This is a genomic window from Burkholderia sp. 9779_493 (genome assembly GCF_015712215.1).
GTDB classification, from domain to species: Bacteria; Pseudomonadota; Gammaproteobacteria; order Burkholderiales; family Burkholderiaceae; genus Burkholderia; species Burkholderia cenocepacia.
This window is the reverse complement of sequence record NZ_JACCQA010000029.1, coordinates 1-56,829: the sequence shown is the minus strand read 5'-3', so window position 1 is coordinate 56,829 and position 56,829 is coordinate 1. Positions and strand designations below refer to the sequence as shown.

Sequence of the window (56,829 nt, the reverse complement as noted above, 5' to 3'; positions counted from 1 at the left end):
TCGCGCGAATGCGCAGGATCGCGCCGTGCGCGATCACGCAGTACTGACACTGGTTCGCGGCGCTGGTGGCCACGACGATCATCTCGCGTTCGGCCTTGCTGAGGTTGCCCGGCTTGTCCATCAGCGCGTCGTGGTACGCCATGAACGCGCGAAACTCGTCCGGGCGGTGCGCGAGGGTGAGGAACACGTTCGGGACGAAGCCCGATTTTTCCTGGACGGCCGCGATGCGTGCGCGAATGTCGTCGGGCAGGTCTTCGAGCGCCGGCACGGGAAAGCGGCTGACGGGGGCGTTGTCTGGAGCAGTCATGAGGTCTCCTGGATAAAGTGGCACGAAGGGCGATCAGGCATTGACGTCGACGACGATGCGGCCGCGCACCTTGCCGTCGATCAGTTCCGCCGCCAGCGGAATGGCGTCGCTCAGGCCGACCTGATGGCCGATGGCGCCCAGCTTCTCGACGTCGAGATCGGACGCGAGCCGGCGCCAGGCTTCCAGCCGCTCGGCGCGCGGACACATCACGCTGTCGATCCCGACGAGCGTGACGCCGCGCAGGATGAACGGCGCGACGGTTGCGGGGAAGTCCATGCCGGCGGCGAGGCCGCAGGCCGTCACCACGCCGCGGTAGCGCGTGGTCGCGCACACGTTGGCGAGGACGTGGCTGCCGGCCACGTCGACGGCGCCGGCCCAGCGTTCCTTGCCGAGCGGCTTGCCGGGTACGCTGAATGACGCGCGATCCAGAATCTCGGCCGCGCCGAGTTGCCGCAGATAGTCGGCATCGGCCGGGCGGCCCGTCACGGCGACGACCCGGTATCCGAGTCGCGCGAGAAGGGCCGTCGCGACGCTGCCCACGCCGCCGGCCGCGCCGGTCACGACGATCTCGCCGTCGTCCGGCCGCACGCCGTGCCGTTCCAGCGCCATCACGCACAGCATCGCGGTGTAGCCGGCCGTGCCGATGGCCATCGCCTGTTGCGGCGAAAACGCGGACGGCAACGGCACCAGCCAGTCGCCGTCGACCCGCGCCTTCTGCGCGAGGCCGCCCCAGTGCGTTTCGCCGACGCCCCAGCCGTTGAGCACGACCCGGTCGCCCGGACGGTGATCCGGGTGCGTGCTCGCTTCGACTTCGCCGACCAGGTCGATGCCCGGCACCATCGGGAACTTGCGCACGACCGGGCTCTTGCCGGTGATCGCCAGCCCGTCCTTGTAGTTCAGCGTCGAATGGCCCACGCGGATCGTCACGTTGCCGGCCGGCAACTGCGCGTCGTCCAGCGTGTGCAGCCTCACGTGCTGGCCGGTCTCGTCCTTGTCGATCACGATGCCCTGGAACATCCGTCCTCCTTTCTAGACCGATCGTCTAGTTAATGGTAAAAAAATTCAGCGGCGAGGCAATCCATTGAAGAAAAACTGCGCGAACAGCGCGAGCGGCTGGTCGCTGCGTTCGAGCTTCGCGCGCAGCACGGCGCCTTCCCAGCCGATCCAGAAGAATGCGGCCAGATCGGCGGGGTCGGCGGCATCCGCCAGTTCGCCCGCCTGCTGCGCGTCGGCCAGGCATTCGGCGAGGCGGCGCTGCCAGTCTTCGAACGTCGCGCGCAGACGCGCGCGGAAGCTCTCGGGCAGCGTGCCCATTTCCTGGCCGAGGTTGCCGATCAGGCAGCCGCGGTGGTACGCATGGCGGGCCATGCCGTCGCGGGCGTCGTCGACGAACGCGCGCACGCGCGCCAGCGGCGAGCGTTCCAGCCGGCTGAAATGGCGGTCGAGCTTGCGGGCGAAGAACTCGGCGTAGCGGTCGATCAGTTCGAGGCCGAACGCTTCCTTGCTGTCGAAGTAGTGATAGAACGAGCCTTTCGGCACGCCGGCGCGCCCGAGGATCTCGTCGAGCCCGGTGGCCGAAAAGCCCTTTTCGGTGAGGATCTCGAGCCCGGTGCGCAGCAGCATGTCGCGCGTGGCGACGAGGTCGTCGTGCTGCTTGGGTGGCCGGCCGCGGCGGCGCGGCGGATCGGTGCGCGTGTCCATGGCCGAATAATAGACCGCTCGTCTCAAAAATCAAGCGGAGGGCGAGCCGGCGTCCGGGGGATCCGCGGACGCCGTAGCGGCGACGGGGTCAGCCCGTGTACCCGAGCTCGGCGCTGATCAGCGTGGCCTCGTGGCGCAGCGCCGTCGCGACCGGCCCGTCGATCGACGCGTCGAAGCCGCCCGTGGCGCCCAGCGCGGTGAGTGCGCCGCACATATGCCCGTTTGCGTCGAATAGCGCTGCCGACACCGCGCTGATGCCCTTCAGGTTCGTGTCGCGGACGCTGGCGAGGCCGGCCGCGCGGATCTCGCGCTGCAATTTGCCGACCGGATCGCGTCGGTCGAGCTGGGCGCGCAATTCGGCCGGCGCCGATGCAAGCTCTTCTTCCGCGAGTTTCCGCACGCGAGGTTCGTCGAGCAGCGCGAGGAACAGCCGGCCCGTCGCCGACCACAGCAACGACATGACGGAGCCCGCGCGCACGTTGACCGTCACCGGCAGGCCGGGCTCCTCGAACCGCATGATCGTCGGCCCGCGGTTGCCCATGATCGCGACGAAGCACGTCACTTCGAGGCGCTCGCGCAGGCGCACCAGCGACGGCTCGGCGAGTCGTATCGGGTCGGCCATCCGCATCGCGGCGAGCCCGATCGAGATGCATTGCGGTCCGAGCACGTACTGCTGCGTGCCGCGATCCTGCGTGACGAACGACGCTTCCATCAGGCTCGCCAGATATCTGTGCACTTTCGCGGGATTCTCGTCGAGCCGTGCCGCGAGCGCGGTCAGCGTCGCGCGGCCGCCCGATGCCGCCAGTTCCTTCAGCACGAGAAGGCCGGTCGACGCGGATTGAACGCGTTGCCTGCGGTCCCGCTCGGCGGGTGCGGTCTGTTTCGTTCCGGTGATTTCTTTCATACGGCGGATTCTAGCCCGACGGCCGCCGACGGCGGACCGCCAAGGTTTACCCCAGTCCTGCGATTACGCAATGCGTATTAGATTTACGCTAAATCATCGCACCGGAGTCAATCATGTCCGCCATCGAGCGCCACGCGTCGTCGAAATGTCCGTTTCATCCTGCGCCGGCAGCGGCGACCGCGCCGAACGGGTGCCCGGTCAGCGCGGCCGCGGCCGCGTTCGATCCGTTCGACGACGGCTATCAGCAGGATCCGCCCGAATACGTCCGTTGGGCGCGCGAGCGGGAGCCGGTGTTTTACAGCCCGAAGCTCGGGTACTGGATCGTCACGCGCTACGACGACATCAAGGCCATCTTTCGCGACAACCTCACGTTCAGTCCGTCGATCGCGCTGGAGAAGATCACCCCGACGGGCGCCGAGGCGAACGCGGTGCTCGAGTCGTACGGCTTCGCGCTGAACCGCACGCTCGTCAACGAGGACGAGCCCGCGCACATGCCGCGTCGCCGTGCGCTGCTGGACCCGTTCACGCCCGAAGCGCTGAAGCATCACGAACCGATGGTGCGCCGGCTCGCGCGCGAATACGTGGACCGCTTCATCGACGACGGCCGCGCGGATCTGGTCGACCAGATGTTGTGGGAGGTGCCGTTGACCGTCGCGCTGCACTTTCTCGGCGTGCCGGAAGAGGACATGGACACGCTGCGCGAATACTCGATCGCCCATACGATCAACACGTGGGGCCGTCCGAAACCGGAGGAGCAGGTCGCGGTCGCGCATGCGGTCGGCAAGTTCTGGCAGTTCGCGGGCAAGGTGCTCGACAAGATGCGCGAGGATCCGTCCGGGCCGGGCTGGATGCAGTACGGGATCCGCAAGCAGAAGGCGCTGCCCGACGTGATCACCGATTCGTATCTGCACTCGATGATGATGGCGGGGATCGTCGCCGCGCACGAGACGACCGCGAACGCGACGGCCAATGCGATGAAGCTGCTGCTGCAGCATCCCGATGCGTGGCGCGACATCTGCGACGACCCGTCGCTGATCCCGAACGCGGTCGAGGAGTGCCTGCGCCACAACGGCTCGGTCGCCGCGTGGCGACGGCTCGCGACGAAGGACGTCACGATCGGCGGCGTCGCGGTGCCCGCCGGCTCGAAGCTGTTGATCGTCACGTCGTCCGCGAATCATGACGAAGCGCGCTTCGCGGATGCGGACCTGTTCGACATCCGCCGGGAGAATGCGAGCGATCAGCTCACGTTCGGCTACGGGTCGCATCAGTGCATGGGCAAGAATCTCGCGCGCATGGAGATGCAGATCTTCCTCGAGGAATTCACGCGCCGTCTGCCGCATATGAAGCTGGCGGAACAGCGCTTCACGTATGTGCCGAACACGTCGTTCCGCGGCCCCGAGCACCTGTATGTCGAATGGGATCCGGCGGCGAATCCCGAGCGCCGCGACCCGTCGGCGCTGCGCGCGCGCACGGCGGTGCGCATCGGCGAGCCGTCGTCGCACGCGGTGAGTCGCGTGGTGAAGGTACAGCGCGTGTCGAGGTGCGCGGATCGCGTCGCGCAGGTCCGCCTCGTGTCCGGCGACGGCCGCATGCTGCCGCGCTGGACGCCCGGCGCGCATATCGACGTGATCTGCGGCGATACCGGCATCACGCGCCAGTATTCGCTGTGCGGCGACCCGGCCGAGCGCGACGCGTACGAGATCGCGGTGCTGCACGAAGCGCAGGGCCGCGGCGGATCGGCATGGGTGCATGCGAATCTGCGCGCCGGCGACGTGCTGAAGATCCGCGGGCCGCGCAATCACTTCCGTTTCGCGACCGACGCCGGCAAGGCGATCTTCGTCGCGGGCGGCATCGGCATTACGCCGATCAGCGCGATGGCGCGCGAAGCGAAGGCGCGCGGCATCGACTACGAGGTCCACTATAGCGGCGCACGACGCGCGTCGATGGCGCTGCTCGACACGCTCGCCGCGCTGCACGGGGAGCGTCTGCACGTCTACGTGTCGGAAGAAGGCTCGCGCAACGACTTCCGCGCGCTGTTCGCGCAGCCGGCCGACGACACGCACATCTACGCTTGCGGCCCCGCGCGGATGCTCGATGCGCTCGAAGCGAGCTGCGCGCACTGGCCGCGCGATGCGCTGCGTGTCGAGCATTTCGTGTCGACGCGTGCGGCCCTCGACCCATCGAAGGAGCGGCCATTCGAAGTCGAACTGAAGGATTCCGGCATCACGCTGACGGTCGCGGCGAACCAGACGGTGCTCGACGCATTGCAGCACGCGAACATCGATGTGCAGAGCGACTGCCGCGAAGGGCTGTGCGGATCGTGCGAAGTGCGGGTGCTGGCCGGCCGCGTCGATCATCGCGACAGCGTGCTGACGCGCGCCGAACGCGACGCGCACGATCGCATGATGACCTGCTGTTCGCGCGCGTGCGGCGGCGAGCGGCTCGTGCTCGAACTCTGAATCCACGGGCGTCGCCGCGGCGTCGCTCGCCCCACGCAAACCACAAAAAAACCGGAGACATGCGCGATGAAGAAGCGTGCCAACCTGATGTTCGCCTGTACCGTCGGCACCACGCTGGAGTGGTACGACTTTTTCGCGTTCGCCGCCTGTGCGGTGCTCGTGTTCGACAAGCAGTTCTTCGTCGTCGGCAATCCGCTCGCCGCCACGCTGCTCGCGCTCGCGACGTTCGCCGTCGGCTTCGTCGCGCGGCCGCTCGGCGGCATCGTGTTCGGGATGATCGGCGACCGCATCGGCCGCCGCAAGACGCTCGTCGTCAGTCTGCTGATGATGGGCATCAGCACGTTCTGTGTCGGCTTGCTGCCGACCTATGCGTCGATCGGCATCGCGGCGCCGCTGCTGCTCGTGCTGCTGCGCATCGTGCAGGGCATCGCGGTCGGCGGCGAAGCGACCGGCGCGATCCTGATGATCGCCGAGTCGATGCCCGGCGCGCAGCGCGGCTTCTGGACCAGCTTCACGATGTTCGCCGGGCCGCTCGCGAACGTGCTGACCGCGTTCGTGATCGGGATGGTGCAGCGATTCTACGGCGATGCCGCATTCGTCGACTGGGCGTGGCGGATTCCGTTCTTCATCTCCGCACTGCTCGTGATCGTCGGCTTCTGGACGCGCCGGCGCGTCGAGGAATCGGCGGCGTTCGCCGAGCTGTCGGCCGCGCACCAGACGGTCGAGCGCGCGTCGCTGCGCGACACCTGCGCGAGCAACGGGCGGCAAATGGCGCGTGCGTTCTTCGTGAAAGCCGCGGAAAACACGTTCCTGTATCTGTTTTCGACGTTCGCGCTCGGACTCGCGACCGGCTATCTGCACTTCAGCAGACCGCAGGCACTGTCCGCGCTGATGTGGGCGTCGGCGATCGAGGTCGTCGTCATCCTGATTGCCGCGCACGTGTCGGACCGGATCGGACGGCGCCCGGTGCTGATCGCCGGCCTGCTCGGCGCGGCGATCGCCGGTTGTTCGCTGTTCACGCTGTCGCCAGGCAGCGACTACGTTCATCTGCAACTGGCGTTGATCGCGTGCCTGACGTGCCACGGGATCATTCTCGGACCGATGGCCGCGTACATGGCCGAACTATTTCCGACGCGCGTGCGCTTCACCGCGCTGTCGACCAGCTATCAGCTTGCATCGGTGCTCGGCGGATCGATCGCGCCGATCGTCGGCACGCTGCTCGTCAGCTATACGGGTTCGGCGATCTTCGTTGCCGGCTACGCGATCCTGATGGCGCTGCCGGCGTTCGTCGCGGTGATCGCGTCGCGCGAATCGCGCGGCGAGGACTTCCAGTCACGTTCGATGTCCACCGGCCATGCGGTTGTGCTGACGAACGACCGGCCGCGCTCGACGCATGCGTAAGGAACGCCGCCCGCGTCATGCGGGCGTTCGTACTAACCCTGTTTAAAAACGCTTGTCACGGTGAAAAATTCCGCGTAGGAAGCCGCGTCGTTCGGCGTGCGCGCGTGCACGCTCGAGCCGGGCGGGATGCGTACCGAATGGGTCGCGCAGGCGGCGCGCGGCGCTGATCGTCGACCCGTCGCGCCGCGACGACGTGCCGCTGCGCCTGCTGCTCGGCCGTTGCGGAAGCGGCGATCAGATGCCGTAGACGTTCTCGCAGAGCGCGACACTCGCGCCCAGCTTCCGCGATAGATCGGCGGCCGCATCCAACTGCGGTCGATCCAGTTCACCCGACTCGTGCGCGACGCTGAGGCGCGACGCAGGACCGGACAGTGTCAGCGCCGCCATGAACTTGTCGCCGGCGCCGAAGACCGGCACCGCGAACGCTGCGGTGTGCACATCGCGTGCACCCGCGGTGAAGAGGGGCAGTGCGGGCGGCTTGTCATAGATCGGTTCGCCGAGCCCCCAGAAACGGATCACCTGGCTGATGGCCGTGTCGTCGAGCGGCAGCATCGTGCCCGCGAGCCGCGTTTCACGCAGGCCTTCGGACGGCTCGACCCGAAACAGGCAAAGCCGCTGCCCGTTGTCGTGCACGTAGTACGATGCGCTTTCCTTCGTCAGCGCGGCCAGCGCATGCAGCGCCGGTTCGACCACCGTGGACAGATGGAAGGACTGCTCGTACAGCTTGCCGAGGTACAGCACGCGGTGCCCAAGCGAATAGTTGCCGGACTGCGCGCGCACGACATAGCCCATTCGCTCGAGCGAGTTCATCAGCCGATAGACCGTCGTCTTGTGCATGCCGGAGGCTTGCGACAGTGTCGCGAGCGACTGCGATTCGGCGCCCGGCTTGAAGCAGTCCAGCAGCGAAAGCGCCTTTTCCACGGCAACCACGCCGTCATTTCCCATTCCTTCTCTCCCGTCGACACACAACGGATATTGTACAGAGTAAAACGCTGGTTTACCACGTAAAAGGGTAAACGCCAGTGCCCTGGTATGGGTTGTCTCGTTATAGTGATTTCACTATGTACACCAGTGTTGTACACAGTACAACGCACAACCCGAGGTCGAGTCATGAGCAAGCCATCCGTCAGTACTTCTCCGATCAATCGCGACATCGAACGCATCTCGCCGGAACTCGTTCAGGCGGCCGCGCGTTACCAGGCCGCGATCCTTGCCGACGTCGCGGGCCGCCGCGGCACGGTGCATGGCCGCGTGCGGCCGCTGTCGCCGAAGATGAAGGTCGCCGGCCCCGCAGTCACGGTCGAAGTCCGTCCGGGCGACAACCTGGCGATCCATGCGGCGCTCGCCGTCGCGAAGCCGGGCGACGTCGTCGTCGTCGACGGCAAGGGCGACATCTCGTGCGCGCTGCTTGGCGAAATCATGGCGGCGCAGGCGAAGGCGAGCGGCATCGCCGGCATCGTCATCGATGGGGCGGTGCGCGATTCGCATGAGCTGGCCAACGGTGACTATCCGGTCTTCTCGGCCGGCCTCAATCCGTGCGGCCCGACCAAAAGCATCGCGGGGCGCGTGAATGCGCCGATCTCGCTGGGCGGCACGACGGTCAATCCGGGCGACCTGGTGGTCGGCGACGCAGACGGCGTCGTCGTCATTCCCCGCGCCGACGTCGCGCGCATCGTCGATCTCGCGCAGAAAAAGCGGGACTTCGAAACCACGCGTATCGCGGCGATCCACAAGGGCGACCTTCGTCCGGGCTGGATCGAGAAGGAGTTGCGTGCAGCCGGCATGCTGGCCGAAGGCGAGGCACTGTGATGCGGATCGCTTCGCACAAGCCCGTGGTCCTCGTGACCGCCGCCGACCTGGCGCCGCAAGCGCTCGAGATGCTTGCGCAGTTCGACGTCGTGTTCGCCGGCAAGCAGCCGACCGAGGACGACATCGTGGCGCTCTGCACCCGGCACAAGCCGGTCGCGATCATCGTCCGGTACGGCAAGGTCAACGCCCGCATCATGGACGCGGCCGAAAACCTGCAGGTGATTTCGAAGCACGGCAGCGGCATCGACGTGATCGATCAGGACGCGGCTGCCGCACGCGGTATCGCGGTGCGCGCCGCGGTCGGCGCGAATGCGGCCGCCGTCGCCGAGCATGCATGGGCGCTGCTGCTCGCGTGTGCGAAGTCCGTTCCGCAGCTCGACGTCCGCATGCGCGAAGGCCATTGGGACAAGGCGACGCACAAGTCCGTCGAACTCGACGGGCGCACGCTCGGCCTCGTCGGACTCGGCGCGATCGGCCGGCGCGTGGCCGCGATCGGTGCGGCGTTCGGCATGAAGGTACTCGCGTTCGATCCGTTCGCGAAGGAAGCGCCGGCCGGCGTGAAGCGCGTGCCGCTCGACACGCTGTACGCGGAGTCGGACGTCGTGTCGCTGCATTGTCCGTTGACGGCCGACAACCGCCGGATGCTCAACCGCGACACGTTCGCGCGTTTCAAGCGCGGCGCGATTCTCGTCAATACCGCACGCGGTGGCTTGATCGACGAAGCCGCGCTTGCCGACGCGCTGGCGAGCGGCCAATTGCGCGCGGCCGGCCTCGACAGCTTCGATGTCGAGCCGATGACGGTGCCGCACCCGTTCCAGCAGATCCCCAACGTGATTCTGTCTCCGCATGTCGGCGGCGTGAGCGATGCCGCGTACGTGAACATGGGCAAGGGCGCGGCCGCCAACGTTCTCGCGGTGCTCGACGAACGCGCGCACAGCGCGGCTTGAACCCTGGACATCGAGGTACGCATGTTTTATCTGACGAGTCCCGACGTGCGCGAAGCCGACGTGTTCACGCGCATGCCGGAGAAGTTTCGCAAGCCGGACGTCCGCACGGAATGGGCGCGCGCGAATCGCGGCGGCATGGTCACGGACTCCTTTCTCGAAGGGCCGGTGTGGGACCCGGACGGCTATCTGTTCGTCACCGACATTCCGCACGGGCGCATTTTCCGCATTTCGCCGTCGGGCGACTGGGATCTCGTCGTCGAATACGACGGCGAGCCCAACGGGATGAAGCGCTTCGACGCATCGCACCTGATCATCACCGACTACCGGAACGGACTGATGCTGCTCGATATCGAGCGCGGTGAAATTCGCCCGCATCTCGAGCGCCGCAACACCGAGCGCTTCAAGGGCGTGAACGACCTGACGTTCGACTCGGCCGGCAACCTCTATTTCACCGACCAGGGGCAGACCGGGCTGCACGATCCGACGGGCCGCGTGTATCGGCTCTCGCCCGACGGCAAGCTCGACATGCTGCTCGGCACCTGCCCGAGCCCGAACGGGCTCGTCCTGTCGCGCGACGAGAAGGTGCTGTTCGTCGCGATGACGCGCGGCAATGCCGTGTGGCGCATGCCGCTGCAGGCCGACGGGTCGGTCAGCAAGGTCAGCCAGTTCTTCACGTCGTACGGACCGAGCGGTCCCGACGGCCTCACCGTCGATCTCGAAGGCCGCCTGTTCGTCGCGAATCCGGGGCTTGGCCGCGTGTGGGTGCTCAACCATTGCGCGGAGCCCGTCGAGATCCTGACCGGACCGAAAGGGGCGTCGCTCACGAGCGTGTGCTTCGGCGGCCCGGACATGAAGACGCTCTTCATCACCGAATCGACGTCCGGTTCCGTCCTGAAAGCGGACATGAGTATTGCCGGCCCGCTGCCGAAACAGGCCGCGAAACGGGCAGTGAAGCAGGACTGAGATCCACGAGCCGGGAAGCCGCGCATCGGCTTCCCGCCTGCATGCCGAAAGATCGCGCCGCCAGCCGCGCGACGAAGGAGACAAGCATGACCATTTCGCACGCGCTGCGTGCCGGCGACGACGCACCGCGCGCCGACGCACCGTCCTCGGCCCAGCTTGCCGGCGACGATTACGCGGCCAGCGAGCGCACGCTCGCCAAGGCGTTCCGGCGCATCCTGCCGTTCATCTTCGTCTGCTATGTGATCAGCTATCTCGACAGGACCAACGTCGGTTTTGCCGCGCTCACGATGAACAAGGATCTCGGTCTGACGGCCGAACAGTTCGGTGTCGGTGCAGGCCTGTTCTTCATCGGCTATTTCATGTTCGAGATTCCGAGCAACCTGATCATGCAGAAGGTCGGGGCGCGCGTATGGATCGCGAGAATCATGATCACGTGGGGCCTGTTCTCGATGGCGACGGCGTTCGTCGTCGGACCGAAGAGCTTTGCGGCCGCGCGTTTTCTGCTCGGGCTCGCCGAGGCGGGATTCACGCCCGGCATCTACCTGTATTTCACGCACTGGTTTCCCGGCAAGTGGCGTGCGAAGGTGACGGCCGCCTTCCTCGTCGGCATTCCCGTCGCAAACATGATCGGCTCGCCGGTTTCGGGCGCGCTGCTCGAACTCGGCGGCCTGCATGGGCTGCGCAGCTGGCAGTGGCTGCTGCTGATCGAAGGCGTCCCTGCGGTGATGCTCGGCATCGCGTGCCTGTTCGTGCTGGCCGACCGTCCCGAGAAAGCCGCGTGGCTCAGTGACGAAGAGAAGGCGTCGCTCGCGAAGCGCCTCGCGTTCGAGCAGCGCGACATCGGCGCGAAGCACGGCAGCACACTGCGCGACGCGATGACGAACTGGCGCGTGTTCGTGCTCGCGTTCGTCAACTTCTGCGGGATCGTCGGCTCGCTCGGCGTCGGCTTGTGGATGCCGCAGATCATCAAGCAGTTCGGCGTCGAACACGCGGTGGTCGGCTGGCTGACGGCCATTCCGTATGCGATCGGCGCCGGCGTGATGCTCTGGTGGGCGCGTCTCGCCAATCGCGCGGCCAACCGGATTCCGTATGTCGCCGGTGCGCTGGCCGTCGCGGCCGTGGCGCTGTGCGCGAGCGCCTTCATTCATGCGCCGGTTTTCAAGCTGATCGCACTGTGCGTCACGGTGAGCGGAATCCTCGCGTTCCAGGCGACTTACTGGGCCATCCCGTCGGGATTCCTCACCGGTCGGGCCGCCGCGGGCGGACTCGCGTTGATCGTGTCGGTCGGCAATCTCGGCGGCTTCGTCGGGCCGTCAATGATCGGTGCGCTCAAGCAATTCTCCGGCGGCTTCACCGCGCCGCTCATCGCCGTGTCGGGTGTGCTGCTGCTCGGCGCGTTGACCATCGCATGGCTCGGCGATCCGGGCTCGGGCGCCGGCGAAGCGCCTGCCGCCCGCGAGACGTGAATTTGCTTTCGCCAGAACACCCACCCACAAAAAACAGTTTGGAGACTTCATGTCGTCGAATCAGGCCAGCCAGCATTCCCGCCCGAAACCCTGCTTCGTGCTCGGCGCCGTCACCGTCGCGAGCGCGGCCTCGTGGTGCGCTGCCGCGCATGCGCAAAGCAGCGTCACGCTGTACGGCATTGCCGACGTCGGTATCGAGCACATCAACAATACGAATACCGGCGGCGCGCAGACGCGCGAAGCGTCGGGCAATCTGTCCGGTTCGCGCTGGGGACTGAAGGGCGTCGAGGATCTCGGCGGCGGCATGAAGGCCATTTTCCAGCTGGAAAACGGCTTCAACATCAATGACGGCACGACCGCGCAGTCGACGAAAGGCCTCGGTTCGAACGCCGCCACGACGTCGCGGATTTTCGGCCGGCAGGCGTGGGTCGGGCTGGCGTACCGGGGCCAGCAACTGACGTTCGGCCGCCAGAACGCGCTCTTTTACGAACAGGCCGTGGCCTTCGACCCGATGGGCGCGTCGTCGCGATACTCGGTGCTGTCGGTCGACTACGCGGCGGCCGCGCGCATCGACAACTCGGTGAAGTACACCGGCGTGTTCGGTCCGCTGACGGCGCAGGCCATGTATAGCACCCGCTACGACACCGGGTACGGCGCCGAGGTGCCGGGCGCGCAACTCACCGGCCGCTTCTTCAGCGGGGCGCTGACTTTCTCGCAAGGGCCGCTCGCCGCGAGCGTGTCGTACGAGCAGCGCAACAGCAACACCGTCGCGACCAACACGGGCACCGAGCGGCGCGCCACGGCCGCCGCGTCGTATGCGATCGGACCGGTGAAGGGATTCGCCGGTTATCGCTATCTTCGTGCGTCGAATGCGTTCCTGCCGGCGAACCCGATCCGTGTCGCGAACGGCGCCGATGCCAGCGCGGCGAACCTGTACTGGGCCGGCGCGCAATACGCGGTGTCGCCGGCGTTCGTGGTCACGGCGACGGCCTATTACCAGGACGTGCATTCGACGAGTGCCGACCCGTGGCTCGCCGTGCTGTGTGCGGATTATCTGCTGTCGAAGCGCACCGATATCTATGCGACGGCGGGTTTCGCGCGCAACAAGGGCGGCTCCGCGCTCGGCGTGAACGGCTATGGCACGGTCGCGCCCGATCACAACCAGACGGGCGTGGTGATCGGCATGCGCCAGAAGTTCTGAGGCGAGTGCGATGCAGACCGTTCACGCGCCCCATCTGCCGGTCAGGCCCGAGTGGCTCGCATTGCGCGACGAGCCGGTGCTCGAACCCGAACTCGCCATCGTCGATGCCCACCATCACCTGTGGGACCGCCAGACCGGGCGCTATCTCGCGGACGAGTTCGGTGCGGACGTGCGCGGCGGGCATCGGATCGTGTCGACGGTCTACGTGCAGTGCCGCTCGATGTTGCGTGCAAGCGGGCCGGAGGCGTTCAAGCCGGTGGGCGAAGTGGCATTCGCGAGCGGCATCGCCGCGATGTTCGATAGCGGCGCATACGGCCCCACGCGCTGTTGCGAGGCCATCGTCGGCGGTGCCGATCTGTCGCTCGGCGCGGAACTCGATGCGGTGCTCGACACGATGCTGCAGGTGTCCGGCGGGCGATTGCGCGGCATCCGCAATCCGCTCGCGTGGCATGCGAGCCCCGACGTGCGGTCGAGCCCGGTGACGCCGCCGCGCGACCGGATGTCGGAGCAGGCTTTCAGGCAGGGCGTGACGACGCTCGGCCGCTACGGGCTGCCGCTCGACGCGTGGGTCTATCACACGCAGCTCGACGACCTGTACGAACTCGCGCGCGCGTCCGAGGACGTCATCGTCGTCATCGACCATTTTGGCGGCCCCGTCGGCGTGGGGCCGCATGCCGGCCGGCGTACCGAAGTGCATGCGCAGTGGAAACGGCAACTCGCGCGTCTCGCCGCGCTGCCGAACACGCGCATGAAGCTCGGCGGCGCGGGCATGACCGTGTTCGGTTTCGACTTCGCCGCGCGCGCGCTGCCGCCGTCGTCGCAGGACCTGGCGGCCGCGTGGCAGCCGTATTTCGATACCTGCGTCGAGCTTTTCGGCGTCGATCGCTGCATGTTCGAAAGCAACTTCCCCGTCGACAAGGGGATGTTCGGCTATCGCGTGCTGTGGAACGCCTTCAAACGACTCGCGTCCGCGATGTCGGTCGACGAAAAGGCCGCGCTGTTCAGCCGGACGGCCGCCTCGACGTATCGCGTCGCGATTCCCGGAGACAACCCATGAAGACGACTGCAACCGTGGCGACGCAGGACATCGATGCCGCCGCCGCGGAAAAAGGGCTCACGCGCGTGACCGGTATCGAGTGGCGTGCGCTGTCGCTCGCGGGGCTCGGCTGGACGTTCGAGAGCTACGACTCGTTCCTGCTGTCGCTGCTGCTGCCGACGCTCGCGCTGCAGTTCGGGCTGAACAAGGCGCAGCTCGGCATGTTCACGAGCGTCACGGCGGCCGGACAGATCATCGGCGGCATTCTGTTCGGCTTCGTGTCGGACCGGATCGGGCGCGTGCGCACCGCGCTGCTCTGCGTCGGCATCTACTCGCTGTTTTCCGGCCTGATCGCATTTGCGCCCGATGCACACGCGTTCGCCACGTTGCGCTTTTTCGGCGCGCTTGGCATGGGCGGGACCTGGACCGCCGGCGCGGCGCTCATCGCGGAGACATGGCATCCGGGCCGGCGCGGCAAGGGCGGTGCGCTGATGCAGATGGGCTTGCCGATCGGCGCGATTCTCGCGATCGCGATCTCGGGCATCGTCGGCGCCACGCATGGCGGATTGGGCGGCGACGGCTGGCGTCTGCTGTTCCTGATCGGTGCGTCGCCGTTCTTCATCCTGTTCTGGGTCGCGCGCAAGACGCCGGAATCACCGATCTGGCTCGAACGCCGGCACGCGAAGTCGCAGGCCCGCAAGCCCGACACGGCCGGTCACGAGAAGCTGAACGTGCGCGGCCTGCTCACTGCCTTCTGCTTCATCTTCTTCCTGCAGTACCTGTACTGGGGCGTATTCACGTGGACGCCGACGTTCCTGATCACGGTGAAGCACCTCGACTTCGTGCATAGCCTGAAGTTCGTGCTGGCGTTGCAGTTCGGCGGGATCGCCGGGTTCCTGCTGTTCTCGGCATGGGTCGACCGGCTCGGCCGGCGGCCGATGTTCCTGGGCTATCTGCTGGTCGGCGCGCTGGCCGTCGGCGTGTATATCGTGTCGGCGAATCCGTTGCTGCTGATGACCGCGATCTTTCTGACCGGCTTCAGCGTGAACGGCATCTTCGCGGGTGCCGGCCCGTTCCTCGCGGAGATCATCGGCAACACGGCATCGCGCGGCTTCTTCATGGGTCTCGCATACAACGGCGGCCGGCTCGGCGGCTTCATCGCGCCGTTGATCATCGGTGCGCTGGCGTCGACGTCGGGCGGCTTCGTGCTCGGACTCGCGACGACGATCGTCGCGTTCGTCGCCGCGGCCGCGGTCGTGCTGTTCGCGCCCGAAACGCGCGGAAAGGCGCTGTCATGAACGTGGCGACGCAAGCGGGATGGGTGAACAGGCTGTTTCCCGCGCTGACGGAGGCATCGCTGCGGCGCTACCTGAGCGGGCAGGTCGCGTCGGTGCTCGGCAGCTGGACGCAGAACGTCACGCTGAATCTGCTGATCTATCACCTGTCCGGCTCGGCGGCGATCCTCGCGCTGCTCAACTTCCTGCTGTACGGTCCGCAGTTGATCGTCGCACCGGTGGCGGGCTCCCGCATCGGCTCGGCCAACGCGCGCCGCGTGACGCTCTGCGTGCTGACGACGTCGCTGCTGCCGACGGGCAGCCTCTTCACGTTGTCGCTGCTCGGCGTGCTCGGCGTGAAGCTGATCCTCGCGCATGCGCTGGCGATCGGCGTGTCGAGCGCGGTGGAAACGCCGGCGCGGCAGGTGCTGCTGCTGACGAGCTTGCAGGATCCGACGCACACGTCCAACGCGGTCGCGATGAACACGATGGTCTACAACGTCTGGCGTATGGTCGGCCCGACCATCGCCGGCTTCGTCTATCCGACGCTCGGCCCGCGGACGTCGTTCGCGATCTATGCGCTCGCGCTGTGCTTCATGGCGGCGTGCGTGCGGTCGATCCGGACCGCGACGGTGGACGGCCCGTCGCGCACGGAAAGCGGCCTGCGCGATGCGGTCGGCTACGTGCTGTCCGATGCGTTCTCGGCCCGCTATCTGCCGATTCTCGCGTGCATCGGCCTGTTCGCCGGCAGCTACCAGACGCTCGTGCCGCTGCTCGCGGACCAGGGCTTTCACGACGCGGCGCGCTTTACCGGCGTGTTCTTCGCGTGCGCCGGCGCCGGCTCGTTGAGCGCGGCGGTGCTGCTGTCGTCGGCGTTCGGGCCGCGTGCGTCGCGCCGGCTCATCGCGTATGCGCCGTGGACGGCAGTCGGCGCGCTGGCCGTACTGGCCGCGACGACCGATGCGGCGGGATCGATTCCCGCGTTCTACGCGCTCGGCTTCAGCCTCACGTTCGCGGCCACGTCGACGAACGCGACGATTCAGCGGCAGTGCCCAGAACACGTGCGCGGCGGGCTCGTCGGGATGTACGGCATGGCCTACAACGGCACGATGCCGTTCGGTTACCTGCTCGTCGGCAGCGCATCGGAGGCGCTCGGCGTGCGACACACCTTCGCCGCCATGGCCGCCGTGCTGGCGTGCGGCGTGGTGGCGGTCATCGCGTGGCAACGGTTCACAGGAACGCGCTCAGGCGCACAATAAACGGAGACAACATGCAAGCCGGTTTCATGGAAGCGTCCGCGATCGAGCGCCGGACCATACGAAAGGTCGTCTGGCGACTCATTCCCTTCTTGATGATCTGCTACCTGCTTGCCTTCATCGACCGGGGCAACGTGGGGATGGCGTCGCTGCAGATGAACCATGACCTCGGGATGTCGGCGCAGGTCTTCGGTTTCGGCAGCAGCCTGTTCTTCATTTCGTACTTCTTTTTCGAAGTGCCGAGCAATCTCGCGCTGCAGAAATACGGCGCGCGAATCTGGATCGCGCGGATCATGATCACGTGGGGCATCGTGTCGGCGGCGACCGCGCTCGTGCACAACGCGACGACGTTCTACGTGCTGCGTTTCCTGCTGGGCGCGGCCGAAGCCGGCTTCTTCCCGGGCGTACTGCTGTATTTGTCGTACTGGATTCCCGCGCAGTACCGCGCGCGGATCGTCGCGACGTTCATGGTCGCGATTCCGGCCGCGAGCTTCATCGGCTCGCCGATCTCCGCGCTGCTGTTGCAGATGGACGGTGTCTGGGGCCTGCGTGGCTGGCACTGGCTGTTCATCCTCGAAGGCATTCCCACGGTGCTGCTCGGCATCGCGTGCCTGTTCATGCTGACGAACAAGCCGGAGAACGCGAGGTGGCTCGACGACGACGAGCGCGCGTGGCTCTCGAACGCGCTGGCCGCCGGCCACAAGACGCGCAAGAAGGTGCCGTCGTTGCCGCTTGCGCAACTGTTCCGCAACCGCTATGTGCTGTGCCTCGCGCTCGTCGACACGTGTGCTTCCGCGGCAGGCAGCACGCTGTCCGTGTGGCAGCCGCAGTTGCTGAAGTCGTTCGGCTTGACCGTCATGGAAACCGGCCTGCTGAACTCGGTGCCGTACGCGGTGGCCTCGATCCTGATGGTCTACTGGGGCCGGCGCTCGGACCGCCTCGGCGAACGCCGCTGGCACACGGTCGTGCCGATGCTGCTGATCGGCGTGGGCCTGTTCGCGACGTCGCTGAGCGGATCGCTGCTGCCCACGATCTGCATGCTCTGCGCGGTGCTGGTCGGCGCGTATTCGTTCAAGGGCCCGTTCTGGGCGCTCGCGACCGACATGCTGTCCAACAGCACCGTGGCGGCCGGGCTCGCGACGGTCAATGCCATCGCGAACCTGCTCGGCGGCGGGCTGATGGTGAACGTATACGGGTGGGTGAAGGCGGCGACGGGCAGCTACGCGCTCGCGTTGATGCCGCTCGCGATCCTCACGCTCGTGAGCGTCGCGACGCTGCTGCTGCTCACGCGCAATCATGCGGCCGGCAAGCTGGTCGGCAAGACGGGGACCATCTGATCATGGCGCGCATCGCGAGACGTGAATTCCTCCGGATCGCCGGCGCCGCGCTGGCTTCGGCTGCATTGCCGAGGCTGGCCGCGGCCGACGAAACGTGGTCGAGCGGCACCGAACGGCCGGCGTTCCGGTTGCCCGACGGGGCGATCGACTGTCACATGCACGTCTACGACGACCGGTTTCCGGTCGCGCCGGGCACGACGCTGCGCCCGCCGAATGCGACCGTCGCGCAATACCGAAGCGTGCTGGCGCGTATCGGCGTGAAGCGCAACGTGGTCGTGACGCCGTCGACGTACGGGACGGACAATCGCTGCACGCTGGCGGCGATCGCGCAGTTCGGCGCCGACGCGCGTGGCGTGGCGGTGGTCGACGGCACCGTGAGCGACGACGAACTTCGGATGCTCGATCGCGGCGGCTTCCGTGCGATCCGCTTCAACCTCAGCTATCCGGGTGCGACGACACTCGACATGCTGGCGCCGCTCGCCGCGCGCATCGCGAACCTCGGATGGCACATCGAGCTGGTGGTGCAGGGTGCGCGGCTGCCTGAGCTGGAGCCGCATCTTGCGGCGTTGCCTTGCCCGCTCGTCATCGACCATATCGCGCATGTGCCGCAGCCCGGCGGACTGTCGTCGGCCGCGTTTCGTACCGCGCAACGCCTCGTGGAAAAGGGCCATACGTGGATCACGTTGTCGGGGCCGTACGTCGACAGCAAGACGGGCGCGCCCGCCTACGACGACGTCGCGCCGGTCGCGAAGGCGCTGATCGACATGGCGCCGGAACGCATGCTGTGGGGCACCGACTGGCCGCACCCGACGCAGAAGACGGACAAGCCGGACGACGCAAGCTTGCTGGACGTGATCGCCGGCTGGATCGGGCGGCCGGACTGGCAGCAGCGGATATTCGTCACGAACCCGGCGAAGTTGTACGGATTTGCATAGCGCGGGGAGGAGGTCGGAAGCTTGAAGCCGGTGACGAAACGATGTCGTCCGCAATCGGGGGATATGTTTGAAGGCGGATGGAGCCAGCGGCTGCTCGGCGGCGGCTACCGCCGACCGCGTCGCGCGGTATCCGGCCAGACGCGCGTGTCGACGGCGCCGCAGGCATCTGCGCCCACAAGCGGCCTGCGGCTCAGAGAATCGACCGGTAGGTGCCGCCCTCGACGCGCACCGCGGCGCCATTGGATGCCGCGCCCAAAGGACTGGCAAGCAGCGCCACCATCGCGGCAATCTCGTCGGCCTCGATCATGCGGGCGATCAGCGAGCTTGGACGATACGTGCCGAAGAAGTGCGATTCGATTTCCGCATCGGTCATATCGGGCCGAGGCGCGGTTTGCCGAAGATACGCGACGATGCCTTCGGATCGCGTGGCGGACGGCAGTACGCTGTTGACGGTCACGCCGGTTCCCTTCGTCAGTTCGGCCATGCCGCGCGAGACCGCGAGTTGGGCCGATTTGCTGACACCGTAGTGCACCATGTCCGGCGGCGTGAACGCACCGACTTCGCTGGACATGAAGATTACACGCCCCCAGTTCTTCGCAAGCATGCGAGGAAAGTAATGCCGTGACAGCCTGACACCCGACATCACGTTGACGTCGATCATTCGCAGCCAGTCGTCATCGGTGATTTCCGCGAACGGCTTCGCTTCGTAGTAGCCGAGATTGTTCACGAGAATATCCGTGTCCGGCTGGGCATCGATCAGTGCCGCGACGCCTCGCTCGCCGCTTACGTCGGCGACGATTCCGCGTACGCTGCCGCGCGGCGCGGCAGCAGAGAGCTCGGCGACGGCTGCGTCGAGCTTGTCTCGTTGCCGCCCTGTGATCGTGACCGCGACGCCTTCCGATGCCAATGTTCGCGCGATCGCCATCCCGATGCCGGCGGTGGCGCCGGTGACGATCGCGGTTTTTCCTTCAAGTTGCAGATCCACGGTTTACTTCTCCTTTACTTTACTCATCGAGGAACCAGCACGGCCGGTCCGTTGCACGGCATTACTTGAGCCGCTTCAGCATTTCGCCGGCGACGTCCAGCGCCGACGCCGGATTCTGTCCGGTGATCAATTCGCGATCGGTCACCATGTGCGCGGTAAACGGCACCTCGTTGCTGCTATAAACGCCACCCGCGCGTTGCAATGCGATCTGCGGATAGAACTTCATCGCGCCGCCGCCGAGCAGCCCTTTGGCTTGCTCTTCTTCCGCGTTGCTGATCACCGTCATCCGGTAACCGGCGTAGATCCATTTCATGTCGCCGTCGCCCGCGTTTCCCGCCGCGAGCTTTCGCGTGAAGCCCGGCGCATCGGGCAGGGCCGACAGCAGCGCAATCGGGCCGTGGCAAACGAGCGCCGTGGTCTTGCCGCGCGCGTGAAAGTCGGCCAGCAATCTGCCGACGGCGGCACTGGTCAACAGGTCCTGCATCGGCGCATGGCCGCCGGGAACATAGACGGCATCGAAGTGCGCGTAACCGATCTGCTCCACCCGCGACAGGCTGATCACCGGGGAGTGCGCGCGCGACGTGATTTGCAGCCGGTCGAGCAACGCGCGGTAGTCGCGCATCGCGTTTTCGTCGCCGTTGAAGTACATCTTGTCGGCCGACGTGACGTCCAGCGTCGGCGCCTTGCCCTCCGGCGTCGCGAAGGTCACCTGGTGGCCGGCATCGAGCAGCGCCTTCACGGGCTGCATCAGCTCGTTCAGGTAGAAGCCCGTCGCGAAGACCTTGCCGTCCTTCAGGTCGAGGTGGTCGGAATCCGACAACACCACAAGCACGTTGGCAGCGTGGGCGCCGTATGCGGCAATGCCGAGGATTGCCGCAACGGCGAGCTTGCGCATCGAATACATCGCTTTCTCCATCGGGAAGTTTCAGGCTTGTCGTGAACGGGTGAGCAACAGATGACGCATCGCGGCGCCCACGCCGGAAGCCGACTGCGGGTTCTGGCCGGTCACGAGCCGTCCGTCGACGACGACCTTCGCGGTCCAGTTCGGTGCGGGATCGTGAAGTGCGCCACGCTGCTTCAACGTACTCGCGAGCAGGAAGGGGACCACGCGATCGAGCTGGACCGCCCGTTCTTCTTCGTCCGTGAATGCGCTCAGATTCTTGCCGGCGACGAGATAGGTACCGTCGTCGAACTTCACGTCGACCAGTGCGGCCGGGCCGTGACATACGGCACCGACCACGCCACCCGCTTCATAGATCGTGCGCGTCACCTTCTCCACGTCGGCGTTGCGGGGAAAATCCCACATTGCGCCATGACCGCCGGCAAAGAAGACCGCCGCATATTTCGACGCGTCGACGTCGCCGAGCCGCTGCGTGTGGCGCAGTGCGTCTCGGAACGCGGCATCGCTCCAGTACTGGGCGTTGATTTCGTCATCGAGATCGAGCCCGTCGACGGGCGGTTCGCCGCCCTGAATCGATGCGAATTCGACGGGAATGCCGGCCGCGTCGAGTTCGGCCAGCGGATGCGTCACTTCGCCGAGATAGAAACCGGTCGGCTCGCCGGTCGAACCTTTCCTTGCGTGGCTCGTGAGTACGAATAGAACCGACAGATCCTGTCGGTCGCGATGGTCGCCATTCATGCTGTGCTCCTGGATTTCAATGGGTGACTCGACGATGCAGTCACGACGCACGCACTTTATTTGGCTCGTTCACGGAGATAAACTGGCGGAAAAGTAAAGCTTTTGTTCTTTGGAGGACAAGATGGCACGCAAATTCGACCATCTCGGTGACGTGGAAGCATTCGTGACGGTGGTCGAAAAAGGCTCGATGACTGCCGGCGCGGTGGCATTGGGCAGCACGCCGTCCGTGTTGAGCCGGGCCATCACACGCCTGGAAGCCCGGCTGGGCACGCAGTTGCTGCGTCGCTCCACGCGGCGGTTGAGCCTGACGGAGCACGGCCGGCTCTATCTGGAGCAATCGCGCGCGGCGTTCCTGCTGATCGATGACGCCGAGCGGGCCATTCAGGGGCACGGCGGTACCTTGACCGGCCATGTCCGGCTGAGCGTACCCACGACGTACGGGCACTATCGTCTGCCGCCGCTGCTTCGGCGGTTCACGCGGGAGCACCCGCACGTTCGCGTGGAGTTGAACATCGCGAACCGGAACGTGGATCTCGTGGCCGAGGGTTTCGACCTGGCGATCCGTCTGGGCGAATTGCCGGACAGCGGCGTGGTCGCGCGCAAGCTCGAGGATGCGGCACTGTGCCTGGTCGCGTCGCCCGAGTACGTCGCGCACGCCGGCACGCCCGGAAGCGTGGGCGATCTGGAGCACCATCTTTGTTTGCCGTTCATGCTGCCCAGCAGCGGCCGTATCGCGCCCTGGGTATTCCGCGACGGCGATCGGGACATCGATTGGCTGCCGGCTTCGAACGTCGCGGTGTCCGACGATGTGCTCGGTGTCGTGTCGATGGCGCAGAGCGGCGCCGGGATTTGCCAGACCTACGACTTCATCGTTCAGGACCGGATCCGGGCCGGACATCTCGTCGAAGTGTTGCCCCATCTGCGCGGGCGCACACGGCCGTTTTCGGTCGTCTATGCGCCGCATCGCCGCCTGTCGGCCGCGTCCCGCAACTTGATCGACATGTTGGTCACGTCGGCATCCGAGGCTTGAAGTGCCGGCAATGCCGACGCGAGATTCGGCGTGGCGTGACGGGTGCTGCATCGGAAGCCTGAATTCGCATCTCATCGAAAGCGACGCGAGCCGGACCGAAGCCCCGTATTAACCCTGATTAAAAACACTTATCACGGTGAAAAATTCCGCATCTTATTGAACCGATATCGGCTCGCTATAGTGGCTCGCTTTCCCGCACGCATCCGCGGCGTGCGCAGACAAACGGCAGGAGCCCCTTGATGACCACCGCTAGCCGCTTCACCGAAGTCGAGGATCTGATGCCCGCCGCCGGCGGGCTGCGCGAGATCCGTCACCACATCCATCACCATCCCGAACTCGCGTACGAAGAGCACGACACGGCCGCGCTCGTCGCGGACAAGCTCGAGCAGTGGGGCTGGCAGGTGACGCGCGGGGTCGGCAAGACGGGCGTCGTCGGTACGCTGCGGGTGGGCGACGGCGCGCGCAGCATCGGCATTCGTGCGGACATGGACGCGCTGCCGATCGTCGAGGCGACCGGCCTGCCGTATGCGAGCGGCACGCACGGCAAGATGCACGCATGCGGCCACGACGGCCACACGACGATGCTGCTCGGCGCCGCCCAGCATCTCGCGAAGACGCGCCACTTCTCGGGCACCGTGCACCTGTATTTCCAGCCGGCGGAAGAGCACGGCGTCGACAGCGGCGCGAAGAAGATGATCGACGACGGCCTGTTCGAGCGCTTCCCGTGCGACGCCGTGTTCGGCATGCACAACCATCCGGGCGCGGCGCCCGGCGTGTTCCTCACGCGGCGCGGCCCGTTCATGTCGGCGGGCGACAAGGCGATCATCACGATCGAAGGCGTCGGCGGCCACGCGGCGCGGCCGCACCTCACGGTCGATCCGGTCGTCGTCGCGGCGAGCATCGTGATGGCGCTGCAGACGATCGTCGCGCGCAACGTCGACCCGTCGCAGCCGGCGGTCGTCACGGTCGGCTCGATGCACGCGGGCACCGCGAACAACGTGATTCCGAACGGTGCGCGCCTCGAGCTCAGCGTGCGTTCGTTCAGCCCCGACGTGCGCGCGCTGCTCAAGCGCCGCATCACCGAGCTGGCCGAAACGCAGGCCGCGAGCTACGGTGCGACTGCCAACGTCGAGTACATCGAAGGCTATCCGGTCGTCGTCAATACGGATGCCGAAACGGATTTCGCCGCGCAGGTCGCGCGCGAACTCGTCGGCGATGCGCACGTGGTCGAGCAGGCCGACCTGCTGATGGGCAGCGAGGATTTCGCGTTCATGCTGCAGCAGCGGCCGGGCTCGTTCGTGCGGCTCGGCAACGGCGAAGGCGAGGACGGCTGCATGGTGCACAACCCGAAATACGACTTCAACGATCGCAACCTGCCGATCGGCGCGGCGTTCTGGACGCGCCTCGTCGAGCGTTACCTCGGACAGTGATCGCGGCGGCGGCGCGCGGCCGGCGCTTCCGGCCGCATTGACAGGAGAGGATAGCGATGCAGAAGGACCATCTCGCGCTGCACCCCGCGTCGACGGGCGCTGCCGAAGCCGGTGCGCCCGGCGCGCCTGCCGTCACGCGGCGCGGCGCGATCGCCGCGGCCGTGATCGGCAACTGGCTGGAATTCTTCGATTTCACCGTGTACGGCTTCTTCGCGGTGCTGATCGGCAAGCTGTTCTTCCCGTCGAGCGACCCGACCACGTCGCTGCTGCTGTCGGTCGCGACGTTCGCCGCCGGCTTCTTCACGCGGCCGCTCGGCAGCGTCGTGCTCGGCGTCTACGCGGACCGCAAGGGGCGCAAGGCCGCGCTGAACCTGACGATCATGCTGATGGCGCTCGGCACCGGCCTGATCGCGATCGCGCCGACCTATGCGCAGGTGGGCGTCGCCGCGCCGCTGCTCGTCGTGTTCGCGCGCTTGCTGCAGGGTTTCTCACAGGGCGGCGAATTCGGCGCGGCGACGTCGACGCTGCTCGAACAGGGCGGCACGTCGCGCCGCGCGTTCCGCGCGAGCTGGCAGCTCGCGACGCAGGGCGGCGCCGCGCTGATGGGCTCGGGCTTCGCAGCGCTGCTGTCGAACACGATGACGAAGGATGCGCTGGAAGGTTGGGGCTGGCGGCTGCCGTTTCTCGTCGGCGTGCTGATCGCGCCAGTCGGGATGTTTTTGCGTCGCCGGCTCGCGGACGATGCGCCCGGCGACCACCATCACGGCATCGAGCGCGGCGTGCTGCACGAACTGTTCTCGAAGCACACGCGCACGGTGTTGCTGCTGATGCTCACGGTGATGGGCGGCACGGTGTCGACCTACATCCTGACCTTCTACATGCCGACCTACGCGATCCACACGCTCGGGCTGCCGATGAAGCTGTCGATGTTCGTCGGCGTCGCGTCGGGCTGCGTGATGCTGGTCACGTGTCCGCTGTTCGGCTGGCTGTCGGACCGGCTCGGCAGCCGCCGCCTGCCGATCTTCGTCGGCCGCGGCGTGCTGGTCGCGCTGCTGTTTCCGGCGTTCTGGCTGATGAACCATCATCCGACGCTGTCGGTGATCCTGCCGCTGACCGCGCTGATGCTGCTGTTCTATTCGCTCGGCTCCGCATCGGAAATGGCGCTGATGTGCGAGTCGCTGCCGCGCCACGTGCGCGCGACGGGGATCTCGATCGCGTATGCGCTCGCGGTGACGATCTTCGGCGGCACCGCGCAGCTGATCGCGACCTGGCTCGTGAAGACGACCGGCAGCAAGCTCGCGCCGGCCGGCTACGTGGCCGCGTGCGTGGTGCTGTCGCTGGTCGCGGTCGCGATGCTGCGCGAGACGGCGCGGGAATCGCTGGACTGACGTGCGAGGCGCGATGCGGGCCGCGACGCGGCCCGATGCGCTTACCGCCCGCGCACGACCCTCAGATACGACGCGAGCATCGTCGCGAGTTCCTGCGCGGCCGGCGTCAGCGGCACGGCCGCGCGCTGCAGCAGGCACACGTCCTGCGCGTCGGCCCGTTCGCGCACCGATATCTTCGCGAGCGCGCCGGCGAACGGCCCGTGCCGCGTGATCGCTTCGGTTTCGAGCGCGAGCGAATCGGTCTGCGTGACAATCTGCAGCGTCTCGAACATCCCCTCGACGGTCGCGAGAATCTTCGGCGGCGGCTGGCCGTGCGCGTCGAAGTACGCCAGCAGCCGGTTGACGACCGGGTCGGCGCTCAGGTTCGGCGAGCGCGTGGACACCCATCCATAGGCGGCCAGCTCGGCGAGCGATTGCGCATGCATCGCCGGGTGCCCGTTGCGGCACACGACCACCGGCGCCGACGTGCGCAGCGGCGTGACCGCGAGATCGGTCGTGTCGGTCTGCTTCGCGACCAGCGCGATCGCGAAATCGACCGCGCTTTCGCGCAGCCAGCCGATCATCATCCGCGACGTGCCGGTGCGCAGGTGCACGTCCACCTTGTCGAAGCGCGCGCGGAACGCGGTCAGCACCGGCGCGAACGCGTCGATCAGCGGCTCGGTCACGAGGCCGAGCGTGACCGTGCCTTCGTAGGCGCCGCTCAACTGACGGATTTCCCGCTCGACCTGCTCGCATTCGCCGAGGATCGAACCGGACCGCGCGAGCAGCCGCTGGCCGACGGCCGTCGGCACGATTCCGCGGTTGGTACGCGTGAACAGCGTCGCGCCGAGCGTTGCCTCGAGGCCCTGCAGTTGCTGCGTGACGCCGCTTTGCGCGAGATCGAGCGCGCGGGCGGCCGCGCGCAGGCTGCCGTGCTCGACGACGGCCTGGAAGATGCGGAGCTGGGACAGCGTGAACGCCATGGGAAGCAGCGAGGCGGGTGATCGGAAATACCGATCATGATAAGTCAGCCGATGGTTCCGGCGCTGGCCGCGGGCTTCTACGATCGCAGGCAGTCCGGCTCATGCCGTTCGTTCCTTTTCCTGCCTATCGTCGACCATGAAACGTTTCCTTGCCCCGCTCGTTCCCCTGTGCATTGGCCTGGCTGCCACGTCCGCGTCCGCGCTCGACGCGCCCGTGGTGCGGCTCGGCATCGACCCGACGTATCCGCCGATGGACGCGAAGGCGCCCGACGGCAGCCTGAAGGGCTTCGACGTCGATCTCGGCAACGAAATCTGCCGCCGCGCGCAGTTGCGCTGCCAGTGGGTCGAGCTCGAATTCTCCGGGATGATCCCCGCGTTGCAGGCGCGCAAGATCGACGCGATCCTGTCGTCGATGGCGATCACCGCGAAGCGCGAGAAGCAGATCCTGTTCTCGTCGAAGCTGTTCCGCTTCAAGTCGCGGCTCGTCGCGCGGCCCGGCAGCGGGCTCGACGGCACGGCGGCGTCGCTGGCCGGCAAGCGCGTCGGCGTGCAGTCCGGCACGCAATTCGAATCGTGGGCGCTCGCGCACTGGGCGCCGGCCGGCGTCGGCGTGGTGCCGTACAAGAGCCAGGACGACGTGTTCGCCGATCTCGTCAACGGCCGCCTGGACGCGGCGCTGCTCGGCACCGTGGAAGCCGATTACGGGTTCCTGCGCCAGCCGCGCGGCAAGGGTTTCGCATTCGTCGGCGCGCCGCTCGACATGGGCGATCGCGGCGTCGGCATCGGCATGCGGCAGTCCGATACCGCGCTGAAGGCGTCGATCGACGGCGCGATCGCGTCGATGCTGAAGGACGGCACGTACAACCGGATCGCGAAGCAGTATTTCGATTTCAACCCGTACGGCGACTGAGCGCCGTGCCGGCCCGTTGCCCCGATTCCCTGCTTTCATCCATTCGAGACCCTCGATGCAGATTCGCACCACGCCGCTCCTGTCGCCGTCGATCGGCACGCAACGCACGCTGACGAGCTTTCATTTCGGGCCGGCCGACAGCGGCCGCAAGATCTACCTGCAGGCCGCGCTGCACGCGGACGAGACACCCGCGATGCTCGCGGCGGTCGTGCTCAAGCAGCGCCTCGCGCAGCTCGACGCCGAAGGGCGGCTCGCGGCCGAAATCGTGCTCGTGCCGGTGTCGAACCCGGTCGGCCTCAATCATCATCTGCTCGGGCAGTTCATCGGCCGGTTCGATCTCGCGAGCGGCCGCAACTTCAATCGCGGCTTCCTGCCGCTCGCGGAGATCGCCGCGCGTGCGCGCGACCGGCTGGGCGACGACGGCGCGCGCAATCGCGCGATCGTGCGCGAATGCGTCGGCGCGGCGCTCGACGAAATCGCGCCGCGCACCGAATTCGATGCGCTGCAACTGGCGCTGCTGAAGCTGTCGCACGACGCCGACGTCGTGATCGACCTGCATTGCTCGCTCGAAGCGGTGATGCACGTCTACACGAGCGATACCGCGTGGCCGGAGGTCGAGCCGCTCGCGCGTTATCTCGGCGCCGAGGTGTCGCTGCTCGCCGAGGATTCGGGCGGCCATGCGTTCGACGATGCCCATCATCTGCTGTGGTCACGGTTGCGCGCGTATTTGCCGGACGGCACGCCGATGGCGGCCGGCACCGTGGCCGTGACGGTCGAGTGTCGGGGCCAGCGCGACGTGACGTACGAATATGCGCAACGCGACGCCGACGCGCTCGTCGACTATCTGGTGTGGTGCGGCGCGGTGCGCGGCGAACGCGCGCCGCTGCCGCCGCTGGCCGCGCCGGCCACGCCGCTCGCGGGCAGCGAGCAGTTTTATGCGCCGGTGAGCGGGATCCTCGTGCACCGCGCGGCGATCGGCGCGACGATCCGTGCGGGCGATCCGCTGTTCGACATCGTCGATCCGCTGACGGATGCGGTCACGACGATCTCGAGCGCGACCGATGGCGTGTTCTACATGCGCCGCGCGATCCGCTTCGTGACGGCCGGCGCGCCGCTCGGCCGCGTGACGGGCACGGTGCCGGTGCGAAAGGGGATGCTGCTGGGCGCGTGAACGAGGCGGTGGCCTGCCGACGCGATGCAATTTCGTTCTCGTCAGATTGACCGTGTTCGAGCGCGTTACTAAATTGTGCGACGCGGAGTGCGCTCCGTGTTCCGTGAGAAGAACGTTGCAGAGATCAGAGTTTGAGCGGGCGGCCTGTGCCGCCCGTCTTTTTTTGTTCGGTGACTTGTCGTGTCACGGATACGACGATCGGGCAGGGTGCTCAGCCACGTCGCGCCACCAGCTCCGATACCGTCTGCGCGGCCTGCTGCAGCGGCCCGAGAAACTCCTTCACCATCTGCTTCGCGGTATGCCGCTGCGCGTTGCCGCTGATGTTCATCGCGGCGATGACCTGCCCGCGCCGGTTGCGGATCGGCGCGGACAGCGACATCAGCCCCACTTCGAGTTCCTGGTCGACCACGGCCCAGCCCTGCTGGCGCACCTGCGCGATCGCCGCCTTCAGTTCGCCGATGTCGGTGATCGTGCGCGGCGTGTGCGCGCGGATGGCGCTCTGCGCGAGCGTGTCGTCGAGCGTCGCATCGTCGAGCGCGGACAGCAGCACGCGGCCCATCGACGTGCAGTATGCAGGCAGCCGGCTGCCGATCGACAGGTTGATCGTCATGATCTTGCGGGTCGGCACGCGCAGTACGTAGACGATCTCGGTGCGGTCGAGCACCGCGGCCGAGCAGCTTTCGTGGATCTGCGCGGACAGTTGCTCCATCACCGGATCGGCGAGATTCCAGAACGGCATCGACGTGAGATACGCGAAGCCGAGTTCGAGGATCTTCGGCGTGAGCCGGAACAGCCGGCCGTCGGCCTCGACGTAGCCGAGCGTCTGCAGCGTGAGCAGGATCCGGCGCGCGCCCGCGCGCGTGAGGCCGGTGGCCGATGCGACCTCGGTGAGCGTCTGTTCCGGGCGTGCCGCGTCGAACGCGCGGATCACCGCGAGGCCGCGCGCGAACGACTGTACATAGGAGTCGCCGGGTTTCGTCTGAATATCGTCGGTTGTCATGAGCGCCTGGAATGTCGTGCAGCCGAGAAGATAGCGCATGGGGCCCGACACGCCAACCGCCAGGCCGACCGTGCCCTTGACAGGTCGTCCCCGCACTCCCTATGATGCGTTGAACGTTCGATACACGATCTTATGTTCGTATGTAGAACATTTAAGCGCATCCCGGCGGGCAATGCAAGGGGCGCGCCCTGTTCATTTCCCAGCCCTTCACGGGACCGGAGACACTGATGACCGAAGCTTTTCTGTGTGATGCGATCCGTACGCCGATCGGGCGTTACGGTGGTGCACTGTCCGGCGTGCGCGCCGACGATCTGGGCGCGGTGCCGCTCAAGGCGCTCGTCGAGCGCAACCGCGACGTCGACTGGACGGCGATCGACGACGTGATCTACGGCTGCGCGAACCAGGCCGGCGAGGACAACCGTAACGTGGCACGCATGTCGGCGCTGCTGGCGGGTTTGCCGGAGGGCGTGCCGGGTTCGACGATCAACCGCCTGTGCGGTTCCGGGATGGACGCGGTCGGCGTGGCCGCGCGCGCGATCAAGTCGGGCGAAGCCGCGCTGATGGTCGCGGGCGGCGTCGAGAGCATGACGCGCGCGCCGTTCGTGATGGGCAAGGCCGCGAGCGCGTTCGCGCGCCAGGCCGACATCTACGACACGACGATCGGCTGGCGCTTCGTCAATCCGTTGATGAAACAGCTGCACGGCGTCGATTCGATGCCGGAAACCGCCGAGAACGTCGCGGTCGACTACAACGTCAGCCGCGCGGATCAGGACCTGTTCGCGCTGCGCAGCCAGCAGAAGGCCGCGCGGGCGCAGCAGGACGGCACGCTGGCCGAAGAAATCGTGTCGGTCACGATTGCTCAGAAGAAGGGCGATCCGGTGATCGTGTCGCGCGACGAGCATCCGCGCGAGACGTCGCTCGAAGCGCTCGCGAAGCTGAAGGGCGTCGTGCGCCCGGACGGCTCGGTGACGGCCGGCAACGCGTCGGGCGTCAATGACGGCGCCGCCGCGCTGCTGCTGGCGAACGAGGCAACCGCGAAGCGCTTCGGCCTGACGCCGCGCGCCCGCGTGCTGGGGATCGCGACGGCCGGCGTCGCGCCGCGCGTGATGGGCATCGGTCCGGCGCCGGCCACGCAGAAGCTGCTCGCGCGGCTCGGGATGACGATCGACCAGTTCGACGTGATCGAGCTGAACGAAGCGTTCGCGTCGCAAGGTCTCGCGGTGCTGCGCATGCTCGGCGTCGCCGATGACGATCCGCGCGTGAATCCGAACGGCGGCGCGATCGCGCTCGGCCACCCGCTCGGCGCATCGGGCGCGCGCCTCGTGACGACCGCGATGTACCAGTTGCATCGCACGAACGGCCGCTTCGCGCTGTGCACGATGTGCATCGGCGTCGGCCAGGGCATCGCGATCGCGATCGAACGCGTCTGAGCGGCGTAATGCGGTGATGCGGGCGGTGCGCGGCCGGATCCGCGCCGCTTGACCGCTGCGCCGTTTCCGCCACGATGGGCGGCACGAGGTGTCTCGTGCCGCCCATCGTCGTTAACCGGCCTGCGACGCTTGCCTGAGCCGCGCGTCGAGGGCGTCGATCTCGGTGTCCGCGAACACCTCGATGCCATGCGCGCGCAGCAGCGCCGCCGTGACGCCGGCGCCCGCGTGGCGCCGGCTCTCGAAACTTCCGTCGTAAATGAACGTGCTGCCGCACGACGGGCTGCCGTCGGCGAGGATCGCGAAGCGGCAATCGTGCGCCTGCGCGAGGGCCAGCGCGGTTTGCGCGCCGGCAACGAACGGGGTCGTCACGTCGGTGCCGTTCACGTCGACGATACGTGCGTGACCCGACAGCACCTGCTGCCCCGATGCGCCGCCGGCGATCTCGGCAGGCGGGCGCGGCACGCCGAGGCCGCCCGCGAGTTCGGGGCAGACGGCCACGAGCCGCCCTTCGCGTTGCCAGCGTTCGAGCGCTTCGTGCGCGGCGGTCTTCGCCGCGCCGTTGTAACGCACCGGATGGCCGACCACGCACATGCTGACGAGGATCTTCGGCGGGGCGGGCGGTGGCGGCTCGTGGTTCAATGTCGCGCTCCGTGACGGTTGATGGCGATTGTGGCAGAGCGAAAAATTCTACGCGTCATTCCAGTGCCGGGCCGTCAGGCCGTCGGCCCTTCGAGGTGAATGTCCTCGGGCTCGAGCGCGTAAAGCTCGGGATCGGGCGCCATGCTGACCGTGAAGCCGAGCCGCAGGTAGAAGTCGATCGTGTGCCGCGACGGCGTGGCCGACACATACAGGCGCTCGGCGCCCATTGCACGTGCCTGCACCTGCGCCGCGCGATAGAGCTGTACGCCGAGCCCGCAGCCGCGCCAGTCGTGGCTCACATGCAGGAATTTCAGTTGCAGCATGTCGCGCCGCGGGCCGAGCGGCCGGCTGTCGACGACGACGGCCGCGACGAGCCGCGTGCCGTCGAACCGGCCGAGAAACCAGCCGCCGCGGTCGTGGCAGTCGAGCAGGATCGGCGTGTAGTGATCGGCTTCGCCGTCGGGCCAGCCGGCCACGTCGTAGAACTCGGGCACGAGATGCAGCGCGCCGTCGCGCAGCACGTACAGGTGCTCGATGATTTCGCGGCGGTCGATGGTCCACACGAGCGGCACGTCGTCGCGGGCCAGCAGGCGGGCCGACAGCGCGTCGCGTTCGGCGGCGGTGCGGCGCGTCATGCGGCCGCCCGCTGCGCGGCGATTGCGTACATCAACGGCAGGCGCGGCATGCCTTCGGGCGGCACCATCCGGCGGCCCTCCAGCTCGCGCATGCCGTCGAAGCCCTTCCAGCCGTTCGCGTACGGATATTCGTTCAGGCGGTCGATCGCGAGCCCGGCCGAGATCAGCGCATTCACCACGTCGCCGATGCCCCACATGAACTCGTAGCTCGGATGCGGGTTCGCGAAACCGACGATGCCCGGATGATCGTGCTGCTCGCCGAGCCCCGTGCCGGACGCCGCGACGTAATCGCTGACGCCCGCGGGTTCCTCGGTCGCGTCGCTCTTGAAGTAGTCGTAGCGCGGTTGCCACTGTTCGTCGAAATACAGTGAGAACGGATGGAACTCGATCATCGCGAAGCGGCCACCCGGTGCGAGCAGCGAGGCGATCCCGCGCGCCCATGCGCTCAGGTCGGACAGCCAGCAGATCGCGCCGTACGACGTGAACACGCGATCGAAGCGCTCGCCGCGCGCGGCGGCTTCGGGCATCCAGTCGAGTACGTCGGCGCGCTCGAACCGGGCGGGCAGGCCCGCGTCGGCCGACAGTCGCCGCGCGAAGTCGATCGCCTCGTCGGAGATGTCGACGCCGGTTGCATCCGCGCCGTCGCGCACGAGGCTCAGCGTGTCCTGCCCCGCGTTGCATTGCAGGTGCAAGAGCCGCAGACCGGTGAGATCGCCGAGCAGTTCGCGTTCTTCCGGAAACAGCGTCGAGCCGCCATTGCGGAAAAATGCAGCCTGATCGCCTTTATGGCTGTTGTGCGCGACCGTCGCCGTATTCCAGGACAGCCGATTCAGTTCGTGCAATGCCTTTTTCATGGAATTCGAATTCAGGTGGAATGGAGCAGGATAAGTCAAATCGTTTCGCCGCGCGCAACGGATGCCGGCATTGGCGCATCGGGCCGAGCGTTGTGGCAAGTTGATAAACGCGTGTCGGGATTATCGCCGGATTATTTGATCGAAATCATGGCAATGGCTGGATTGCCCATTTTATGCGCAACGGAATTAAGGTTTTCCGATGAATTGCCGACAGTAAGGACGAGAGTGTCGTAAAGCGATCAACCGTTTTTCGGCTACTGAGCGCGACCTCAGCGCGGCGCGGACGACAGATCCGCCTTTCGGAGCCTTGCATGCGCAACAACCAGCCCGTTACCCAACAGGAATTCGATTTTCCCGACGACGTCACGCTGATGTCGACCACCGATGCCGACAGCATCATCACCTACGCAAACACGACGTTCGCGCAGGTGAGCGGGTTCTCGAACGAAGAGCTCGTCGGCCAGCCGCACAACGTGGTGCGTCACCCGGACATGCCGAAGGAGGCGTTCGCCGACATGTGGGCGACGCTCAGGCGCGGCGAACCCTGGACCGCGCTCGTGAAGAACCGCCGCAAGAACGGCGATCACTACTGGGTGCGCGCGAACGCGATTCCGGTGATGCGCAACGGCGCGCCGCAAGGCTACATGTCGGTGCGCACGAAGGCGCCGCACGACGAGACCCAGGCCGCGGACGCGCTGTATCGCGCGTTTCGCGAAGGCAAGGCCGGCCGGCGGCGGTTCCACAAGGGGCTCGTCATCCGTACCGGGCTGCTGCGGCTCGCATCGCTGTCGCAGACGATGTCGGTGCGCGCACGCGTGCATTCGGCACTGTGCGTGCTGGCGCCGGCCGTCGTCGGCGCGGGCTGGGCCTGCGGGCTGGCCGGCGGCGGGCTCGCGGCGTTTGCCGGCGTGACGGTCGGCGTGGCGGCGGCCGCCGGCTGGTGGCTCGACGCGCAGATCGTGCAACCGTTGAAACGGCTGCACGAGCAGGCGCTGAACGTCGCGACCGGCGAGAGCCGGCGCGGCGTGCGGATGAATCGCGTCGACGAGATCGGCATGACATTGCGCACGATCAACCAGCTCGGGCTGATGTTCCGCTGGCTCGTCGACGACGTCAGCGAGCAGGTGCACAACGTGCAGCGCGCGAGCAACGAGATCGCGCAGGGCAACAACGACCTGAGCGCGCGCACCGAGCAGGCCGCGTCGAGCGTGCAGGAAACGGCCGCGTCGATGGCCGAGATGACGGCGACCGTGTCGAGCAATGCGGAGACGGCGCTGCAGGCGAATCAGTTGTCCGTGTCCGCGAGCGAGGCGGCCGAGCGCGGCGGGCAGGCGGTCAGCGAGGTCGTCACGACGATGAGCGAGATCACCGACAGCTCGCGCAGGATTGCCGACATCATCGGCGTGATCGACGGCATCGCGTTCCAGACCAACATCCTCGCGCTGAACGCGGCGGTCGAGGCGGCGCGCGCGGGCGAACAGGGTCGTGGTTTCGCGGTGGTCGCCGGCGAGGTGCGTGCGCTCGCGCAGCGCAGCGCGAACGCGGCGAAGGAAATCAAGACGCTGATCGGCGCGAGTGTCGAGCGGGTCGAGTCGGGTGCGCGGCGCGTGGACGAGGCGGGCCGGACGATGGAGGACATCGTCACGCAGGTGAAGCGCGTGTCGGATCTGATTGCGGAGATCAGCTCGTCGACGGCCGAGCAAAGTACGGGTGTCGCGCAGGTCGACCAGGCGGTCGTGCACCTGGACAACATCACGCAGCAGAACGCGGCGCTCGTCGAACAGAGCACGGCGGCGTCGGAGAGCCTGAAGCAGCAGGCGACGCGGCTCGTGGATGCGGTGAACGTGTTCAGGTGATGCCGAAAGGGGGCGCGACGTGCGGGTTCGATCGATGAATGCCGGATGTCGCGCCCCAGCGCTTATCCAGGGTTGAGGATTGGGTCGAACGGCGAAAAATGAGAAATATTCTTATTTCCAATTGACTGTTCGTGTATTCAATTACGGCCGAAATCACGACGGGAAATAATCAGACGAATGGCCGGAAAACCTTTGTCGGACAAGGCGTTGCGTTTTATCCGTGAACAAATTATTCGGTAAAAACAAGTTGATTCATATTTAATGCATATTTACCCGAATACGGCATAATGTTTTCGTCGAATGTGCCGAAAGTGCAGGAGCCCGACTCACACGCATGCGAATCGATCGCCATGCGCGGAGTCTCGAATCAATCGACGAGCGGACGCAAGATCCGCCACCCGGAGCTCCACACCATGCGCAACAACCAGCCCGTCACGCAACGCGAATTCGAATTTGCCGACGATGCGACGCTGATGTCGACGACCGATGCCGACAGCTACATCACGTACGCGAACGCGGCGTTCATCCAGGTCAGCGGCTTTTCTCCCGAGGAAATCGAAGGCCAGCCGCACAACGTGGTGCGTCACCCGGATATGCCGAAGGAGGCGTTCGCCGACATGTGGGCGACGCTCAAGGGCGGCGAGCCGTGGACCGCGCTCGTGAAGAACCGCCGCAAGAACGGCGATCACTACTGGGTGCGCGCGAACGCGATTCCGGTGATGCGTAACGGGCAGCCGAAAGGCTACATGTCGGTGCGCACGAAGGCGACGCGCGACGAGATCGCGGCCGCCGAGGCGCTGTATCGCGATTTCCGCGAAGGCAAGGCCGGCAGCCGCCGGTTCCACAAGGGATTGATCGTGCGCACGGGCGCGATGCGCGTCGCGTCGCTGTTCCAGACGATGTCGGTGCGCGCCCGGCTGGTGTCGACGCTATGCGTGCTCGCGCCGGCGGTCATCGGCGCCGGCTGGGCGGGCGGGTTGACCGGCGGCGGGCTCGCGGCGTTCGCCGGCGCGGCGATCGGCGTGACGGCGGCGGCCGGGCTGTGGCTCGACGCGCAGATCGTGCGGCCGCTTCGACAGTTGCGCGACGAGGCGTTGCGCGTGGCGACCGGCGAGAGCCGCAGCGGCGTGCGGATGAACCGGGTCGACGAGATCGGCATGACGCTGCGCACGATCAACCAGCTCGGGCTGATGTTCCGCTGGCTCGTCGACGACGTCAGCGAACAGGTGCTGAACGTGCAACGCGCGAGCAACGAGATCGCGCAAGGCAACAACGACCTGAGCGCACGCACCGAGCAGGCGTCGACCAGCGTGCAGCAGACGGCCGCGTCGATGGCCGAGATGACGGCGACCGTGTCGAGCAATGCGGAGACGGCGTTGCAGGCGAATCAGTTGTCCGTGTCCGCGAGCGAGGCGGCCGGGCGCGGCGGGCAGGCGGTGAACGAAGTCGTCGCGACGATGAACGACATCACCGACAGCTCGCGCAAGATCGCGGACATCATCGGCGTGATCGACGGCATCGCGTTCCAGACCAACATCCTCGCGTTGAATGCGGCGGTCGAGGCGGCGCGCGCTGGCGATCAGGGGCGCGGTTTCGCGGTGGTCGCCGGCGAGGTGCGGGCGCTCGCGCAGCGCAGCGCGAACGCGGCGAAGGAGATCAAGACGCTGATCGGCGCCAGTGTCGAGCGGGTCGAGTCGGGTGCGCGGATCGTCGATGGCGCGGGCAAGACGATGGAGGACATCGTCACGCAGGTGAAGCGCGTGTCGGATCTGATCGCGGAGATCAGCTCGTCGACGGCCGAGCAGAGCACGGGTGTCGCGCAGGTCGACCAGGCGGTCGTGCACCTGGACAACATCACGCAGCAGAACGCGGCGCTCGTCGAACAGAGCACGGCGGCGTCGGAAAGCCTGAAGCAGCAGGCGACGCGGCTGGTCGAGGCGGTGAACGTATTCCGCTGATCGCGGGGAAGGGAGGGTGACGCGGGCGCGACGGAGAGGCGCCGGCCCGCGTCGGGCCGCCCGGTTCCGGCCGGGCGGCGAGGGCCTGTCGCCGGGAAGCGACCGGCCCCGAACCGTCAGACGGCCAGGCAGAGGTACTTGATCACGACGTAGTCGTCGATGCCGTAGTGCGAGCCTTCGCGGCCGAGGCCCGACTGCTTGACGCCGCCGAACGGCGCGACTTCGTTCGAGATCAGGCCCGTGTTCACGCCGACCATCCCGTATTCGAGCGCTTCGGCCACCTTCCACACGCGACCGATGTCGCGGCTGTAGAAGTACGCGGCGAGGCCGAACTCGGTGTCGTTCGCGAGGCGGATCACTTCGTCGTCGCTGCCGAACTTGAACAGCGGCGCGAGCGGCCCGAACGTTTCTTCCTTCGCGACCTTCATCGCCGGCGTGACGCCGGTCAGCACGGTCGGCTCGAAGAAGCCGTGGCCGAGCGCATGGCGCTTGCCGCCCGTCACGACGGTCGCGCCCTTCGCGAGCGCGTCCTCGATGTGCGCCTCGACCTTCAGCACGGCCGCTTCGTTGATCAGCGGGCCCTGCGTGACGCCCGGCTCCGTGCCGCGGCCGACCTTCAGCTGGCCGACGGCCGCCGCGAGCTTCTGCGCGAACTGGTCGTATACGGCTTCGTGCACGTAGAAGCGGTTCGTGCACACGCACGTCTGGCCGCTGTTGCGGTACTTCGACGCGATCGCGCCCTGCACGGCCGCATCGAGATCGGCGTCGTCGAACACGATGAACGGTGCGTTGCCGCCGAGCTCCAGCGACACCTTCTTGACCGTCGCCGCGCATTGCGCCATCAGCAGGCGGCCGACCGGCGTCGAGCCCGTGAACGACAGCTTGCGCACGATCGGGTTCGACGTCAGTTCGCCGCCGATCGCCTTCGGGTCGCCCGTGACGACGCTGAACACGCCGGCCGGCACGCCCGCGCGCTCGGCGAGCACCGCCATCGCGAGCGCGGAGAACGGCGTGGCCTCGGCCGGCTTCACGACGATCGGGCAGCCGGCCGCGAGCGCCGGGCCGACCTTGCGCGTGATCATCGCCGCCGGGAAGTTCCACGGCGTGATCGCCGCGCATACGCCGATCGCTTCCTTCGTCACGACGATGCGCTTGTCGCTCGCCGGCGTCGGGATCGTGTCGCCGTACACGCGCTTGCCTTCCTCGGCGAACCATTCGAGGAACGACGCCGCGTAGCCGATCTCGCCCTTCGCTTCGGCCAGCGACTTGCCTTGCTCGGTCGTCAGGATCAGCGCGAGGTCGTCGGCGTTTTCCATCATCAGGTCGTGCCACTTGCGCAGGATGACCGCACGCTCCTTCGCGGTCTTCTTGCGCCATGCCGGCCAGGCGGCGTTCGCGGCGTCGATCGCGTGACGTGTCTCGGCCGCGCCCATCGCCGGCACGGTGCCGAGCAGGCCGCCGGTGGCCGGGTTGCGGACGTCGAACGTCTCGCCGTTCGTCGCGCCTTGCCATTCGCCGTTGACGTACGCCTGCTGGCGGAACAGCGACGGATCTTTCAGTGCCAGGGTTTCCTGAACAGTGCTCATATGAATCACCTGCTTCGAAAAGGACGGATGAAAACGGCCGCCGCCGTCTTCACGACGGCGGCGGCGCATTCAGTTGCAGCGGACGGGAACTCAGGCCGGCACGCCGACCGTTTCCTTCAGCACTTCCTCGAGGATCACGAGCGCTTCGTCGAACACGGCTTGCGGGATCGTCAGCGGGAACAGGAAGCGCACGACGTTCGAGTACACGCCGCACACGAGCAGCAGCAGGCCGCGCTCGAGCGCACGCGCCTGCACGCGCTTCGTGAATTCGGCATCCGGCTCGCCCGAACCCGGCTTCAGGAATTCGACCGCGATCATCGCGCCCGGGCCGCGCACGTCGGCGATCTGCGGCACGTCGGCCTGCAGCGCGTTCAGCTTCGCCTTCAGCACGTCGCCGAGTTGCGTCGCGCGCTCGCACAGCTTCTCTTCGTCGATGATCTCGAGCACCGCGTGCGCCGACGCGACCGCCAGCGGGTTGCCCGCGTAGGTGCCGCCGAGGCCGCCCGGGGCGGCCGCGTCCATCACGTCCGCACGGCCGACGACGCCCGACAGCGGCATGCCGCCCGCGAGGCTCTTCGCCATCGTGATCAGGTCGGCCAGCACGTCGTAGTGCTGCATCGCGAACAGCTTGCCGGTACGTGCGAAGCCCGTCTGCACTTCGTCGGCGATCAGCAGGATGCCGTGTTCGTTACAGATCTTGCGCAGCGCGCGCACGAATTCGGCCGGCGCCGGGTTGAAGCCGCCTTCGCCCTGGACCGGTTCGAAGATGATCGCGGCGACGCGCTTCGGATCGATGTCGGCCTTGAACAGCATCTCGATCGCCTTGATCGAGTCGGCCGTCGTCACGCCGTGCAGTGCGTTCGGGTACGGCGCGTGGAACACGTCGCCCGGGAACGGGCCGAAGTTCAGCTTGTACGGGGCGACCTTGCCGGTCAGCGCCATGCCCATCATCGTGCGGCCGTGGAAGCCGCCCGAGAATGCGATCACGCCCGGACGGCCGGTCGCCGCACGCGCGATCTTGACCGCGTTCTCGACGGCTTCGGCGCCGGTCGTGAAGAACGCGGTCTTCTTCGGGAAGTCGCCCGGCGCGCGTTCGTTGATCTTTTCCGCCAGCTCGACGTACGACGCGTACGGGACGATCTGGTAAGCGGTGTGCGTGAAGCTGTTCAGTTGATCCGCGATCGCCTTGACGATCTTCGGGTGGCGGTGGCCCGTGTTCAGCACCGCGATGCCGGCGGCGAAATCGATGAAGCGGCGGCCTTCGACATCCCACAGCTCCGCGTTCTCGGCGCGGGCGGCGTAGAAATCGCACATCACGCCGACGCCGCGCGGGGTGGCGGCGTTCTTGCGGGCCTGCAGGTCGGCATTCTTCACGGTCATCTCCTTGATGTTCTGTCCGGTGGGTAGGAAATCGGGCGCCTTGGCAACCCATGGAGGCGACTATAATCACATTTGGCTCTGGCAATCAGAGCCATTTCAATAAATATTCAGGAGCCAATCATGCGCGCGAGCGTGTTGTCGGACTGGCTGGCGCAGCGCCTCGTGCGCGGCGGCGAACAGCCGATCTACCGGCAGCTTCACCGGCTGCTGCAACAGGCGATCCTGTCGCGCGAGCTGCCGGCCGGCACGCGTGTGCCGTCGTCGCGGCTGCTGGCCGCCGAGCTCGGGATCGCGCGCAACACGGTCACGCAGGTTTACGAACAGCTGGCGCTCGAAGGCTATGTGAACTCGGCGACGGGGCGCGGCACGTTCGTCGCCGACAGCGCGCCGGACGAGATCGTCGGCGCGCCGCCCGACGCGGGCGCAGGCCCGGCCGTCGTGACGCCGTCCGTACGGCGGCTGTCCGCGCGCGGCACGCGGCTCGTCGAAGGCGCCGGCGTGTCGAAGCGCCAGGGCGGCGCGTTCATGCCGGGCGTGCCCGATGTGTCGCGATTTCCGGCGCGTGTGTGGACGCGGCTGCACAACAAGTACTGGCGACGCCTGCGCCCCGACCTGCTGACCTACGCGCCCGGCGGCGGGCTCGCGCTGCTGCGCGAGGCGCTGGCCGACTACCTGCGCACGTCGCGCTCGGTGCGCTGCACGCCCGAGCAGATCGTGATCACGACCGGCATCCACCAGTCGATCGACCTCGCGGTGCGGCTGCTGACCGACCCGGGCGACGCGATCTGGACCGAGGACCCGTGCTACTGGGGCGTGCGCAGCGTGCTCAACGTGTCGGGGCTGACCACGCGGCCGATTCCGGTCGACGACGAAGGCATCGCGCCGTCGGCCGCCGATCTCGCCGAACCGCCGAAGCTGATGCTCGTCACGCCGTCGCACCAGTATCCGCTCGGGATGGTGATGAGCCTCGCGCGGCGCCGGATGCTGCTCGAATACGCGCGCCAGCACGGCTGCTGGATCATCGAGGACGACTACGACAGCGAATTCCGCTACGGCAGCCGGCCGCTCGCGTCGCTGCAGGGGCTCGACACGGCCGGGCAGGTGATCTACGTCGGCAGTTTCGGCAAGACGCTGTTCCCGGGGCTGCGGGTCGGCTATCTGGTCGCGCCGGAGCCGCTCGCGGAAAGTTTCGCGACCGCGAGCGCCGAGCTGTATCGCGAAGGGCAGCTGCTGCAGCAGGCCGTGCTCGCCGAATTCATCGCGGAAGGGCACTTCGTGTCGCACATCCGCAAGATGCGCACGCTGTACGGACAACGCCGCGAGGTGCTGCTCGACGCGGTCGCGCGGCGCTACGGCGATACGCTGCACGCGCTCGGCAGCGACGCCGGGCTGCATCTCGTCACGCAATTGCCGGCCGGCGTCGACGATCGCGCGGTCGCGCAGGCCGCGCTCGAACGCAACATCGTGGTGCGGCCGCTGTCCGGGTACTACGCGGATCGCGAGCGTGCCGCATCGGGTTTGCTGCTCGGCTATGCGTGCGTGCCGGAAGACGAGATCGCGACCGCGTTCGCGACGCTTGCCGAGGCGATCGACGAGCGGGCGTTCGACAAGGTGGCGGCGGCGGTGTGAGGCGGACGGACAGCCGCGCCGCCGCCGGGCCGAATCGTGCTGCCCGCGGTGCGGGGAACAGGCGTGTGCCGCGACGCGCGAGACGTTCGCCGATTCGCGGATTCGCGTGGAGCCGGTTCGACGCGTCCGGCAGCGTCAGCGGCGGCCGCTGGCCCGCTGTTTAAAGCCGGATCAACGCCGCGCCCGCGACCACCAGCGCGCAGGCGGCGAGCCGCTGCGCACCGGGCCGCTCGCGCATCACGAACCAGCCGATCGCGACCGCGAAGATCGAGCTCGTTTCGCGCAGCGCCGACACGGTCGCGACCGGCAGGTGCCGATACGCGAGGATCACGATCCCGTATGCGGCGAGCGAGATCGTGCCGGCGATCGCGCCCTGCGTGAGCGCGGTGCGCGAGCCGAGCACCGCGCGCGGGCCGCCGCGCACCGCGCAGACGAGCACGAGCTGCGGCACGCTCCACAGCAGATACACCCACGCGATATAGCCGAGCGCGCTGCCGGACACGCGCGAGCCGATCCCGTCGCAGATCGAATACGCGGCGATGAACACGCCGGTGAGCAGCGCATACGGCACGCCTTCTCCGGAGAACTGGAAGCCGCGCCGCAGCGCGAGCGACATGATGCCGAACGACACGAGCGCGATGCCGGCGAAGCCGAACGGCGTCGGCCGTTCGTGCAGCATCGCGAGCGCGAGGACCGATACGAGCAGCGGCGAGATCCCGCGCGCGATCGGATAGATCTGCCCGAATTCGCCGTTGCGGTACGCGCGCGCCAGCGTGAAGCAGTACGCGACCTCGAGCACGGCGGACGCGACGACGTACGGCCACGCGGCGGGCGCCGGCGCGGCCAGCAGCACGGCGCCGGCGATGCCGAACGCGAGATACGGCAGCGACATCGTGCCGAGCTGGACCAGCCGATCTTCGCTGACGTGGAGGAACGCGTTCCAGATGGCGTGCAGCAGCGCGGAGCACAGCACGAGGCCGATGAAGAAGTGATCCATGAACGAACGGGCGGACGAAGGCGGGAGCGGGCGGCGCCGTCAATTATGTGGGTATCCGGCGCGCTCGCGCGGAATTGTCGATAATAGAACGTTGTTATTCACCGGATGCCGACGATGACCGAAGCCACCCAAGCCCAGCCTGCCGTTCCGCGCCTCACGAGCCTGTCGCACGGGGGCGGCTGCGGCTGCAAGATCGCGCCGGGCGTGCTGTCCGAGCTGCTCAAGCGCGCGACGCCGCCCGCGCTGTTCCCGGATCTGCTGGTCGGCACCGAGACGTCCGACGACGCGGCCGTCTACCGGCTCAACGACGAGCAGGCGATCGTCGCGACCACCGATTTCTTCATGCCGATCGTCGACGATCCGTTCGACTTCGGCCGCATCGCGGCCACCAACGCGCTGTCCGACGTCTATGCGATGGGCGGCAAGCCGATCCTCGCGCTCGCGCTGGTCGGCATGCCGATCAACGTGCTGCCGCACGAGACGATCGCGGCCGTGCTGCGCGGCGGCGAATCGGTGTGCGCGGATGCCGGCATTCCGGTCGCGGGCGGTCATTCGATCGATTCGGTCGAGCCGATCTACGGGCTCGCGGCGATCGGCGTCGTGCATCCGTCGCGCGTGAAGCGCAACGCGGCCGCGCGCGCGGGCGACGTGCTCGTGCTCGGCAAGCCGCTCGGCGTCGGCGTGCTGTCGGCCGCGCTGAAGAAGAACCAGCTCGACGCCGACGGCTACGCGCAGATGGTCGCGACGACCACCAAGCTGAACCGGCCGGGCGCCGAGCTCGCCGCGCTGCCGGGCGTGCATGCGCTGACCGACGTCACCGGCTTCGGGCTGCTCGGCCATACGCTCGAACTGGCGCGCGGCGCGCAGCTCACCGCGCGCGTGCACTATGCGTCGCTGCCGTGGCTCGCGGGCGTCGAGACGTTCGTGGCCGACGGTGTGTTCACCGGCGCGTCGGGCCGCAACTGGGCCGCGTACGGCACCGACGTACGGCTCGCCGACGGGCTGCCGCCCGTCGCGCAGGCGCTGCTGACCGATCCGCAGACGTCGGGCGGGCTGCTGGTCGCGTGCGTGCCGGAGGCGGTCGACGACGTGCTCGCGTGCTTCCGTGCCGACGGCTTCGACCGCGCGGCCGTGATCGGCGAGATGGCGGACGGGCCCGCACGCGTCGACGTCGCCTGACGCCGGATTCATACCGCGTATCGTTTCGACGTCGCTGGAATCGATGCCTTCCATCGACGGTATTGATGCCATCGACGACCGATGAACGACTTCCTGTTCGGGCTGATGATCGCGCTGTCGGTCGGGCCCGTCGCGCTGATGATCGCGAACTACGGCATGCGCGCCGGCACGGCGACCGGCGTGCGCGCGGCGATCGGAGTGGCCGCTGCCGACGGCTGTTATGCGGTCGTCGCGTTCACCATCGGCGCGCTGCTCGCGGGCACGCTCGCGTCGCATCTGTCGCTGTTCCGCCTGGTCGGTGCGTGCGTGCTGCTCGCGATGGGCGCGCGGATGCTGTGGCAGGCGCTGCGTGACCGGCGCCGCACGCTCGATGGCGACGTCCCGCCGCCGCCGGGCAATCGCCCGTTCATGTCGATGTTCTTCGTCACGCTCGCGAACCCGCTGACCATCCTGCTGTTCTACGGCTATGCGACCGCTGCCGCCGGCGCGCATCGGCACTGGCTGCTCGGCGCCGCGTGCGTGTTCGCGGGCAGTCTCGCCGGGCAGCTCGTGTTCGCGTTCGGCGGCAGCGCGATCGGGCGTTTCGTGAAATCGCCAGCGTGGCTCGCGGCGAGCCATGGGGTCGCCGCACTCGTCGTGCTCGGCTACGGCGTCGCGGGGCTGATGCGCGTGTAGCGCGGCGCGAAGCGACCGACGTCGCGCACGGCGACGAACCCGATAGCATTCCTGATGTTTGCAAGGCCGCGACGAATGCGCGATTTTCCGTCGCGCAACACGCCTCCGTTCGCACGAAACACCGCCAGCCGTTTCGTAGCCGGGTTCCGCATCGCGTACGCCCGTTCTATACTCGTCGCGCAGTCTCCGAGAGCCGTTCTCACCCAACATCACCGAAACAAGGAACGCCGATGCTGACTCGCTCCATCCTTTCCGCCGCCGCATTCTCGCTTGCCGCCTGTGCGACCGCGCCGTCGATCGCGCAGGACAACCAGGGCAACGATGCAGGCAATGCAGCATTCGCCGAGACCGGCTCGCATGGCCGCCCGGTCAAGGTCATGATCATCACGATGTTCGGCCCGGAAGGCCAGGCATGGCTCGACCGGCTCGGCCCGTGGCGCGACATCACCGTGCCGGGCCTGTCGCCCGACTATCCGGCTGTCCACTGCAACAAGCAGGACGTGTGCGTGGTCACGACCGGGATGGGCTATGCGAACGCGTCGGCGACGACCATGGCGCTCACGTTCTCGCCACGCTTCGATCTGCGTCGCACCTATTTCCTGATCTCGGGCATCGCGGGCGTCGACCCCGCACAGGGCACGGTCGGATCGGCCGCGTGGTCGAAATACCTCGTCGATTTCAGCCTGCAGTGGGAGCTCGATGCGCGCGAGATTCCGGCCGGGTGGAACACCGGCTTTCTCGGCATCAACACGAAGAGCCCGAACGACAAGCCGCCGCTCGACTATCGCACCGAAGTGTTCCAGCTCAACCCGCAGCTGACCGACGCCGCGTACGCGCTGTCGCGCAACGTCGTGCTCGCCGATAGCGCCCAGGCGCAGGCTGCGCGCGCGAAGTTCACGTATGCGCCGGCGAACCGGCCGCCGACGGTGATCCAGTGCGATACGTCGTCGGGCAACACATGGTTCTCGGGCACGCTGATCGGCGAGCGCGCGCGTCAGTGGACCAAGATCCTGACGGACGGCAAGGGCACCTACTGCATGACCGCGCAGGAGGACAACGCGACGTATGAAGCGCTCAAGCGCGCGGCGAGCGTGAAGCGGGTCGACCTGTCGCGTGTGGCCGTGCTGCGCACCGGGTCCGATTTCGATCGGCCGTACGCGGGGCAGACGAGCGCCGACAACCTGTTGAACTACGCGGACCAGGGCGGCTTCGCCCCGGCGACCGAAAACCTGTACCGCGCGGGTAATCCGCTGGTGCAGGACATCGTCACGCACTGGGGCGAATGGCGCGACGGCGTGCCGCGTCGTTGACGGCCGGACGATGACTCAGCCGGCGGTCAACGCAGTCAATGCGATTGCGGGGCCGAACGGAACGGCGTCCAGACCGGCGTGGTGTCGTCCCAGTGATCGAGCGGCGAAGGAAGTTGATCGTTCATCATGTGCTCCTGCAACTAACTGACTCGGCGAGTCGTCGACAAAGTCGTTCGAAACGCCGCGCGCGGGGCAACCCGCCGCGCGGCGTCGCGCGTTTACCGGCCCCCGCCGGCGAGCTGGTTGCCTTCCGGCGTCGAGCGATACGGGCTTTGTGCGAGTTCGAGCCCTTGCGGATACGAAGTCGCCTTGCGCAGGTATGCGAGCGTGCCGTCCTTGCGGGCCTGCACGACTTCCGCGCTCACTTCGGCGCGCGTCCGCGGGCCGTTGTGTTGCGAGTACCACGACGTGTTGCCGTAGTCGCCGGCATGCGGGGTACCCGAATCGGCGAAGGCCGGTGCGGACACCGCAAGCGCGAGAGCAAGGGCCGAGAGAAGATGGCGGCGGTTCATGGCGTCACTCCTAGAGATGTCGGAGCTGGCGCTCGAGCGCTGACTCCGGTCCCGCCAGGCGGGATCTGTTCGATGCGCAACGAGGTGCGCGACAGGGTTTACTCTAGGTATCTGTTCCGGTGCGATAAATGCGGCAGACGCGAATTGAATTGTCGTGTCAGTGGAACAATCGTCATCCGCACCGCCGGCAGGGTTATGCGGAAATGGCCGGGAGCCCCGCGGCGCGGGCTTCGCCGGGATGCGCGACGGCGACGCGCAACGACCCGCGACGACGCACGCGGCCGATTGCCGCGGGTCGCGCAAAGGTTTACTGCGGATTCGGGAAGGATCGGGGCGCCGCGCTTGACAGGCGTGCCGGGCGGCGCTCAGGCGGGATGACGCGCGTGCCGTCCGGCCCGCGCGCGGAGGTCAGGCGATTACGCGACCCACTCGTTGATGACCGGCGTATCGAGCACCGGCGCGCGTTCGGCTTCCTCGAACGTGCGCTTGCTGCACGTCGCGTCGAGGCTGCCCTTGCCGCTCAGCAGCGGGCAACGGTCGAACACTTCGGCCACCCAGTCGACGAACACGCGCACCTTCGGCGACAGATGGCGGCTGTGCGGATACACGACCGAAATCGGCATCGGCAACGGCTTGACGCCGGGCAGCACTTCCTTGAGCCGGCCTTCGCGCAAGTGCGGCAGCACCATGAACAGCGGCGGCTGGATCAGCCCGAAGCCTTCGATTCCGCACGTCACGTACGCATCCGCGTCGTTTACCGACACGATGCCCTCCATCTTCATCTCGACTTCCTTGCCGTCGATCAGGAAGGTCCAGTCGATCGTGCGGCCCGTGCGGCTCGAGAAGTAGTTGACGGCCTTGTGCTGGTTCAGGTCGTCGATCGTCTGCGGCTCGCCGTGGCGCTCGAGATAATCGGGCGACGCGACGGTCACGCATTCGAACAGGCCGACGCGGCGTGCGACGAGCGACGAGTCCTGCAGCGCACCGACGCGGATCACGCAGTCGACGCCTTCCTGCAGCAGGTCGACCGGCCGATCGGACAGGCCGAGTTGCAGGTCGATGTCCGGGTAGCGCGTATGGAACTCGCACAGCGACGGAATCACGAGCAGCCGCCCGATCGAGCCCGGCATGTCGATACGCAACTTTCCGTGCGGCTTCCGGTTGTTGGCCTGGAAGCTTGCTTCGGTTTCCTCGACGTCCGCGAGGATCCGCACGCATCGTTCGTAGTACGCGGCGCCGTCCGGCGTGAGCGAGAGCCGGCGCGTGGTCCGGTGCATCAGCCGCACGCCGAGGAATGCTTCGAGATTCTGGATGATCGTCGTGACGGACGCTCGCGGCAAGCTGAGCGTTTCTGCTGCCTTGGTGAAGCTGCTTGTATCGACGACGCGAGTAAACACCTGCATGGCCTGAAGCCGGTCCATCACAACCTCCGCAATTTAATTTGCCGCCGGAACAAGAAGGCTGCGCTACCTCGTGGGTAAACGCAGCCTCGGATTGTTCGGGGGCGTTGAATTGTGTTGCCGGATTATAGGCATTTATCCCAATGTCTGCCGGACCCAGAATTCGTTCCATCTCGAAATGGATGCTGCATCGTCATGGACGCTTCTGAATTCAGCAAATTCCTGAAAGCCGCGCTGCCCGCGCAAGCCATAGCGGGCGCGGCGCTGACGGTTGCCGAAGTGGAAATTCCCGGCTACGCGCAGGACATCGTGCTGCGTCTCTACCGCCGCCCGGACAAGACCGGGTTGCCAGTAGTGCTTTATTTCCACGGCGGCGGCTTCGTCCGCGGTTCGCTCGAAGACGCGGATTTCGCCGCGCGTTTTTTAGCAGAACGCTTACCAGCTCTCGTAGTGTCGGTCGATTATTCGCTCGCGCCGGCCTTTCCTTTTCCGGCCGCGCCGGAGGATGCGTATCGCGCCGCCGTGTGGGCCGCGACGCGCGCCCGCGCGTTCGGCGGGAACCCGAAGAAGATCGGGGTCGCCGGGCACGACGCGGGCGGCCAGCTCGCGAACTGCCTCGCCTTCATCGCACGTGACCGCGGCGAAGTGTCGATCGCCGCGCAGGCGCTGTTCGGGCCGATGCTCGACCCGAGCATGACGCGCATCGGCGACGCCGAGCGCCTCGCGTCCGACATCACCGCGCGCGAATGCGCGGCCTGCTATCGCGCGTATCTGCCGCAGGCCGCGCAGCGCATGCACCCGTACGCGGCGCCGATCGAATCGGTGCGCCTCGCGGGGCTGCCGCCGACGCTCGTCGTCACCGCGCAGAACGACGTGCTGCACGTCGAAGCGGAGAACTATGCGGGCTGCCTGATCTCGTCGGGCGTGCTCACGCAGGTGATCCGCTACCCGGACATCACGCACGCCGCGCTCGCCACGCACGAAGCCGCATTCGAGGAAGCCGTGCGCTTCTTCCAGTGCCGCTTCCAGGCCCGCCAGCCGAACCGTCCCGAATAACCAGAACCAATCCACGCTTACTGGAGATCCACATGGCCATCCTACGCACCTCCCGTTCCCGAATCGCGACCGCGGCGATCGTCACGCTCGCCGTCGTCGGCCTCGGCACGTTCGGCGCGATGCGCGTGAGCGCGAACGCCCCCGAGAAAGCGGCGGCGCCGCTGCCCGAAGTCGACGTCGCGACCGTCGTGCCGCAGACCGTGACCGACTGGCAAAGCTATTCGGGCCGCCTCGAGGCGGTCGAGAAAGTCGACGTGCGCCCGCAGGTGTCGGGCACGATCGTCGCGGTGAACTTCAAGGACGGCGCGCTCGTGAAGAAGGGCGACGTGCTGTTCGTGATCGACCCGCGCCCGTACCAGGCGGAAGTCGACCGCGCCGCCGCGCAGCTCGCGGCCGCACAGGCCCGCAACGGTTACGCGCAGAGCGACTGGCAGCGCGCGCAGCGGCTGATCGGCGACAACGCGATCGCGAAGCGCGACTACGACGAGAAGCAGAACGCGGCGCGCGAAGCGAACGCGAACCTGAAGGCCGCCGAAGCCGCGCTGGAAACGGCGCGCATCAATCTCGGCTATACGCGCATCACCGCGCCGGTGTCGGGCCGCGTGTCGCGCGCGGAAATCACGCTCGGCAACGTCGTGTCGGCCGGCGCGTCGGCCGCGCCGCTGACGACGCTGGTATCGGTGTCGCCGATCTACGCGTCGTTCGACGCCGACGAGCAGACCTACCTGCAATACATCAACGGCGCGCGCAGCGGCCGCAAGGTGCCGGTCGAGCTCGGCCTCGCGAACGAAACCGGCTACTCGCGCAGCGGCGAGATCGATTCGGTCGACAACCGGCTCGACACGTCGTCCGGCACGATCCGCGTGCGCGCCCGCTTCGACAACGCGGACGGCACCCTGGTCCCGGGCCTCTACGCACGCGTGAAGGTGGGCGGCAGCGCGCCGCACGAGGCGCTGCTCGTCGACGACGCGGCGATCAACACCGACCAGGACAAGAAGTTCGTGTTCGTCGTCGACCAGCAGGGCCGCGTGTCGTATCGCGAAGTGCAGCAAGGGATGCAGCACGGCAACCGGCGCGTGATCGTGAGCGGGCTGTCGGCCGGCGACCGCGTGGTCGTGAACGGCACGCAGCGCGTGCGTCCGGGCGAGCAGGTGAAGCCGCACATGGTCCCGATGACGGGCGGCGATGCGCCGTCCGCGCCGCTCGCGAGCACCGCGAAGCCGGCCGCACCGGCGAAGGCGGATTCGTAAGCGGCGCGCCGCTTCGCATCCGCGTTCAACCAGACAGAGCAACCCATGAACATTTCCAAATTCTTTATCGACCGGCCGATCTTTGCAGGAGTCCTATCGGTGATCATCCTGCTCGGCGGGGTGATCGCGATGTTCCTGCTGCCGATTTCGGAATATCCGGAAGTCGTGCCGCCTTCGGTGATCGTGAAGGCGCAGTACCCGGGCGCGAACCCGAAAGTGATCGCCGAGACGGTCGCGTCGCCGCTGGAAGAGCAGATCAACGGCGTCGAGGACATGCTCTACATGCAGTCGCAGGCGAACAGCGACGGCAACATGACGATCACCGTCACGTTCAAGCTGGGCACCGATCCGGACAAGGCCACGCAGCTCGTGCAGAACCGCGTGAACCAGGCGCTGCCGCGCTTGCCGGAAGACGTGCAGCGGCTCGGCATCACCACGGTGAAGAGCTCGCCGACGCTGACGATGGTGGTCCACCTGATCTCGCCGGACAACCGCTACGACATGACCTACCTGCGCAACTACGCGCTGATCAACGTGAAGGATCGCCTGTCGCGGATCCAGGGCGTCGGCCAGGTGCAGCTGTGGGGTTCGGGCGACTACGCGATGCGCGTGTGGCTCGATCCGCAGAAGGTCGCGCAGCGCGGGCTGTCGGCCGAGGACGTCGTGCAGGCGATCCGCGAGCAGAACGTGCAGGTCGCGGCCGGCGTGATCGGCGCATCGCCGTCGCTGCCCGGCACGCCGCTGCAGCTGTCGGTGAACGCGCGCGGCCGTCTGCAGACGGAAGACGAATTCGGCGACATCGTCGTGAAGACGACGCCGGACGGCGGCGTCACGCACCTGCGCGACATCGCGCGGATCCAGCTCGACGCGTCCGAGTACGGGCTGCGCTCGCTGCTCGACAACAAGCCGGCCGTCGCGATGGCGATCAACCAGTCGCCGGGCGCGAACTCGCTGCAGATCTCGGACGAGGTGCGCAAGACGATGGCCGAGCTGAAGCAGGACATGCCGGCGGGCGTCGACTACAAGATCGTCTATGACCCGACGCAGTTCGTGCGCTCGTCGATCAAGGCCGTCGTGCACACGCTGCTCGAAGCGATCGCGCTGGTCGTGATCGTCGTGATCGTGTTCCTGCAGACCTGGCGCGCGTCGCTGATTCCGCTGATCGCGGTGCCGGTGTCGATCATCGGCACGTTCTCGCTGCTGCTGGCGTTCGGGTATTCGATCAACGCGTTGTCGCTGTTCGGGATGGTGCTCGCGATCGGGATCGTGGTCGACGATGCGATCGTCGTCGTCGAGAACGTCGAGCGCAACATCGAGAACGGGATGAACGCGCGGCAGGCGACCTACAAGGCGATGCAGGAAGTGAGCGGGCCGATCATCGCGATCGCGCTGACGCTGGTCGCCGTGTTCGTGCCGCTCGCGTTCATGTCGGGCCTGACCGGCCAGTTCTACAAGCAGTTCGCGATGACCATCGCGATCTCGACGGTGATCTCGGCGTTCAACTCGCTGACGCTGTCGCCGGCGCTGTCCGCGATCCTGCTGAAGGGGCACGGCGACAAGGAAGACTGGCTCACGCGTGTGATGAACCGCGTGCTCGGCGGCTTCTTCCGCGGCTTCAACAAGGTGTTCCATCGCGGGGCGGAGAACTACGGCCGCGGCGTGCGCGGCGTGCTGTCGCGCAAGACGCTGATGCTCGGCGTGTATCTCGTGCTGGTGGGCGCGACGGTGCTCGTGTCGAAGGTCGTGCCGGGCGGCTTCGTGCCCGCGCAGGACAAGGAATACCTGATCGCGTTCGCGCAGTTGCCGAACGGTGCGTCGCTCGACCGCACCGAGAAGGTGATCCGCGACATGGGTTCGATCGCGCTGAAGCAGCCGGGCGTCGAGAGCGCGGTCGCGTTCCCGGGGCTGTCGGTGAACGGCTTCACCAACAGCTCGAGCGCGGGCATCGTGTTCGTCACGCTCAAGCCGTTCGCGGAACGGCACGGCAAGGCGCTGTCGGCCGGCGCCATCGCGGGTGCGCTGAACCAGAAGTACGGCGCGATGAAGGATTCGTTCGTCGCGGTGTTCCCGCCGCCGCCGGTGCTCGGCCTCGGTACGCTCGGCGGGTTCAAGATGCAGATCGAGGATCGCGGCGCGGTCGGCTACGCGAAGCTGTCGGATGCGACCAACGACTTCATCAAGCGCGCGCAGCAGGCGCCTGAACTCGGCCCGCTGTTCACGAGCTACCAGATCAACGTGCCGCAGCTCAACGTCGATCTCGACCGCGTGAAGGCGAAGCAGCTCGGCGTGCCGGTGACCGACGTGTTCAACACGATGCAGGTGTATCTGGGTTCGCTGTACGTGAACGACTTCAACCGCTTCGGACGCGTGTACCAGGTGCGCGTGCAGGCCGATGCGCCGTTCCGCCAGCGCGCGGACGACATCCTGCAACTGAAGACACGCAACGACAAGGGCGAGATGGTGCCGCTGTCGTCGCTGGTCACCGTGACGCCGACGTTCGGCCCGGAAATGGTCGTGCGCTACAACGGCTACACGGCGGCCGACATCAACGGCGGCCCGGCGCCCGGCTTCTCGTCGGGGCAGGCGCAGGCCGCGGTCGAACGCATCGCGCACGAGACGCTGCCGCGCGGCGTGCGCTTCGAGTGGACCGACCTCACGTACCAGCAGATCCTCGCGGGCGATTCGGCGATGTGGGTGTTCCCGATCAGCGTGCTGCTCGTGTTCCTCGTGCTCGCCGCGCTGTATGAAAGCCTGACGCTGCCGCTCGCGGTGATCCTGATCGTGCCGATGAGCATTCTGTCGGCGCTGACGGGCGTGTGGCTCACGCAGGGCGACAACAACATCTTCACGCAGATCGGCCTGATGGTGCTGGTGGGGCTGTCGGCGAAGAACGCGATCCTGATCGTCGAATTCGCGCGCGAGCTCGAACACGACGGCAGGACGCCGCTCGAGGCCGCGATCGAGGCGAGCCGGCTGCGGCTGCGCCCGATCCTGATGACGTCGATCGCTTTCATCATGGGCGTGGTGCCGCTCGTCACGTCGACCGGCGCGGGTTCGGAAATGCGTCATGCGATGGGGGTCGCGGTGTTCTTCGGGATGCTCGGCGTGACGCTGTTCGGGCTGATGCTGACGCCGGTGTTCTACGTCGTGCTGCGCACGCTCGCGGGCGGCAAGATTCACGTCGCCGGCAAGGACTCGGCGGGTTATGGCGTGTCGCCGTCGGGTGCGTCGGCTTCCGATGCTTGAGGATAGAAAGATGGACAACATGCACAACACGAACGGCCTGATGCGCTTCGCGAAGGTGGCGGCCGCGAGCACCCTGCTCGCGACGCTGCTCGCCGCGTGTGCGGTCGGCCCCGACTACCAGCGTCCCGACGCGGCGGCGCCCGCCGCGTTCAAGGAAGCGCCGACCCTCGCCGCCGGCGAGCAGGCCGGCACGTGGAAGACGGCCGAGCCGTCGGATGGCGAACACCGCGGCGAATGGTGGAAGGTGTTCGGCGACCCGGTGCTCGATTCGCTCGAGACGCAGGCGCTTGCCGCGAACCAGAACCTGAAGGCCGCGGCCGCGCGGGTCGAGGAAGCGCGGGCGGCGACGCGTTCGGCGCGCTCGCAATGGTTCCCGCAGGTCGGCGCCGGTTTCGGGCCGACGCGCGAGGGGCTGTCGTCGGCGTCGCAGTTCCAGCCGCAGGGCACCGGCCCGACCAACGCGACGCTGTGGCGCGCGCAGGGCACGGTGTCGTACGAAGCCGACCTGTTCGGCCGCGTCGGCCGCAACGTCGAGGCGTCGCGTGCCGACCAGGCGCAGAGCGAAGCGCTGTTCCGTTCGGTGCAGCTCGCGCTGCAGGCGGACGTCGCGCAGAACTACTTCGAACTGCGTCAGCTCGATTCGGACCAGGACCTGTACCGCCGCACGGTCGAGTTGCGCGAGCAGGCACTGAAGCTCGTGCAGCGCCGCTTCAACGAAGGCGACATCAGCGAGCTCGACGTGTCGCGCGCGAAGAACGAACTGGCGAGCGCGCAGGCGGATGCGGTCGGCGTCGCGCGCCGGCGCGCGGCGTCCGAGCATGCGCTCGCCATCCTGCTCGGCAAGGCGCCCGCGGATTTCGCGTTCAAGGAAACGCCGATCGTGCCGGTCGCGGTGAAGATTCCGCCGGGCCTGCCGTCCGCGCTGCTCGAACGCCGCCCGGACGTGTCGGCGGCCGAACGCGCGATGGCGGCCGCGAACGCGCGGATCGGGCTCGCGAAGTCGGCGTACTTCCCGAAGCTCGATATCACCGGGTCGTTCGGCTATGAAGCGTCGACGCTCGGCAACCTGTTCCTGTGGTCGAGCCGTACGTTCCTGCTCGGGCCGTTCGCCGGCACCGCGCTGACGTTGCCGCTGTTCGACGGCGGACGGCGGGCGGCCGGCGTGCAGCAGGCGCGCGCGCAGTACGACGAGCAGGTCGCGAACTACCGGCAGCAGGTGCTCGTCGCGTTCCGCGAGGTCGAGGACAATCTCGCCGATCTGCGCCTGCTCGACGACCAGATCCGCGCGCAGGATGCGGCCGTCAATGCGTCGCGCCGGGCCGCGACGCTGTCGCGGACGCAGTACCAGGAAGGCGAGGTCGCGTATCTCGACGTGATCGACAGCGAGCGCTCGGTGCTGCAGTCGCAGTTGCAGGCGAACCAGTTGACCGGTGCGCAGGCGGTGTCGACCGTCAATCTGATCCGTGCGCTGGGCGGCGGGTGGGGCGCGGCGCCGACGGCGGTCGGCGATGCGGCGTCCGTCAAGGCGGAAGTGGCGGCGCGGTGACGCGCGAACGGCGGGCGGTTCGTCGCTCGCCGGCCGGGAAGCGAAGAACCCCGGCATGCAGGCGCAGGTCTGCATGCTGGGGTTTTGTATGGTTCATCGTAAATTGGCGGGGAGGAACGTCGGCGATCGGCCATTTTGATACGCTCGACGCCGCCGATCAAACCGTTGACAATCATCTTTCCCGGACACGCACCGATCGGCATGAGCGCAATCGAATTGTTGAGACCTACGCTTGCTTTGCTGCCGCGCTACGTTTCGGCGCTCGAGGCCGGATGGTCGCCTGACAACGTCCGTAAGGCGATCGCCGCGCGCGAACAATTGGATGCTATCGGCGTCGATGCCGTGCGATTCGTGAACGGACTGGACGATCCCGCTGCATCGGACGGCCCGATTCCTTTACCCGATGGCGCGACCGTCGCGCGGCTCCCGAGCATTGTCCGCTGGATATGGGACGGTGATTTCTGCGGCGCGATCGGATTTCGTTGGCAGGTCGGAACCGCCGAGTTGCCGTCATACGTACTCGGACATATCGGCTTCTCGGTTGTGCCGTGGAAGAGGGGAAACGGCTACGCCACGCAGGCGCTCAATCTGATGCTGGGCGAAGCGAAGACAGCAGGTCTGCCCTATGTCGAACTAACGGTCGATCCGGAGAATATCGCCTCGCGGAAGGTGATTGCTGCGTGCAATGGTGTATTGATCGAGCACTTCAGAAAACCGGCCGCCTACGGATTCGCCGAGGCTCTTCGCTATCGCATTGAATTGAACGACTGAGCAGGGCGCGGTTCGGAAAGGCAGCGCTATCTGGAGGGAGTTTTCGACGGCATTTTCTATGCGCCGATCATTGCGATGAAGGACTTGCCGCGTGCAGTGAAGCGACATGGTTGTGCCGTCAATCTCGGGATGACCAACATGCATATGGCCGCAATCGTCGATAAATATATGACTGATAACCCAGATCGCTGGGGCGCGGTGACCAACAATGCGTACGCAGCCAATGGTTCAGGCATGTAGAAAAATCGGCACCCCTGCAGAATAGACGTTCACAGAGGGCCGTATAAGTCATTCAATTACGCGGATGTCATTTTCTATCGACGCGACGAATAATCAGTAATGGGATGGAGCGGACGTTATCAACATTGACCATTTTTGAGATTCGCTAGATCCGCTGTTCTGTACAATCGCCTGCGAGGGCAAAGTGAAATTACCACTTAGCAAGCGTGCGTAGGGATAAAGAAAGGTATGCAGATGGATGTGCGTAATCTAATGCATTTCATTCGAGGCGGGTTGATTCAGCAAGACCGGCTTCTCAAGCTTGACACGTCATTGGGACACGACATGTTGCTCCCGCACCAGATGATCGGTGATGTGCGACTCGGGCGCGACTTTGAGTTTGTCGTCGATGTTGTTTCGACGACGTCGAGCGTCGAGCTCAAGAACCTTATTGCGCAACCTGCGACGCTGTGGATCCAGCAGGGTGGTGGTTCGTATGCGCCGCACAACGGCTACGTGCATACAGCGAGACGTCTCGGAGCAGACGGAGGGCTGACATTTCACCAGCTCACGATCTCCTCGTGGATGCACTTCCTGCGATTTCGTCGCGACCAGAAGATCTGGCAGGACAAACCGGTCGATCGTCACCGACGTTTTCAACGCTCATCCCCAAGCACGCGGCTTCTTCGAGTTTCATCTGTCCCGGACCCTGCCGTCACTCTCCTTCTGCCGCCAGGACGAAACTGATTGGAATTTCGTCCACCGGCTCCTTGAATCGGAAGGGCTCTACGGCTACTGGAAGCACGACAGCGACGGCAAAGCACATCGCCTCGTCATCACCGATCGCCTGACAGCACTCGACGAACCGCTGCCGCTCACTTTTTCACGCGCGGGCACGACGGTCGCATCGGACGCACTCACGGAGTGGAGCGGCACACGAACGTTGCAGAGTACGTCGCTGACCACTCGCACGTTCGACTACAAGAACCCTGCGAGCGCTTTCAACGCGAAGGGCACATCGTTGCCGACGATGCCAAATCAAGGCGCGCTACCGGAGCAAGCGGAGGTGTATCAGTACACCGGCGCGTACACCTTTATGGCCCAGGGCCGAGGTGACGCGCTTTCGAAAATCCGCCTCGAAGAATGGGAATCGCGGTCGAAGCGCTTTTTTGGTATCGGTGGATGGCGAG

Annotated in this window: 48 protein-coding genes and 2 pseudogenes (1 of these 50 only partly in view); 32 read left to right on the top strand and 18 right to left on the bottom strand. The window is 66.9% G+C overall.

Going from position 1 to position 56,829, the window contains the following annotated elements; all coding sequences use genetic code 11:
• The 4 genes from H0X95_RS25970 to H0X95_RS25955 all read right to left on the bottom strand — a co-directional run.
• Nucleotides 1–307: the 5' portion of a peroxidase-related enzyme gene (locus H0X95_RS25970; protein ID WP_006482604.1), read on the bottom strand. 272 nt of this gene lie to the left of the window's left edge; 307 of the gene's 579 nt are visible here — the first part of the coding sequence; its start codon is at nt 305–307; its stop codon lies off the left edge, out of view.
• A 33-nt stretch (nt 308–340) separates the two neighbouring features.
• Nucleotides 341–1,324, bottom strand: a complete 984-nt coding sequence (acuI, locus tag H0X95_RS25965; RefSeq protein ID WP_059722110.1) for an acrylyl-CoA reductase (NADPH) — start codon at nt 1,322–1,324, stop codon at nt 341–343.
• A gap of 45 nt (nt 1,325–1,369) precedes the next feature.
• The gene (gene acuR / locus H0X95_RS25960) at nt 1,370–2,008 is read right to left on the bottom strand and encodes an acrylate utilization transcriptional regulator AcuR (protein WP_059722108.1); all 639 of its coding nucleotides are present in this window, start codon (nt 2,006–2,008) and stop codon (nt 1,370–1,372) included.
• An 88-nt stretch (nt 2,009–2,096) separates the two neighbouring features.
• Nucleotides 2,097–2,912: an IclR family transcriptional regulator gene (locus H0X95_RS25955; protein WP_059722106.1), complete on the bottom strand. Its 816-nt coding sequence runs from the start codon at nt 2,910–2,912 to the stop codon at nt 2,097–2,099.
• 113 nt (nt 2,913–3,025) lie between these two features.
• On the opposite strand from H0X95_RS25955, the gene H0X95_RS25950 reads away from it, so the two are divergent.
• The 3 genes and pseudogenes from H0X95_RS25950 to H0X95_RS36060 all read left to right on the top strand — a co-directional run.
• Nucleotides 3,026–5,371 carry a cytochrome P450/oxidoreductase gene (locus tag H0X95_RS25950; protein ID WP_196446277.1) on the top strand — a complete coding sequence of 782 codons (2,346 nt, stop codon included), beginning with the start codon at nt 3,026–3,028 and terminating at the stop codon, nt 5,369–5,371.
• A 66-nt stretch (nt 5,372–5,437) separates the two neighbouring features.
• The gene (locus H0X95_RS25945; protein ID WP_006482599.1) at nt 5,438–6,772 is read left to right on the top strand and encodes an MFS transporter; all 1,335 of its coding nucleotides are present in this window, start codon (nt 5,438–5,440) and stop codon (nt 6,770–6,772) included.
• A gap of 78 nt (nt 6,773–6,850) precedes the next feature.
• A pseudogene (locus H0X95_RS36060) lies at nt 6,851–6,989 on the top strand (short-chain dehydrogenase/reductase); the annotation flags it as partial.
• Nucleotides 6,990–7,006: 17 nt separating this feature from the next.
• On the opposite strand, the gene H0X95_RS25940 reads toward H0X95_RS36060, so the two are convergent.
• Nucleotides 7,007–7,717, bottom strand: a complete 711-nt coding sequence (locus H0X95_RS25940; protein ID WP_006482615.1) for an IclR family transcriptional regulator — start codon at nt 7,715–7,717, stop codon at nt 7,007–7,009.
• A 165-nt stretch (nt 7,718–7,882) separates the two neighbouring features.
• Here H0X95_RS25940 and H0X95_RS25935 point away from each other — a divergent pair, with 165 nt between their 5' ends.
• The 10 genes from H0X95_RS25935 (at nt 7,883) to H0X95_RS25890 (ending at nt 18,996) form a co-directional block, all read left to right on the top strand.
• On the top strand, nt 7,883–8,581 hold the full coding sequence (locus tag H0X95_RS25935) for an RraA family protein (RefSeq protein WP_059722102.1): 699 nt from the start codon (nt 7,883–7,885) through the stop codon (nt 8,579–8,581).
• Entirely contained in the window at nt 8,581–9,528 is a 948-nt protein-coding gene (locus H0X95_RS25930; protein WP_059722243.1) for an NAD(P)-dependent oxidoreductase, read from the top strand. The genes H0X95_RS25935 and H0X95_RS25930 overlap by 1 nt, the downstream gene beginning before the upstream one ends.
• Before the next feature lie 21 nt (nt 9,529–9,549).
• Nucleotides 9,550–10,491: an SMP-30/gluconolactonase/LRE family protein gene (locus H0X95_RS25925; protein WP_006482598.1), complete on the top strand. Its 942-nt coding sequence runs from the start codon at nt 9,550–9,552 to the stop codon at nt 10,489–10,491.
• Between the two features lie 86 nt (nt 10,492–10,577).
• On the top strand, nt 10,578–11,957 hold the full coding sequence (locus tag H0X95_RS25920) for an MFS transporter (protein WP_059722241.1): 1,380 nt from the start codon (nt 10,578–10,580) through the stop codon (nt 11,955–11,957).
• A gap of 49 nt (nt 11,958–12,006) precedes the next feature.
• Nucleotides 12,007–13,158 carry a porin gene (locus H0X95_RS25915; RefSeq protein ID WP_006494204.1) on the top strand — a complete coding sequence of 384 codons (1,152 nt, stop codon included), beginning with the start codon at nt 12,007–12,009 and terminating at the stop codon, nt 13,156–13,158.
• A gap of 10 nt (nt 13,159–13,168) precedes the next feature.
• Entirely contained in the window at nt 13,169–14,215 is a 1,047-nt protein-coding gene (locus H0X95_RS25910; RefSeq protein ID WP_059722101.1) for an amidohydrolase family protein, read from the top strand.
• A complete protein-coding gene (locus H0X95_RS25905; RefSeq protein ID WP_196446276.1) occupies nt 14,212–15,492 on the top strand; it encodes an MFS transporter in 1,281 nt (426 codons plus the stop codon). The genes H0X95_RS25910 and H0X95_RS25905 overlap by 4 nt, the downstream gene beginning before the upstream one ends.
• On the top strand, nt 15,489–16,727 hold the full coding sequence (locus H0X95_RS25900) for an MFS transporter (RefSeq protein ID WP_196446275.1): 1,239 nt from the start codon (nt 15,489–15,491) through the stop codon (nt 16,725–16,727). Before H0X95_RS25905 ends, H0X95_RS25900 begins: the two co-directional genes overlap by 4 nt.
• An 11-nt stretch (nt 16,728–16,738) precedes the next feature.
• Nucleotides 16,739–18,061, top strand: coding sequence for an MFS transporter (locus H0X95_RS25895; RefSeq protein ID WP_006482588.1), 1,323 nt, complete (start codon nt 16,739–16,741; stop codon nt 18,059–18,061).
• Between the two features lie 2 nt (nt 18,062–18,063).
• The gene (locus H0X95_RS25890) at nt 18,064–18,996 is read left to right on the top strand and encodes an amidohydrolase family protein (RefSeq protein WP_059722096.1); all 933 of its coding nucleotides are present in this window, start codon (nt 18,064–18,066) and stop codon (nt 18,994–18,996) included.
• Nucleotides 18,997–19,186: 190 nt separating this feature from the next.
• Here H0X95_RS25890 and H0X95_RS25885 read toward each other — a convergent pair whose 3' ends face one another.
• The 3 genes from H0X95_RS25885 to H0X95_RS25875 form a co-directional block, all read right to left on the bottom strand.
• Complete coding sequence (locus tag H0X95_RS25885) at nt 19,187–19,981, bottom strand: SDR family NAD(P)-dependent oxidoreductase (RefSeq protein ID WP_048987665.1); 795 nt, start codon at nt 19,979–19,981, stop codon at nt 19,187–19,189.
• 61 nt (nt 19,982–20,042) lie between these two features.
• A complete protein-coding gene (locus H0X95_RS25880) occupies nt 20,043–20,897 on the bottom strand; it encodes a type 1 glutamine amidotransferase domain-containing protein (RefSeq protein ID WP_226245369.1) in 855 nt (284 codons plus the stop codon).
• Nucleotides 20,898–20,906: 9 nt separating this feature from the next.
• The gene (locus H0X95_RS25875; RefSeq protein ID WP_059722094.1) at nt 20,907–21,620 is read right to left on the bottom strand and encodes a type 1 glutamine amidotransferase domain-containing protein; all 714 of its coding nucleotides are present in this window, start codon (nt 21,618–21,620) and stop codon (nt 20,907–20,909) included.
• A gap of 121 nt (nt 21,621–21,741) precedes the next feature.
• Here H0X95_RS25875 and H0X95_RS25870 point away from each other — a divergent pair, with 121 nt between their 5' ends.
• From H0X95_RS25870 to H0X95_RS25860, 3 genes are all read left to right on the top strand, one after another.
• Nucleotides 21,742–22,650: a LysR family transcriptional regulator gene (locus H0X95_RS25870; protein ID WP_059722092.1), complete on the top strand. Its 909-nt coding sequence runs from the start codon at nt 21,742–21,744 to the stop codon at nt 22,648–22,650.
• Between the two features lie 239 nt (nt 22,651–22,889).
• Entirely contained in the window at nt 22,890–24,080 is a 1,191-nt protein-coding gene (locus tag H0X95_RS25865) for a M20 aminoacylase family protein (RefSeq protein WP_059722091.1), read from the top strand.
• A gap of 56 nt (nt 24,081–24,136) precedes the next feature.
• The gene (locus H0X95_RS25860; protein WP_006494217.1) at nt 24,137–25,468 is read left to right on the top strand and encodes an MFS transporter; all 1,332 of its coding nucleotides are present in this window, start codon (nt 24,137–24,139) and stop codon (nt 25,466–25,468) included.
• Between the two features lie 41 nt (nt 25,469–25,509).
• Here the strand turns inward: H0X95_RS25860 and H0X95_RS25855 are convergent, their stop codons facing one another.
• Entirely contained in the window at nt 25,510–26,430 is a 921-nt protein-coding gene (locus H0X95_RS25855) for a LysR family transcriptional regulator (protein ID WP_034203234.1), read from the bottom strand.
• A 136-nt stretch (nt 26,431–26,566) separates the two neighbouring features.
• Here H0X95_RS25855 and H0X95_RS25850 point away from each other — a divergent pair, with 136 nt between their 5' ends.
• Nucleotides 26,567–27,340, top strand: a complete 774-nt coding sequence (locus tag H0X95_RS25850) for a transporter substrate-binding domain-containing protein (protein ID WP_059722089.1) — start codon at nt 26,567–26,569, stop codon at nt 27,338–27,340.
• A 55-nt stretch (nt 27,341–27,395) separates the two neighbouring features.
• Nucleotides 27,396–28,511, top strand: coding sequence for a succinylglutamate desuccinylase/aspartoacylase family protein (locus H0X95_RS25845; protein ID WP_048987652.1), 1,116 nt, complete (start codon nt 27,396–27,398; stop codon nt 28,509–28,511).
• A 211-nt stretch (nt 28,512–28,722) separates the two neighbouring features.
• Here the strand turns inward: H0X95_RS25845 and H0X95_RS25840 are convergent, their stop codons facing one another.
• Nucleotides 28,723–29,511 (bottom strand): IclR family transcriptional regulator, encoded by a 789-nt coding sequence (locus H0X95_RS25840; RefSeq protein WP_006482577.1) that lies wholly within the window; start codon nt 29,509–29,511, stop codon nt 28,723–28,725.
• A 227-nt stretch (nt 29,512–29,738) separates the two neighbouring features.
• Between H0X95_RS25840 and pcaF the strand changes: the two genes are divergently transcribed.
• The gene (gene pcaF, locus H0X95_RS25835) at nt 29,739–30,941 is read left to right on the top strand and encodes a 3-oxoadipyl-CoA thiolase (protein ID WP_006494221.1); all 1,203 of its coding nucleotides are present in this window, start codon (nt 29,739–29,741) and stop codon (nt 30,939–30,941) included.
• A 111-nt stretch (nt 30,942–31,052) separates the two neighbouring features.
• On the opposite strand, the gene H0X95_RS25830 is transcribed toward pcaF, so the two are convergent.
• From H0X95_RS25830 to H0X95_RS25820, 3 genes are all read right to left on the bottom strand, one after another.
• Nucleotides 31,053–31,532: a DUF523 domain-containing protein gene (locus tag H0X95_RS25830; protein WP_422614077.1), complete on the bottom strand. Its 480-nt coding sequence runs from the start codon at nt 31,530–31,532 to the stop codon at nt 31,053–31,055.
• Between the two features lie 122 nt (nt 31,533–31,654).
• Complete coding sequence (locus H0X95_RS25825) at nt 31,655–32,215, bottom strand: GNAT family N-acetyltransferase (protein ID WP_006482619.1); 561 nt, start codon at nt 32,213–32,215, stop codon at nt 31,655–31,657.
• Nucleotides 32,212–33,069, bottom strand: coding sequence for a class I SAM-dependent methyltransferase (locus H0X95_RS25820; protein ID WP_059722087.1), 858 nt, complete (start codon nt 33,067–33,069; stop codon nt 32,212–32,214). The genes H0X95_RS25825 and H0X95_RS25820 overlap by 4 nt, the downstream gene beginning before the upstream one ends.
• Nucleotides 33,070–33,380: 311 nt before the next feature.
• Here H0X95_RS25820 and H0X95_RS25815 point away from each other — a divergent pair, with 311 nt between their 5' ends.
• Together H0X95_RS25815 and H0X95_RS25810 are read left to right on the top strand one after the other, a co-directional pair.
• Nucleotides 33,381–34,925: a methyl-accepting chemotaxis protein gene (locus H0X95_RS25815; protein ID WP_034203239.1), complete on the top strand. Its 1,545-nt coding sequence runs from the start codon at nt 33,381–33,383 to the stop codon at nt 34,923–34,925.
• A 413-nt stretch (nt 34,926–35,338) separates the two neighbouring features.
• Nucleotides 35,339–36,883, top strand: coding sequence for a methyl-accepting chemotaxis protein (locus tag H0X95_RS25810; protein ID WP_006494226.1), 1,545 nt, complete (start codon nt 35,339–35,341; stop codon nt 36,881–36,883).
• A 116-nt stretch (nt 36,884–36,999) separates the two neighbouring features.
• Here H0X95_RS25810 and gabD read toward each other — a convergent pair whose 3' ends face one another.
• Nucleotides 37,000–38,469: an NADP-dependent succinate-semialdehyde dehydrogenase gene (gene gabD, locus H0X95_RS25805; protein WP_012493582.1), complete on the bottom strand. Its 1,470-nt coding sequence runs from the start codon at nt 38,467–38,469 to the stop codon at nt 37,000–37,002.
• Between the two features lie 90 nt (nt 38,470–38,559).
• Nucleotides 38,560–39,843 (bottom strand): 4-aminobutyrate--2-oxoglutarate transaminase, encoded by a 1,284-nt coding sequence (locus H0X95_RS25800; protein ID WP_125331517.1) that lies wholly within the window; start codon nt 39,841–39,843, stop codon nt 38,560–38,562.
• Between the two features lie 126 nt (nt 39,844–39,969).
• On the opposite strand from H0X95_RS25800, the gene pdxR reads away from it, so the two are divergent.
• Complete coding sequence (gene pdxR / locus H0X95_RS25795; RefSeq protein ID WP_006494228.1) at nt 39,970–41,478, top strand: MocR-like pyridoxine biosynthesis transcription factor PdxR; 1,509 nt, start codon at nt 39,970–39,972, stop codon at nt 41,476–41,478.
• A gap of 160 nt (nt 41,479–41,638) precedes the next feature.
• Here the strand turns inward: pdxR and H0X95_RS25790 are convergent, their stop codons facing one another.
• A complete protein-coding gene (locus H0X95_RS25790; protein WP_059722085.1) occupies nt 41,639–42,475 on the bottom strand; it encodes a DMT family transporter in 837 nt (278 codons plus the stop codon).
• A 114-nt stretch (nt 42,476–42,589) separates the two neighbouring features.
• On the opposite strand from H0X95_RS25790, the gene selD reads away from it, so the two are divergent.
• From selD to H0X95_RS25775, 3 genes are all read left to right on the top strand, one after another.
• Nucleotides 42,590–43,654, top strand: coding sequence for a selenide, water dikinase SelD (gene selD / locus H0X95_RS25785; RefSeq protein WP_006494230.1), 1,065 nt, complete (start codon nt 42,590–42,592; stop codon nt 43,652–43,654).
• A gap of 81 nt (nt 43,655–43,735) precedes the next feature.
• Nucleotides 43,736–44,329, top strand: coding sequence for a LysE family translocator (locus tag H0X95_RS25780; RefSeq protein ID WP_058902351.1), 594 nt, complete (start codon nt 43,736–43,738; stop codon nt 44,327–44,329).
• 230 nt (nt 44,330–44,559) lie between these two features.
• Complete coding sequence (locus H0X95_RS25775; RefSeq protein ID WP_059722083.1) at nt 44,560–45,639, top strand: purine-nucleoside phosphorylase; 1,080 nt, start codon at nt 44,560–44,562, stop codon at nt 45,637–45,639.
• Between the two features lie 218 nt (nt 45,640–45,857).
• On the opposite strand, the gene H0X95_RS25770 is transcribed toward H0X95_RS25775, so the two are convergent.
• Entirely contained in the window at nt 45,858–46,151 is a 294-nt protein-coding gene (locus H0X95_RS25770) for a DUF4148 domain-containing protein (RefSeq protein ID WP_006491979.1), read from the bottom strand.
• A 416-nt stretch (nt 46,152–46,567) separates the two neighbouring features.
• Complete coding sequence (gene ceoR, locus H0X95_RS25765; protein WP_006484497.1) at nt 46,568–47,572, bottom strand: putative multidrug efflux transcriptional regulator CeoR; 1,005 nt, start codon at nt 47,570–47,572, stop codon at nt 46,568–46,570.
• A 174-nt stretch (nt 47,573–47,746) separates the two neighbouring features.
• On the opposite strand from ceoR, the gene H0X95_RS25760 reads away from it, so the two are divergent.
• The 7 genes and pseudogenes from H0X95_RS25760 to H0X95_RS25730 form a co-directional block, all read left to right on the top strand.
• A complete protein-coding gene (locus tag H0X95_RS25760; protein WP_006484499.1) occupies nt 47,747–48,607 on the top strand; it encodes an alpha/beta hydrolase in 861 nt (286 codons plus the stop codon).
• Nucleotides 48,608–48,639: 32 nt separating this feature from the next.
• Complete coding sequence (gene ceoA, locus H0X95_RS25755) at nt 48,640–49,857, top strand: multidrug efflux RND transporter periplasmic adaptor subunit CeoA (RefSeq protein WP_058902350.1); 1,218 nt, start codon at nt 48,640–48,642, stop codon at nt 49,855–49,857.
• A gap of 45 nt (nt 49,858–49,902) precedes the next feature.
• Entirely contained in the window at nt 49,903–53,103 is a 3,201-nt protein-coding gene (ceoB, locus tag H0X95_RS25750; RefSeq protein WP_006484500.1) for a multidrug efflux RND transporter permease subunit CeoB, read from the top strand.
• 10 nt (nt 53,104–53,113) lie between these two features.
• Complete coding sequence (gene opcM, locus H0X95_RS25745) at nt 53,114–54,649, top strand: multidrug efflux transporter outer membrane subunit OpcM (protein WP_006494234.1); 1,536 nt, start codon at nt 53,114–53,116, stop codon at nt 54,647–54,649.
• Between the two features lie 201 nt (nt 54,650–54,850).
• Nucleotides 54,851–55,420 carry a GNAT family N-acetyltransferase gene (locus H0X95_RS25740; RefSeq protein WP_059722081.1) on the top strand — a complete coding sequence of 190 codons (570 nt, stop codon included), beginning with the start codon at nt 54,851–54,853 and terminating at the stop codon, nt 55,418–55,420.
• A gap of 75 nt (nt 55,421–55,495) precedes the next feature.
• Entirely contained in the window at nt 55,496–55,660 is a 165-nt protein-coding gene (locus H0X95_RS25735; RefSeq protein ID WP_154641174.1) for a hypothetical protein, read from the top strand.
• A 234-nt stretch (nt 55,661–55,894) separates the two neighbouring features.
• Nucleotides 55,895–56,829 (top strand): annotated as a pseudogene (locus H0X95_RS25730) (phage late control D family protein); the annotation flags it as partial.

What these genes read in the sequence shown, in the direction of transcription:
- acuI (WP_059722110.1), bottom strand. Translation starts at nt 1,324, where the DNA reads ATGTTCCAGGGCATCGTGATCGACAAGGACGAGACCGGCCAGCACGTG.
- acuR (WP_059722108.1), bottom strand. Translation starts at nt 2,008, where the DNA reads ATGGACACGCGCACCGATCCGCCGCGCCGCCGCGGCCGGCCACCCAAG.
- H0X95_RS25955 (WP_059722106.1), bottom strand. Translation starts at nt 2,912, where the DNA reads ATGAAAGAAATCACCGGAACGAAACAGACCGCACCCGCCGAGCGGGAC.
- H0X95_RS25950 (WP_196446277.1), top strand. Translation starts at nt 3,026, where the DNA reads ATGTCCGCCATCGAGCGCCACGCGTCGTCGAAATGTCCGTTTCATCCT.
- H0X95_RS25945 (WP_006482599.1), top strand. Translation starts at nt 5,438, where the DNA reads ATGAAGAAGCGTGCCAACCTGATGTTCGCCTGTACCGTCGGCACCACG.
- H0X95_RS25940 (WP_006482615.1), bottom strand. Translation starts at nt 7,717, where the DNA reads ATGGGAAATGACGGCGTGGTTGCCGTGGAAAAGGCGCTTTCGCTGCTG.
- H0X95_RS25935 (WP_059722102.1), top strand. Translation starts at nt 7,883, where the DNA reads ATGAGCAAGCCATCCGTCAGTACTTCTCCGATCAATCGCGACATCGAA.
- H0X95_RS25930 (WP_059722243.1), top strand. Translation starts at nt 8,581, where the DNA reads ATGCGGATCGCTTCGCACAAGCCCGTGGTCCTCGTGACCGCCGCCGAC.
- H0X95_RS25925 (WP_006482598.1), top strand. Translation starts at nt 9,550, where the DNA reads ATGTTTTATCTGACGAGTCCCGACGTGCGCGAAGCCGACGTGTTCACG.
- H0X95_RS25920 (WP_059722241.1), top strand. Translation starts at nt 10,578, where the DNA reads ATGACCATTTCGCACGCGCTGCGTGCCGGCGACGACGCACCGCGCGCC.
- H0X95_RS25915 (WP_006494204.1), top strand. Translation starts at nt 12,007, where the DNA reads ATGTCGTCGAATCAGGCCAGCCAGCATTCCCGCCCGAAACCCTGCTTC.
- H0X95_RS25910 (WP_059722101.1), top strand. Translation starts at nt 13,169, where the DNA reads ATGCAGACCGTTCACGCGCCCCATCTGCCGGTCAGGCCCGAGTGGCTC.
- H0X95_RS25905 (WP_196446276.1), top strand. Translation starts at nt 14,212, where the DNA reads ATGAAGACGACTGCAACCGTGGCGACGCAGGACATCGATGCCGCCGCC.
- H0X95_RS25900 (WP_196446275.1), top strand. Translation starts at nt 15,489, where the DNA reads ATGAACGTGGCGACGCAAGCGGGATGGGTGAACAGGCTGTTTCCCGCG.
- H0X95_RS25895 (WP_006482588.1), top strand. Translation starts at nt 16,739, where the DNA reads ATGCAAGCCGGTTTCATGGAAGCGTCCGCGATCGAGCGCCGGACCATA.
- H0X95_RS25890 (WP_059722096.1), top strand. Translation starts at nt 18,064, where the DNA reads ATGGCGCGCATCGCGAGACGTGAATTCCTCCGGATCGCCGGCGCCGCG.
- H0X95_RS25880 (WP_226245369.1), bottom strand. Translation starts at nt 20,897, where the DNA reads ATGGAGAAAGCGATGTATTCGATGCGCAAGCTCGCCGTTGCGGCAATC.
- H0X95_RS25875 (WP_059722094.1), bottom strand. Translation starts at nt 21,620, where the DNA reads ATGAATGGCGACCATCGCGACCGACAGGATCTGTCGGTTCTATTCGTA.
- H0X95_RS25870 (WP_059722092.1), top strand. Translation starts at nt 21,742, where the DNA reads ATGGCACGCAAATTCGACCATCTCGGTGACGTGGAAGCATTCGTGACG.
- H0X95_RS25865 (WP_059722091.1), top strand. Translation starts at nt 22,890, where the DNA reads ATGACCACCGCTAGCCGCTTCACCGAAGTCGAGGATCTGATGCCCGCC.
- H0X95_RS25860 (WP_006494217.1), top strand. Translation starts at nt 24,137, where the DNA reads ATGCAGAAGGACCATCTCGCGCTGCACCCCGCGTCGACGGGCGCTGCC.
- H0X95_RS25855 (WP_034203234.1), bottom strand. Translation starts at nt 26,430, where the DNA reads ATGGCGTTCACGCTGTCCCAGCTCCGCATCTTCCAGGCCGTCGTCGAG.
- H0X95_RS25850 (WP_059722089.1), top strand. Translation starts at nt 26,567, where the DNA reads ATGAAACGTTTCCTTGCCCCGCTCGTTCCCCTGTGCATTGGCCTGGCT.
- H0X95_RS25845 (WP_048987652.1), top strand. Translation starts at nt 27,396, where the DNA reads ATGCAGATTCGCACCACGCCGCTCCTGTCGCCGTCGATCGGCACGCAA.
- H0X95_RS25840 (WP_006482577.1), bottom strand. Translation starts at nt 29,511, where the DNA reads ATGACAACCGACGATATTCAGACGAAACCCGGCGACTCCTATGTACAG.
- pcaF (WP_006494221.1), top strand. Translation starts at nt 29,739, where the DNA reads ATGACCGAAGCTTTTCTGTGTGATGCGATCCGTACGCCGATCGGGCGT.
- H0X95_RS25830 (WP_422614077.1), bottom strand. Translation starts at nt 31,532, where the DNA reads ATGTGCGTGGTCGGCCATCCGGTGCGTTACAACGGCGCGGCGAAGACC.
- H0X95_RS25825 (WP_006482619.1), bottom strand. Translation starts at nt 32,215, where the DNA reads ATGACGCGCCGCACCGCCGCCGAACGCGACGCGCTGTCGGCCCGCCTG.
- H0X95_RS25820 (WP_059722087.1), bottom strand. Translation starts at nt 33,069, where the DNA reads ATGAAAAAGGCATTGCACGAACTGAATCGGCTGTCCTGGAATACGGCG.
- H0X95_RS25815 (WP_034203239.1), top strand. Translation starts at nt 33,381, where the DNA reads ATGCGCAACAACCAGCCCGTTACCCAACAGGAATTCGATTTTCCCGAC.
- H0X95_RS25810 (WP_006494226.1), top strand. Translation starts at nt 35,339, where the DNA reads ATGCGCAACAACCAGCCCGTCACGCAACGCGAATTCGAATTTGCCGAC.
- gabD (WP_012493582.1), bottom strand. Translation starts at nt 38,469, where the DNA reads ATGAGCACTGTTCAGGAAACCCTGGCACTGAAAGATCCGTCGCTGTTC.
- pdxR (WP_006494228.1), top strand. Translation starts at nt 39,970, where the DNA reads ATGCGCGCGAGCGTGTTGTCGGACTGGCTGGCGCAGCGCCTCGTGCGC.
- H0X95_RS25790 (WP_059722085.1), bottom strand. Translation starts at nt 42,475, where the DNA reads ATGGATCACTTCTTCATCGGCCTCGTGCTGTGCTCCGCGCTGCTGCAC.
- selD (WP_006494230.1), top strand. Translation starts at nt 42,590, where the DNA reads ATGACCGAAGCCACCCAAGCCCAGCCTGCCGTTCCGCGCCTCACGAGC.
- H0X95_RS25780 (WP_058902351.1), top strand. Translation starts at nt 43,736, where the DNA reads ATGAACGACTTCCTGTTCGGGCTGATGATCGCGCTGTCGGTCGGGCCC.
- H0X95_RS25775 (WP_059722083.1), top strand. Translation starts at nt 44,560, where the DNA reads ATGCTGACTCGCTCCATCCTTTCCGCCGCCGCATTCTCGCTTGCCGCC.
- H0X95_RS25770 (WP_006491979.1), bottom strand. Translation starts at nt 46,151, where the DNA reads ATGAACCGCCGCCATCTTCTCTCGGCCCTTGCTCTCGCGCTTGCGGTG.
- ceoR (WP_006484497.1), bottom strand. Translation starts at nt 47,572, where the DNA reads ATGGACCGGCTTCAGGCCATGCAGGTGTTTACTCGCGTCGTCGATACA.
- H0X95_RS25760 (WP_006484499.1), top strand. Translation starts at nt 47,747, where the DNA reads ATGGACGCTTCTGAATTCAGCAAATTCCTGAAAGCCGCGCTGCCCGCG.
- ceoA (WP_058902350.1), top strand. Translation starts at nt 48,640, where the DNA reads ATGGCCATCCTACGCACCTCCCGTTCCCGAATCGCGACCGCGGCGATC.
- ceoB (WP_006484500.1), top strand. Translation starts at nt 49,903, where the DNA reads ATGAACATTTCCAAATTCTTTATCGACCGGCCGATCTTTGCAGGAGTC.
- opcM (WP_006494234.1), top strand. Translation starts at nt 53,114, where the DNA reads ATGGACAACATGCACAACACGAACGGCCTGATGCGCTTCGCGAAGGTG.
- H0X95_RS25740 (WP_059722081.1), top strand. Translation starts at nt 54,851, where the DNA reads ATGAGCGCAATCGAATTGTTGAGACCTACGCTTGCTTTGCTGCCGCGC.
- H0X95_RS25735 (WP_154641174.1), top strand. Translation starts at nt 55,496, where the DNA reads ATGAAGGACTTGCCGCGTGCAGTGAAGCGACATGGTTGTGCCGTCAAT.